Here is a 52350-nt window from a genome sequence, read left to right on the forward strand (position 1 = left end):
CGCAAAAACGCCCATAAAGGGGTCACTCCTGAGTCTGCCGTCGCCAGGCCGCCAGGGCCTGGCGGGTATTGTTTCAACCAATGATGTCCTTCCACTTGGCGATACCTTCAGCGACTTCGGCCGCCAGGTCTTCAGGTGGATTGCGGTACCAGGTTATCTGGGACAGGCTGCGGTCCTCGGCCCATGGAACATCAGTGCGCAATGTCGGCCAGAAATGGGCCGCCAGGATTTGCGAGACTTCAGGGTCATACAAAAAGTCGGAGAACAGCTTCGCCGCGTTCGGGTGCGGAGCTTTCAGTGGAATGGCACTCAAGCCCAGGTTGAGGATGGTGCCGTCGGTTGGGGTAACCACGTTTATCGGGTTGCCAGCCGCTTTCTGCGTCAGCGAATAACTGAATGGCGCACCCAGACCCACGAGGCGCTCGCCTGAAAGAATGTCGGTAACAGTATCCACGTTCGATTGGCCGACCTTGGGGTTCAGCTTTGCCAGTTCTTTGAGGTAATGGTCGCCGTACTTTTTACGGATCGCCACCACCCAGGAAGCAACATCACCGGAGAAGGACGGGCTGCCGACCGTCAGCTTGTTGGCCCATTGAGCGTCCAGTGCAGCCTCCCATGAAGCAGGTGCTGTGGTGACTTTGTCTGACTGATAATTTAGGCTGGTCAGGCTAATGGCGCCGACCTGGAAGGTGTCGTCCTTGTCCAGCCCCTGGAATTCCTGCGGCAGAAACGCCGTACCCGCCGGTTTGTAGGGCATCAATGCGCCGATCTTTTTCAGCTCCAGGTAGTGAAGTATGTTGGTACTGCCCAGCGAGTCGCAGTTGGGCGCATTATTCTGCAGCTCGAGACGTAATCGGGTGTAGATGGTTTGCGATGCCTGACGCAGCAGGTTGACCTTGATCCCAGGGTAGCGACGGGTGAACGCGTCGCGGATGGCTTCGATGGTCCTTTGTTCATAGGACCCCCAGTAAAGGTTGAGTGCACCTTCTTTCTGCGCAGCTGCGTACAGCGATTCGTCGGCAGCGAACGAGGGACGAATCAATCCCGCTGCTAAACCTGCACCCGCGATGCCACTCGCTTGCAAAAATCTGCGCCGTGTAAATTCGACCATATCGCTGCCCCTTCGCCTGTTGCTGCTTGATTATTGTGAGTGGAAAGCAGTGTTTCGGTGGTTCAGTAATCGCCTGTCGTTGCGCCGCCATCGACAATGAGAACTTGCCCGCTCATGTAACTGGCGTCGTCGGAGGCGAGGAACGCCACCACGGAGGCAATTTCTGCAGGTTGTGCGGGCCGGCCCAGTGGCATTCTTGCGATCCAGCGCGCCCTGATCTCCTCTGGAACACTCGCGAGAATAGATGTCTCTACGATCCCGGGGGCTACGGCGTTGACCAATACACCGTGGCGCGCCGCTTCTAGGGCGACGGTGTGAGTCAATCCCACCACGCCCGCCTTCGCCGATGAATAATTCGATTGACCGTAGGTGCCCAGGATCGCAGTGGAAGCGATATTGATGATCCTGCCCCAACCGCGCCCAACCATGGCCGCCAACCCGAATTGACACCCCATCCAGGAGCCACGCAGGTTGACGTCAATCACGGTTTCCCAGTCTTCATCAGTCATCTTCATCAAGGTTCTATCACGCACGATGCCTGCCACGTTCACCAGAATGTCGACGGCTTTGAAGGCTGGCGGCAGATCAACCATGACCGCGGTCCAACTAGCGCGGCTCGAAACGTCGAGAGTGACCGCTGCCGCCTGATAACCCTGGGAGGTCAGTGAGCAAGCCAGTTCGACTGCACCGGGGCCGAGGTCGGCAATGATGACCGCTGCGCCCTCTTGCGCCAGGCGCTGACAGATAGCCGAGCCAATGCCGCCCGCACCGCCCGTGATCAACGCGACATGCCCGTCCAAGCGAGTGTTCATGATTCGCTCCCTGTGCGGCATGCGACCGCAAATACGTCTTCGCCTTCCTGCACCACTTCACCGCTCTGATTGAGCAGGCGCAGCCTGACTCTGACAATGCCCCGCGAAGGGTTTGAATTGCTTTTGCGCAAGTCTTCGATTTCAGCCACGTAATGCAGCGTGTCACCCGCGAAAACCGGTGCGACGAATCGGCGATGGGTCTCAAGAAAGGCAATGATTGCCCAGTCATCAACACTCGAGCGCAGCCCGGTACTCATGGAGTGAGCCAACATGCCATGGGCGATTCGCCGCCCGAAGGGGCCTCGACGCGCAGATTCCTCATCCATATGAATCGGGTTGAAATCCCCAGACAATCCTGCAAACAGGACGATGTGCGCTTCTGTCAGTGTGATGCGCGACGACACCAACGACTGTGTGGCTACCAGGTCGTCAAAGTATTGAGTGGAACTCATGGGTGGCTCCTTGGGCGGAAAACCGGCAACGAGGTGGATGAATCCGTTTCGATGAACGCAACCGAAACGTCCATACCGATGGTGATCTCGTCGAACGCAATGCCGTGAAGTTGCGACAGCATCAGCGGGCCTTCTGCTAGCTCGACGAGGGCGCACACATAAGGTGTCTCCAGCCGTGAGTGCCCACGATGGATAACCGAATAGGTAAACAGCGTGCCGCGCCCGCTGACTTGCACCCATTCGGGCTTTATCGCCAGATCGTCCAGGCAATGGTCCCGTGGGTACCACTGCCATGCACCGGACACAGGGTTGCGTTGAACGAGCAAGCGTCCTTCCCGAAGAGCGGCCCACCAGGGTGCCGACATGGCGTCGGTGACAACAGGACTCAAAGTGGTCATATCGCTGGCTCCTCAGACGGTCAAAATGACAGTGGCTGCGGCACAGAACGTTCCGCCCAACCCATGAACCAACGCGACCTCCGCGTCTTTCACCTGCACCCCTGGCCCTTCACCGCGCAACTGCCGGACGCCCTCAATCAAAGCCAGCAGACCGCGCTTGCCCGGATGGTTCGACGCCAGCCCACCACCGTCGGTGTTGCAGGGCAGAGAGCCACTGATGCTCAAATGGCCGTCCGCCACGAACCGCCCGCTTTCGCCCCGAGGACAGAATCCAAGGTCCTCAAGCGCCAACATCGGCGTGATCGTAAAGGCATCGTAGAGCTGCACCACGTCGACATCACCAGGCGTCAACCCGGCCATTTCAAATGCTCGGGGACCAGTACGAGCAGCAGGCGTGATGAGTTCGCGGGACATCTGGCTGATTTGAGTGCGCTGTGTGGCCATGCCAAAGCCGCTCACGCAGACCGGCCGGGCTCGGCAATCAAGGGCTCGTTCCCGGCTGGTCATCACGATAGCGCCGCCGCCGTCCGTCACGACGCAGCAATCGAGCCGGTGCAAAGGTGAAGCGATCATCGAGGAATTGAGCACGTCTTCGACGGTAATCGATTTTCGGCCCAGAAAGGCATCCGGATTTTCAGCCGCGTGTTGCCGGAATGTCACCGCCACCTGAGCTAGCTGCTCTACCGTGGTGCCATAGAGGTGCATATGACGCTGGGCGTACATCGCATACGTAGAAATGAGCGTCGGTGCGAAGGGCAACTCGAATTGACCAGGCCCCGCCGGAAGGACGAAAGGGTCGAATGACGGAGTCTTCAACGGCCACCAGCGCGGTGAGGCGGCGTAACTGATAACCACGACATCCGCCAGCCCGGCAGCAATCGCCACCGCCGCCTGTGCGGTATGCACCAGATAGGAACAACCCCCCACGTCGGTGCTGTCGAACCAGCGCGGCTCAATGCCCAGGTACTCGGCCATTTCGGTAACGCTGTTGACACCGCCCCCCTCGGCCCAGTCGCCGGAAGCCACACATAAGCCGTCTACGTCTCCGAGCGTCAGCCCGGCCTGGGCCAGCGCTGCCTGGATGCATTCCACCTGGATCGCGAAAGGATGGACATTGGGCGCATCCCTTCGTGGTGACTCATAGGCGCCGACAATGGCGGCGCGTTCGGAAACGTTCAAGGCATACTCCTGAAAAGATCGAAAGCCGTGGCCCACAAATTCCATCATCGGGAGGCATGCGAACAAGCAGTTAGAAAACGCCAAATTGGTGCATTTAATGCACCCATTCTTTGGCATAAGACTTGCGTTTGTCGTTAACTCTCGACGCCTGGAGTACCTATGAATAGACGACTGCCGCCGCTACTCGCTGTACGCGCCTTCGAAGGATTCAGTCGTTGTGGAAGCGTGCGGCAGTGCGCCGAAGAACTATCGGTTTCGCATACCGTTATCTCCCGACATATACAGAATCTGGAAGTCGCCGTTGGTACAAAACTGGTCAAGAAATCAGGTCGCGGACTTGAGATGACGCGTGAAGGCCAGCGCTACGCGGCACAGCTTCGACGGGCGCTGGACATCATCGCTGACGCCAGCAGCGATCTGCGTCAAGGCGAAGACGCGCTGCACGTCTGCTGTATGGCTGGCCTCGCGTCCAGGCGGTTGCTGGGAAGACTGGGCGAATTGGAAGAAGCACTCAATGGTCGTGAGCTGACACTTGAACCGACCAGTACACGCCCCGACTTCAGTCGCAATGAAGCGGATGCCGAGATTGTCTATCTGGAGGAGCTCAATCTCGGCGAGGAACTGTGCGCAGAGCTTTTCGCCCGGCCCTTGATTCGTGCAGTGGCCAGCCCCGCGTTTTGCAACCGCTTCGCCGAAGTGACCTGTGCCGAAGATTTGCTGGGTTTGCCATTGATCCATGAGCGTAACACCCAGCGCTGGTCGCAATGGTTCAGCATTGCCGGTGTTACAGATATTCCCAGGTTGCGCGGGCCTCGACTGTGGCACGGTCACCTCACGCTCGAAGCGGCCTGTATGGGCCAGGGTGTGGCACTGGTCAGCGAGCTGCTGGCCGACGAAAAAATTGCCGCTGGCGAGCTCATCGATGTGATGCCGATGACGATTCGTCTAGGCGGGTATTACTTCATCGCCCCCACTCGAAAATGGAACGATCAAGCCATTGTCCGGCTGCGGCAATGGCTGCATTCCGTGTTCCCCGGCGAACTGGAAAAAGGCGACATTTATGCACCAGTCAGGATCCCAACTTCCGCTTCTGCACCGTAATAGTACTTTTCATAAATGAGGAGCCAGGCAATGAACATCCCCCTACCGAATGGCAGACCTTACGAGAAAGCGCTGGTCAAAAGCGAATGGATTGACCTCTATGGCCATATGAATATGGCGTATTACGTCATGCTTCTCGATGATCTGGGCCATCGCATTCTGGAACAGTTCGGGCTGGGTAAAGGGTACACACTTGAGCTTAATTGCGGGCTCTTTACCGTTGAGGCCAATCTGAAATACCTCAGGGAGGTCTGCGCGGGAGATCCACTGCGCGTGGAACTGACGCCCCTGAGCTTCGACGAAAAACGCTTGGTCACTCAGGTGGAGCTTTACCATGACGAACAAAACTATCTCAGTGCGACCATGCGGCAGACGGCGGTGCATGTGAATCTCGACACCCGTAAAGTATGCCCATTTGGCGACGAAGGTCGGCAACGACTGCAAAGGATGATGGACGCATACACCTCCAAAGACTTCGACCTGTCGAGCCGGGTGTCTTCGGATTAGATACCCTGCACGTCTTAGCAAACCAGTGGAATGCATGTATCTTTAACACTGATATTTTACGACAAACCAGCCTGCTCAAGTCAGGCGTAACTGTTCGTTGAAATCAGCTTCAGTTGCATCATCCAGGGAGTCGTGAAACGCATCATGACGCACCCAATCTCGGAAAAGTCGGCGAGTTTTTGGCGTGCTATGGCGAATACGCCACTTAGCTTCGAAAAAAACGCGAGATAGGTTTTTTCGTTCCCGCCCAGGCCAGCGAGGAACATTGCTTGAAAGCGAATTTCTCGGCGGCGTAAGGGAACTGGCTTCCTAAGGAGAAGCCTCGACCACTTCGTCAAAATGGCTGTTGGAACATCATCTCCAACAGGAATAAGCAGATCGTGCCGTAAACTCTGTGAATCATCAGATGAACATGGTCAAACTCCCCATGCATCGTGCATCTGGTATAAATCGCGCCACTAAATACAAGTACGGATCGCTAGCATCGAACAGCACCCTGCCCAGGGTGACCTCACTGCGTAATCAGGCCTCCCCTGGTACTGCAAATTGTAATAAGCCGTTACCAGCCCAGTTGCTTGTTAAAACCAAGGGCATCGTAGTAGTCATGCTGCGTGAGAATTTTGCCGTTCTTGAGGTGTATGAAACTAACACCCTTAAAGCTGAGGGGGCGCTGAGTAGCTGGGGTCTCGGCACTCCAGGGGCCGGTATTGGTGCCCTTGAACTCCCATTCAAAGGCAATGCTCTCGCCATTGACAATCGGCTCGCCGAACATTTTCCATTCCAAATCCGGCACCGCCTGCATGAACACCTGAATTACTTGGGACTTGGCGTTTTCGCGGCCAACTTGAGGGGTGCCCACCGAGGCATCGAGAAACTCAACGTTATCAGAAAAGTACTCGGCCGCCGCATCCGCATTGTGGGCATTCCAAGCCTTCATATAGTCATGGATCACGCCGAGGGTATCGTTTTGGCCTGCCGCAAAACTTGCATGACTGGCCAGAACCAGAAACAGCCCGAACAGTAGTGAGTGGATTCGAGACGTCATAGCCTTCAACCTTATTGTCAGAAGATCGGTTTGCCTGCCGCGCTTAGTGGCAGGCATTGATGTCAATTAACGGTTTTTCCAGGCATCCGAAGCTGGGGCCTTGCCCTTTTCATAGGGACGAAACAGGGTCATGTATAGGACACCGACAAGGATGACGATGGCACCGACAAGTGCGATGCCGTAGTTCAAATACCAAGGCGCATCCGGGGTACGCGGCCAGGACATATTGATGATCGCGAACATGCCGTAGCAGAGGGCAGCAATGTTCACGATCCAACCCCAACGTCCCATGGTGAACTGGCCCTTGGGTTTCCACCCACGGATACGGGCATACAGCGCACCGCCAACAATCATCTGGAACGCCAGGTAGATACCGATGGCGGCAAAGCTCACCACCAGAGCAATAGCGTTCTGAAGGTAGAAGCCCACACACACAATGATCGCAGGCAGCACGCCACACACCACCAGAGCTGCGGTCGGGACGTGTGTCGTAGGCGAGAGTTTTTTCAGCATATTACTGCCCATGAGCATTTCGTCTCGAGCATAGGCATAGAGCAGACGACTGGCGGATGCCTGCAAACTCAGCACGCAGGAAACGAACGAAACCGTAATGACCGCCATAACTACCCGAGAGCCCACAGGACCGAACGCGCTGCCGAATATGGTCGACATCGGGTCTTTGTCTTGCCCGGAAATGACCGCAGCCATATCTGGAACTGCAAGGATCAACGCCAGGGCCGCAAAGATCGAGGCGGCGCCGCCGATCCAGATAGTCATCCGCATCGCCTTTGGAACCTGGCGGCTAGGATTTGGGGTTTCCTCGGCAACATCGCCGCAAGCTTCAAAGCCGTAGTAGAGAAACATCCCCGCCAATGAGGCCGTGAGAAACGCAGGCCAATAGGCCCCATCAATGGAAATATCAAAAGTATTGAACAATACGCTCAAAGGCTGGTGGCGCTCGAAGATCAGCAGGTATCCACCGATAAACAAAGCCCCGACTAGTTCGCAGAGAAAACCGAACATCGCCACCCGCGCCAATAGTTTGGTACCACTGAGATTCAAGACCGTCGCCACCGCCGTCAAAAATAGCGCGACCAACGTGTTAGTTACCGGCGACGACTCGAAACCTAGAAGGTTTGCGATGTAGGGGCCAGCCCCCAGCGCGACGGCGGCAATGGTGACACATAGGGAGATGGCATAAATCCACCCGACCATCCATGCCCACTTCTTGCCAACCAGACGACGGGCCCAAGGATAGACGCCGCCGGAAATCGGGTACTGAGATACCACTTCGCAAAAAATCAGACACACCAGCATCTGGCCGAACCCCACCAGCAGGTAGGACCAGAACATCGGTGGCCCGCCGGCGGCCAAGCACAGGCCGAACAAGGTGTAGACCCCTACTACCGGGGACAGATAGGTGAATCCAAGGGCAAAGTTCTGCCACAGACTCATACTACGTTCGAAATTTGAGGTGTACCCAAGGGCACGGAGTTGCTCCGCGTCTTGATCTACAGCTACCTTGGAGCTAATTGAGCTGTTCATTGCAACATCCTTCAAAAAGGAATTTGTTTTAATAGGCGTTGATCGGACGGTGCCATCCCATCCGTTGCGCGATTAACCATAGTTGACTCAGAGTTGTATCCAGGTGGCCTTAATCTCCGTGTACTTATCAAAGGCATGCAGAGATTTGTCACGACCATTACCGGACTGTTTAAAGCCGCCGAACGGCGCCATCATGTCACCGCCGTCATAAAGATTGACCCAAACACTGCCTGCACGAAGTGCGCGGGAAATGTTGTGGGCTCGAGACAGGTCAGACGTCCAGACAGCTGCGGCCAGACCGTAAGGGGTGTCATTGGCGATGCGTACAGCATCTTCTGCTTCGTCGAATTCGATGACTGACAGTACGGGACCGAATATTTCTTCCCGGGCGATTTTCATCGAGTTGCTGACGTTGTCGAACAGGGTTGGCTCTACATAACTGCCACCGGCCTCTACCCGTGCAACGCGTCCCCCGAGCAAGAGCCGCGCACCTTGCGCTTGACCTTCTTCGATGTACTGCATCACCCCATCCAGATGACGGCCATCAACCATTGCGCCGACGTTGGTATCAGGGTCGAGAGGATGCCCCGGCTTCCAGCCCTTCATGGCCTCGACAACCATCGGTACAAAACGCTCTTTGATCGATGCCTGCACCAGCAAACGTGAACCGGCAGTGCAAACCTCACCTTGATTGAAGGCGATGGCTGCCGCTGCTGCTTCGGCCGCCACCTGCAGATCGGGAGCATCAGCAAATACTATGTTGGGACTTTTGCCGCCGGCCTCGAGCCAGACCCGCTTCATATTCGACTCACCCGCATAAACCAGTAGTTGCTTGGCCACTTGGGTCGACCCGGTAAACGCCAAAGTATCAACATCACCGTGCAGGGCCAACGCCTTGCCCACGGTGTGGCCATAGCCCGGCAGAACATTGAGCACACCCGCTGGAAGACCCGCCTCCAGAGCAAGCTGTGCGATGCGGATAGCCGTCAGCGGAGAACGCTCCGAGGGTTTGAGGACAACTGAGTTACCGGCAGCCAGCGCCGGCCCCAACTTCCAAGACGCCATCATCAGTGGGAAATTCCACGGCACGATAGTCGCAACCACCCCAACCGGCTCCCGGGTAACCAGCCCGAGCTGATCAACCGAGGTCGCTGCCACCTCATCGTAGATTTTGTCTATTGCCTCACCGCACCAACGGATACTGTCAATGCTCCCCGGAAGGTCGACCGAAAGCGAATCGGAAATCGGCTTGCCCATGTCCAATGTTTCCAGCAGAGCCAGCTCTTCGGAATGGGCCTGCAACAATTCGGAAAAACGCACCATCACTGCCTTGCGCATTGCAGGTGCTTGGCGTGACCAGACACCAGACTCGAACGCAGACCGGGCACTGGCTACCGCCAAATTCGCATCCGCCGCATCGCAACTGGCGACCAAGGCAAGCACACGCCCGTCGATAGGACTAATGCACTCAAAGGTTGCACCTGAGCTGGCCGACACATATTTGCCATTGATGAAGGCTCGCCCCTCGATGCTCAGCGCCTTGGCTCTGGCTTCCCACTCTGATCGGGTCAACTGACTCATGGTTAAAACTGCTCCTGGGTTCGGATGGATGCGATCTCAAATCGCCTTAAACATATGGAACCATATCTTTTAACCCTTGAGAACCCCGGAAAAGCTAATGCGATGTGATTTTTTTGACTTTTTATGCGTTAAAACTCTAGAATCCCCCCACAAACACGTACAAAAATAATATTAAATATGAAATAGAATTTTAAAAGAAACACACATCCGGACGCGCTTGACGCTATATCGGACTATTGCCACAGGCGTAAAACGGCGCCGCCCATGAATGAATCAACCATGAGCCCTACTTCAAGCCTCATACGCCTTAACCAAGAAGGTAAAACGGAGTCTGTTACCCGTCGCCTGATAGAAATGATCGATCTGGGGTTGTTCACAGAAGGCGAACAGCTCCCCAATGAAAGTGCCCTGGCCACCCAACTCGGCGTTGCCACGGTTACGCTGAGGGACGCGCTGGCGGGCTTGCGAGAGCGCGGGGTTATCGAAACCCGGCGTGGACGCAGCGGAGGGAGCTTCATCTGCGCCGCGCCGCAAACCTCAGATCAGTCACTGTTCGATCAACTACGTGAATTCAGCACGCTTGAACTCCGTGACCTCGCCGATGAACACGCTGCCATTTCAGGCGCCGCCGCCCGACTGGCGGCTCAGCGCACTGGACCTGAGCAACATGCAAGACTGAGCAGCCTTGTCGACGCCCTAGCCAACGCTCAAGAGCGGCGAGAGCGACGCCGAGCAGACGCCAGATTCCATATCGAAATAGCCGTGGCAGCACAATCTGTGCGCCTGACTCACAGCGAAGCGCGTCTGCAGGCGGAGCTTGGGGAACTGCTATGGCTGCCGTTTGCCGGCCAACCAGACCCTCAGGCCATCGAGCGGGAGCATAGAGCTATCCTGGAAGCCATCGTAGCGAACGATGCCAATCTGGCCGGCGCACTGGCAGAAGCACATGTAACACGAGGCGTTCGCCGCCTAAGCACCTTACGACTACAACAAATGGCAGAAGGCGACTAATGAATGGAACGAAACTTGCTGAATTATTCGCTCGCTATGCAGCTCGGTGTCGCATACCCCGTCGACTGCAGGCACCGAATTGTCTTCTCTGAGTCATGAGGTAGAGCCATGGCTAACGAAATGTCAGCAAACGAGCTGTCCCAATGTGCCACGTTAATCAATGCTTCCGTAAGTAACGTATTCAAGGGGCTCAACGATATGAGCGCCGCGGTATTGAGCATTTGGGAGCATACGTGTAGCAAAAAGGAGCGCCCCTGCCAAGGCGACCTGAAGCCATTGCTGCCGATTATTCGACAAATCCTGAACTCGGAAAACCTCAAGTTTCATGGTGCCGGCGTGGTATTCGCTCCTGGTGAGCTGGAAGGCCGCGAAATGCATCTGGAATGGTGGTGCCGAACCCAAAAAGAAGAAATTAAGCCTCTGACGCTGAACTTTAATAGCCGTAGCGAACGTTTTTACGATTACCTGCACATGCCTTGGTACACCCTCCCCCAGCAAACCCGGCAGCCCTCCATAGACGGCCCGTTTGTGGATTTGTACGGCACGGAGCAGTACATCATTGCGTTCTCGGTTCCTATTTTTTTCGCAGATCGCTTCATTGGTGTAGCTGCTGCCGATATTTCTCTGCACTCCTTGGAGCCCTTGCTCGTGCGCAGCCTTATGCGAGTCAGTAATGAGGCGTTGTTACTCAACGCCGAAGGTAGGGTGCTGGCGGCTAACACACCGAGTTGGCTGGCCGGTGATTTGATCCGAGGCACCCTGAGCCTGGACAAAGAACAGGGTCGCGTCCTGAGCCTTATTGACACATCGTCATATTGGAGAGTCGTAGAGCGGCCTGTCCCAAGGTTTTGATCAAGACTCTATCTTGGTTTGAGAAACCAAATCTAAACCCAGGCGCATCAGGAAAAGTCCTATCGAATGAAAGCTCCTGCCATGGATGGCTGGAGGTCGCCATGCACTCCGCTACCGAAAGTGGCCCCCATTCTAGCCGCCTATTCCATCAGGCAATTGCACAAAAATCATCTCAACCGAGTTGACGAAGCTGTGCACTCTCACCGCGACACGGGAAGATCACAACCTTTAGAAGGAGCCGCAGTGGGTCGCACAGCCACTGGGTTCTTCACGAAGTCCGTGAACGACTGAAACAAGTACTTTGACGCCTCATTCCACACGTTTCCTGCCTGTCGAGCCCGACTAAAACCCGCGTTGCGGTCAGATCACTTTTCGAATTTTGGAGCTAGAGGGGACGCACTCAAATCGAGGCGGCTGTAGTGGAAATGAATACAGCTTTTGACCTGGAGGTTAGCCAGCACCCGGAACAACAGGCCGACCTAGAGACATTGTGAGCCGGATTCGTTGGTCAACTCAAACCGATTAATTAAAAAGATATAAATCATGGTTATCAAACAGAGGGTGTACGGCTACCGGGACAGCGAGCTCTTTTTCATGAAGATCAAGCGCGCCTTTCCCGGTAATCCGTGAAGAATCATTTTTACTCACGAAACTAAAATGGTGGCGCGACCAGTACTCGGGCCGCGCCGATGATCGATACACCTTCATGACACCGAGACGCGCTATCAGGAGTTGTGTGTGTAGCCCTCCCACTGATGCCACATGCTTTGGTTGACACCCAGACCAAACCAACGGTCAGTGTCGTCGAGTGCACGGCTGAATGTATCAACCACAAACTGTATTTCTTCTGTCGTGGATATCAGTGGTGGACAGAATGCGATCGAGTCTCCCATCGCCCTTGTGATCATGCCGTACTCCTGCGCACGTCCCGCCAGGTAGCGCCCCAGCTTCCCAACCGTATCCAGCGGCTCCTTTGTCCGACGATCCGCAACGAGCTCCACAGCGGCGATCAGTCCACAGCCCCTGACCTCCCCTACCAACGGATGATCAGCAAATTGAGCCAGTCCGGCCTGAAGTTGTTCGCCCAACTCGCAGGCGCGCTCGATAAGCCGATCTTCCTGGATGATTTTTATGTTTTCCAGCGCAACTGCAGTCGCAACCGGGTGGCCGCTGCCGGTGAAGCCATGGCCCAGAGTACCGAAGGTGTGGCTCTGATCGGCGATCCCCTCGAAGACCTTATCGTTGATCAGGACTGCCGCGATCGGTTGATACGAAGAAGATAGTTGCTTGGAAACCACCATGACATCCGGCTTGATGCCGAAGGTTTCGCAGCCAAACATTTTACCGGTACGACCAAAGCCGCAAATCACTTCATCCGCAACGACCAGCACGTCATATTTGCGGCACACCGCTTGAACCTTGTCCCAATACGTGCGCGGAGGCACGATCACGCCGCCCGCCCCCATCAGCGGTTCGCCGTAAAAAGCGGCTACGGTTTCCGGGCCCTCCCGGAGAATGACATCTTCGAGTTCGGTTGCCAGGCGATCAGCAAATTGTTCCTCGGTCTCGCCAGGTTTGGCATTGCGATAGTGGTGCGGACAGGCAACGTGAAAGAAGCCCGGCAGCGGCACGTCAAAACCACGTTGGTTCACCTGCAGCCCGGTTAAACTGGCGCTGACAGCAGTAATGCCGTGATACGCATTATGACGGCTGATGAACTTCTTTTTGCCAGGCTTGCCGATGGCATTGTTGCGATACCAGATCATCTTGACGACGGTGTCGTTGGCTTCAGAGCCTGAGTTAGTGAAGAAGACTTTGCTCATCGGCACCGGGGCGAGTTCGATCAGCTTCTCGGCCAATTCGATACTGGGTGTGTGAGCCTTGTGGCTGAAGAGGTGATAAAAGGGCAGTTTGCGTAGCTGTTGCTCTGCCGCCTTGATCAGACGCTCATTACTGAAACCCAGCGCCACACTCCAAAGACCCGACATCGCTTCAAGATAACGCTTGCCCTGATTGTCATAGACGTAAACGCCTTCGCCACGCTCGATAATCAGCGGGCCTACTTCCTGGTGCAGTCGCGCATCCGTGTAGGGGTGCAGTTGATGCTGAACATCCTTTTCGGCGAGCGAAAGATTCGAGCGATTCATGTTAAGGAACTCCGGGGAATGACAGCCATATGGCATTGTTACAGGCTTTGGTGGGTGTTCATTTCCACCACACTTGACGCTTGATGAATGTCCGCCGTAATTACACGCCGATACAGAGGTATTTGATTTCCAAGTAGTCCTCAATGCCGTACTTGGAGCCTTCACGGCCCAGCCCCGAAGCCTTGATGCCACCGAACGGCGCGACTTCGTTGGAGATGATCCCGGTGTTGACGCCGACAATGCCGTATTCCAGTGCTTCGCCCACACGGAACACCCGGCTCAAGTCGCGAGCATAGAAGTAGGACGCCAGACCGAATTCGGTATCGTTGGCCATGGCGATCACATCGGCTTCATCCTTGAAGCGGAACAGCGGTGCCAGCGGACCGAAAGTTTCTTCCTTGGCAACGGCGGCGTTGCGCGGAACATCAACCAGCACGGTCGGCTCGAAGAAGGTCCCGCCCAGGGCATGCGGCTTGCCGCCGGCAACCACGCGAGCGCCTTTGCTCACAGCGTCTTCAATTTGCTCCTGAACCTTGGCCATGGCTTTGGCATCGATCAGGGGGCCAGTGGTGATGCCGCTTTCCAGGCCATTACCGATGTTCAGCTTGGCCACCGCCGCGGTGAGTTTTTCGACGAAGGCGTCGTAGATACCGTCCTGGATATACAGACGGTTGGCGCAGACGCAGGTCTGGCCGTTGTTGCGGTACTTCGAGATCAACGCCCCCTCGATAGCGGCGTCCAGGTCGGCGTCATCGAAGACGATGAAGGGTGCATTGCCGCCCAGTTCCAGCGACACCTTCTTGATGTCCTTGGCGCACTCGATCATCAGCTGGCGACCGATTTCGGTGGAGCCGGTGAAGGTCAGCTTGCGCACGAGCGGGTTACCGGTCAGCTCGCTGCCGACTTCGCCGGCACTGCCGGTGACCACGCTGAACACGCCTTTCGGAATGCCGGCGCGCTCGGCCAGCTCGGCCAAGGCCAGGGCCGAGTAAGGCGTTTGCGAGGCCGGCTTGAGGACCATGGTGCAGCCGGCGGCCAGGGCCGGACCGGCCTTGCGGGTGATCATCGCCGAAGGGAAGTTCCACGGAGTGATGGCGGCGGTGACACCGATCGGCTGCTTGAGCACCATCAGGCGCTTGTCGACCTGGTGACCGGGGATCATGTCGCCATAAACGCGCTTGGCCTCTTCGCCGAACCACTCCAGAAAGGAAGCGGCATAAGCGATTTCGCCACGGGACTCGGTTAGTGGCTTGCCTTGCTCCAGGGTCATCAGGCGGGCCAGGTCTTCCTGGTTGGCCATCATCAGGTCGAACCACTTGCGAAGCTTGTTGGCGCGCTCCTTGGCGGTCAGGGCGCGCCAGGCCGGTAGCGCCTTGTCAGCGGCTTCAATGGCACGACAGGTTTCGGTCGCCCCCATCTTCGGCACGCTGCCAATGATTTCACCAGTGGCCGGGTTGTTGACCATGAGGGTCTGGCCATTGTCAGCATCTGCCCAGGCACCGTCGATATAGGCTTGCTGGCGAAACAGTTTCTGATCGTTGAGTTGCACGCGAAATTCCTCATTAGCGGGTTGCGCCGGAAGCCGCCATCGGGGCGGTCCGAGTGGAGTTGGCGGGTTTGACAAAACTGACACCGACACTTGCTAGTTGCTCACGGACCTTGTCGACGATGTATGCGCCGATCGGGATGGCGGAGGTCGCTGCAGGCGACGGGGCGTTGCAGACGCTGACGCTACGGGCAGTGTTGACGAACAGGAAATCGTCGATCAACTTGCCGTCAAGCGAGACCGCCTGTGCGCGCACACCGGCCGGGTAGGCGGTGAGGTCGCTCTTGTTGATGCTCGGGCAGTACTTCTGCACTTCCTTCAGGTAGCCGCCCTTGAACAGTGAGTTTTTCATCTCGATCAGACCGGGACGCAGGTTCTTCATCAGCACCTTCAGAATGCCCGGGGTAGTCAGGGTTTCGAACATGTCCGACAGCGAAAAGTCGGTCTTGCGATAGCCTTCGCGCTTCATCGCCAGCACTGCGTTGGGGCCGACAGTGACGGTGCCGTCGATCATGCGGGTCAGGTGCACGCCGAGAAATGGCATGGACGGATCCGGGATCGGATAGATCAGGTGGTTGACGATCTGATTATGCTGTTTGGGCAGCAGGTAATACTCGCCGCGGAACGGGCAGATGATGAAGTTGGGCTTGATCCCGAGCATGCGCACCACGCGGTCAGCCATCAGGCCCGAGCAGGTGATCAGGAAGCGCCCGTGGTGCTCCAGCGTGTCGGTGCGAACCACGACTTCATCGGGACGCTCGTCGATGGCGACGACTTCGCTGTTGTAGCGGATCTCACCACCGGCGGCTTCGAATTCTCGGCCCATGGCCGCGGTGACTTCGGCGTAGTTCACAATGCCGCTCGACGGCACAAAGATACCGCCCAGGCCGACGATGTTCGGCTCGCGCTCGCGCAGCTCGGCGGCCGACAGCCATCCACGCCTCAGCCCATTGGCTTCGGTACGGTCCCACAACGCGCTCATGCGCTGCATTTCCAGCTCATTGGTGGCCACCAGCAGCTTGCCGCACTCGTCGTAACGGATGCCGTGCTTGTCGCAGAAGGCCTTGGTGGCCTTGTTGCCCTCCAGGCAGAAGCGCGCCTTCAGGCTGCCCGGGGTGTAGTAGACGCCGGCATGGATTACGCCACTGTTGTGGCCGGTCTGGTGCTTGGCCGGGCCGGACTCTTTCTCCAGCAGGAGGATTTTTGCGTCCGGGTAAACTTGGGCCAGTTGCATGGCCGTGGACATACCCACAATGCCGCCACCGATGATGATGAAGTCGTACGCAGCCATTAGCTTGCACCCACCTGTATTACGTTTTTGTTAGAAGCGCGATAAGGGCCACATGAGGTGGCCCTCGTCACTTCAGCGTTTGCCAAACCTTACTGGCCGCGCTGGTACATGGTTTTTTGGTAGCTGATGTAGCCGCGCTGACGCATCAGCTCACGACGCAGGCCCGGGTGGGCGGTGAAGCGGTCACGGCCGTGCAGCCAGAACATGTTGTTGACGAGCACGAAGCTTCCGACCGGCACCGGTACCGAAACCTTCTCCTGACTGCCTTCCAGGGATTCGCTCATGGCGGTCAGCCAAATGCCTTCCTCGAAGTCCTTGGGCTGCACGAACTGGTCGATGTAGCGCATCGTCGGGCGGCCTTCGGCGTCGTTGTCGAACACCGCATGGAACACGTCTTCACGCACGTTCTTGCTCGGTGGCGCGGTGAAGCGCATTTCACGGCGGGCCAGCGGATGCGTGTAGTAGTGGTTCAGGTCTCCCCAATCGTCCAGGTGCAGCAGCAGGGTGTTGCCACCCTCCATGTTCTGCTCGTCGATCTTCATCATCAGCACATAGTCAGTGCGCTCCTGAACAAATGTGCCGTCGTTGTGCAGTTCCATGACCCGGTGTGGCTGGCGCAGGTAGCTGTCGGAGTTGTCGGTGTTGACCACTGCAAAGCGCGCGTAGAACTGGCCGCTCATGGCATCGAAGTTGGAGCGACCGATCAAGTGCGCGACGGCCGAGGAAAACTTGACCATGTCATCGGCCTGGGACACTTCGTTCAACCCCTCCGGCGTGATCAGCATGCCGCCGGTGGCGCGGTCGAGAATGGTGTTGATCAACACCGGGCGCAGGGTGCCTTCGCACAGCTCGTCAAGTATCTGGCCAACCCGGAAGCGCAGGAACGATTTGTACTCCAGAGCCTGGACCGGCCATTGCGTCACCGCCTTTATGAACGCGTCGACGGTTTGCTTGGCAAATTTCAGCTCAAGCAGGCGCGGTGACTGGCTGGAAGGGGTGAGAGTGAAACCCTTGCACTCCGATGGCAGTGGCATCACAAGGTCCTGAATTTGCGTAAAGGCGTTCATGGCAGTTCCTGGGCAGAAGGTAGGGATTGGCCCCTCCAGCATTGATGCGGATCAGGCCCAGAGCAAAATATCGCCATAAATTTAAAATGTCTACATTTTTATTTATGGTCGACAAAACACCGCTTCGTCTTATGTTTTTCGTATGACAGATGTTTAGGTATGATTGGACCTTGTCGTTTTCAGGAGCAGTACCTTTGGATAGCCTCCCCCCCAAGCAGAACTCTGCATTCAGCGGGTATGAGCGACTCAAACAGGACATCATTCGCGGGGTCTTCAAGCCCGGAGAGAAGCTCCTCATGAGCGGGCTCAAGGAGCGTTATGACTTGGGGGTTGGCCCGCTGCGAGAGGCGCTTTCGCAATTGGTGGCCGAACATCTGGTGGTGGTGATCAGCCAGAAGGGCTACCGGGTCGCGCCCATGTCGTTGAAAGAAATGCAGGACATCTACGATGCCCGCGCCAACCTCGAGGCGATGATCGTAGGCTTGGCCATTGAGCGCGGTGACGACGCTTGGGAGGCGCAGATCCTTGCCCAGTCCCATACCCTCTCGAAAGTTATGGATGTCAAAACCCGAGAGCAGGTCTTGGATGTCTGGGACGAACGGCACAAGGCCTTCCACACGGCTATTGCCACCGGTTGTGGTTCAAAACACCTGTTACAGGCACGTGGCTATCTATTTGATCAGGCCGAACGCTACCGCCACCTTTGGCTGACCCAGACGGTTTTCTCCGAAGAAGCCCTGGCGTTGAAGCGCAAGGAACATGCTGCGCTGGTTGAAGCTATTCTGGCGCGCGATGCGCCACGGGCCAGCACCATGATGCGCACTCACCTGATGACGCCGGTACCGATCATCGCCGAGATTATGTTGGTGCAAGGAATGGGCAGTGCCGCGTGAGTTTGGGGTTGAACGGGGCGGCTAAAGCGAGCATATCCGCCCACTCTAGTGTCCTGAGCAGTTAATTCATTGATCTACCGGTAACGATATACTGTGCGTTTAAGTACATAAGGCGAAGCCGAGCGTTATTAACATTGAATTAATTGATTAACAGCTCAGCTCACTAACTAAGCTGTGCGCTTATAAGCATATTCGCGAATCTGTATCAGTCACTTGGCAAAAAACAATGGAGGCAGACACTCACAAAGAAGCCATAGAGTTCGCCCAGCTACAGATTGATTATCTCTATCACTGAGCCAGCAAATGTACTAGATTGAGACAGAAATCGGCGACTTTCACTTATGCTGAGGCAGGAGTAACCCTGCCCCAGCATAAACGACTATTTGATCACTACCGGATTGACCGGTGATCCGGCAGCGCGATGTACTTTTAGCGGGGCTGCCACATAAAGGAAAGTATACTGCCTGTCTTTAGCGCAACTTTCGGCTAGTTTTTCCAGGTCGCAGATCTCCGTAAAGGCGATACCAAGATTACGCATCAAAGCGCAGTGTAGTGGCAGAGCCACACCTGATACTGGGTCTGTCGTGACCTCATTGGCGATGGTATCGGTGACAAGGTTTGGAATTTCCTTGTCATGGAACCATCGAACAAGCTCCTCAGAATATGTAAGGCCTGGCTCGCAGAATCCGTCGTAAAACGCCTCGCCCTGCTCATAGAAAGCTTGAAGGAAGTTAGTCCGGATAATCAGGATATCGTGGGGCTCGATCGTATGGCCCTGAGCCTCTGCGCACGCCATAAGATCCATGTGAGTGAATGTCTCACCTTTATCCAGCATACGCTTGCCACGATGCCGTGCCATATCCAGTAATACGCCGCGCCCGACCACTCCTCGCTCGCCGATAGGTGCGACACTGGCCTTGTCGAGGCCACCCACAGTTGTTCGCGCGTCGTAGCCGTTCCATATTTTCCCGCCGTACCAGAGGTGGCCAAGCGCATCATATTGCGTGGAGCCTTGCAGGAACGCGTCGATCTTGTCATCAGCGTAGTGCAACCCGCCGGGATAACATGGGCCATGATCATTGTCCCAGCTTGACTCATCGAGAACCATAGTACGTTCCGCCGGGGTACGGCCTGGCCAAACCGGATCGCCTGCGGGATCACCGATCATACGCTGTAAAGTAAATACGCTTCCCGTCTTAATATGCGCAACCCCGCGCATGACTTCTTGAGCGGTCAGGTAATTCAGAGAGCCAACTTCATCTTCCGCGCCCCACTTGCCCCAGTTAGAAGGAGCGTCCTTCAAAAAATCATCCATCTTAGGAACTGCAGCAGTCATGATGTTTTCCTTTTCAGTCACGGTGGTTATTGAAGCGCACGACTAATGCGCCTTGCGTCCTTACCGCTCAGGACATACAAAACATTGAAATGAAAGTGCTCGCTTAATGACAAACGAGCGGCGGCTACAAAAGTCTGTAGCCGCTGGCGTAGCGTGCGATCTGTTTAGCCGTATTAAAGCGCCGAGAAGGGGTAGTTGATAATCAAACGGTTCTCGTCGAACTCCAGGCTGCTGTAATCGCGACGCAGGGTGCTGTTGCGCCATTTCAGCGACAGGTTTTTCAGGCTGCCACTCTGGATCACATAGGCCAACTCACTCTCCCGGCCCCACTCCTTGCCGTCACTCACAGTCGCGGTGTGTACGTCTTCACCGCTGATGTAGCGGTTCATCAGGGTCAACCCGGGAATGCCCACACCAACGAAGTTGAAGTCGTGACGCAACTGCCAGGACCGCTCCTTGGCATTGTCATAACTGGAGTTGTAGCTGTCGTTGGCCAGGGTGCCGCCGCTGGTGCCATTGACCCGCATCCAGGCGTTGTCGCCGCTGACTTTCTGCAAGCCCAGGTAAAAGGTGCTGCCGCCATACTTGGCCGAGAACATGGCGGAGGCGGTTTTGTTGTCCAGCTCCCCTGCCCGCTCGCTGCCGCTCTCCTTGCCGATGAAGTAGCCAAGATTGGCGCCCAATACCCAGCTACCCACTGTTTGGCTGTGCACCAGGTTGATGAACTGCTGGTTGTAGATGTCCTTGAGCTCGGCATTCCACAGGCCAATCATGGTTTGCTTGCTGTTGAAGCTGTACTCGCCCCCGGCAAAGTTGAAGCGATCGGAGGTAACCCCGCCCCTCCCGGTCATCGACATATCGTCCATGCTCGCGTCGTTGCGTGGACTGTTGCCGCGGAACTGCCCACCGTACAGGGTCAAACCGTCGATATCCTGGGAAGTCACCTGGCCCCCGCGGAAGGTTTGCGGCAGGGCGCGGCCGTCATCGGAACGCAGGATCGGCAGTACCGGCATCCATTCGCCGACCTTCAGCTCAGTTTTTGCCAGCCGAGCCTTCAACGCCACGCCCAGTCGCCCGAAATCATCGGCTGGACGGCCATTGTCATGCACTGGCAGCAACTGGGTGTTGGCGGTACCGCGACCACCATCGAGTTTGAGCGCATACAGCCCCAGCACGTCCACACCAAAACCCACGGTGCCCTGGGTGAAGCCGGACTTGGCGTCGAGGATAAAACTCTGAGTCCACTCCTCGGCCTTGCTCTGCGGGTAAGCCGGGTTGGTAAAGTTGCGGTTGATGTAGAAGTTGCGCGAGGTAAGGTTCGCCTTGGCGTTTTCGAGAAAGCCCTCGGCAACGGCCGGAAAGGCAGACGCGGCCAGCGCCAGCCCTAAGACATAGGTACCGACGACAGGTGCCAACATGCGGCTGTTTTTATTGCAGCAGTTCATTATTTTTATACTCATGGTTAAAAAAGCACACAAAACCCTCCCCTCCGCGTTGGCAGACGAGGTGAATAAAGGGAGGGACAAATGGATACACACTGTCGAATCAGAGCGCGTATCCCTTCGGCGCACCGCACGCTAATGGGCGATGCGCGTCAGTCGGTTAGAAGATGCTGCGGTAGAGGGCTTCTACGTCCTGCTCGGTCATGTCCCTGGGATTGCTGTCGATCAGGCGACGCAGGTTCACCACCACCGAGTTGGCCATTTCGGTGAGGGCGGGTTCGTCCACTCCCAGTTTCGACAGCCGGGTTTCCAGGCCACTGTCGGCCACCAGCACTTCAATTGCCTGAACAAAGGCTTCGGCGGCCTCGGCTTCGTGCTCGAAATGGCGGCCCGGCAACAGGTACGTCGCGAGCTCCGCATATTGGCTTTGCGCCGCGCTCAGGTTGAAACGCAGTACCGGCGCCATCACCAGGGCATTGGCGTGGCCGTGGGGAATGTGAAAGCGTGCCCCTAGCGGATAGGCCAACCCATGAATCGCCGCCACCGAGGCGTTGACGAAGGCCATGCCCGCCATCAGCGAGCCTTGCAGCATCGCCGTACGCGCCACCACGTCCTGACCGTTGGCCAATACTTTGCGCAGGTTGGCGCTCAGCAATCCCAAGGCGGCGGTGGCCAAGCCATCGGCAATCGGGTTCTTGCGTGTGCGACTGGTGTAGGCCTCGACTGCATGCACCATGGCATCCAAACCGGTGGCGGCGGTGACCCTGGCCGGCAGTCCGAGTGTCAGTTGCGGGTCGAGCACCGCCACGTCCGGCATCAGTTGCGACGAATACACCGCTTGCTTGCGCTGTTGCTCGTCAGTGATGACGGAGACCCAAGTCACTTCAGAGCCGGTGCCTGCCGTGGTCGGCACCAACACCAGCGGCACCCGCTGCCCCAGGGCTTTGTCGGTTCCATACAACTCCTCCAAAGGCTGTTCGCTGTTGATCAACAACGCCACCAGTTTGGCGGCGTCCAAGGAACTGCCGCCGCCGAGGCCCAGCACGCCATCGGCCTTGAATTGTCGGGCCTGCTCGGCGGCCTCTTTGACCACGGCGGACGAAGGGTCGGGAACCACTTGGTCGAACACTGTGACTGCGCAGCCAGCCACCTCAAGCGAGGCCTGGGCCTTAACTGCAAAACCCAGGCTGACAATGCCAGGATCGCACACCAGCATCACCCGTTGCGCACCGAGATCCTTGAGCACCTTGCCCACGCTGTGCAACGCGCCCGCTTCGCAGACTATGCGCGGCACGCTTCTGAATTCATAATTCATCGGTCAGTCCTTTTTGTTTACAGCACCGAGGCATAGATGGCGCGGGCATCTTGGCGTGTTACCGGGCGCGGATTATTGATAAGCAGGCGCTCGACCTTCATCGCGTCATCGGTCAGGCGATCCAGGTCGTCGGCAGTCACGCCCACATCCCGTAGCCGCTGGGCAAACGGCATGCGTCCCACCAACCGGGTCATGAACTCAACAAAGGCATCGCAGGCCAACGCCTCGCTGGCAAAGCGCTGCCCTGGCAGCACTGCCGCCGCCAGTTGCGCATACAGCGCCTCGGCTGCCGGACGATTGAAGTTCAGCACCGGCACTAGCACCAAGGCGTTGCTCAAGCCGTGGGGCACATGGAAGTGGCCGCCCAATGGGTACGCCAGGGCATGCACCGCCGCCACCGGCGAGTTGGCAAAGGCCATGCCCGCTAGCATCGAGCCGAGAAGCATGTCGGAGCGAGCCGGTAAATCCCCAGGCGTCGCCAGGACCCGATCCAGATTACCCGCCAGCAGGCGCAACGCCTGCATTGCCAGGCCATCGGACAGCACATTCTTCTTGTGCGCGCTGGTGTAGGCCTCGATGGCATGGACCATGGCATCGATACCGGTCATGGCACTGACAGCTGCAGGCAGGCCGACGGTCAGTCGGGCGTCCAGCAGCGCGATATCCGGATACAGCAATGGGCTGACAACGCCCTTTTTCTCATGGCTGGGAGTGGTGACAATTGCTACCGCCGTCACTTCCGAGCCCGTCCCTGCCGTGGTCGGCACCTGGATCAATGGCAAACGCGGGCCTTGGGCCAGGTTGATACCGTAGATCGACTCCAGCACCTGCTCGCGACCACAGAGCAAGGCTACCAACTTCGCGGTGTCCAGGGAGCTGCCACCGCCCAGGCCGATCACTGCTTGGGCACGGCAGTTACGGGCGGCATCCACCGCGTGCTGTACCGATTCCGACGGTGGATCGGCCTGAACATCGCTGTACAGTGTCGCTTCGACCCCGGCTTCGTGCAGGGCTCGCAAGGGTGCATCGAGCAAACCGGCGCGCAACAACCCCGGATCGCTGACCAGCAATACCCGCTCGGCCTTTAGCTCGCGGCATAAGGTGCCCAGGCGCAACGCGCCATCGATCTCACAGATCACACGTGGCGTGGTTTCAAAGTTAAATGTCGACATACATCTGCCCTACCCTGCTGTCACGCTGCCGCGCTCGATGCGAAACAACGCATCGACCAGGTCGGCAGAATGTGTGTCATCGGATTCAGAGATCAACACGCACAGGCCTTCCTGGCCCAGCTTGGCAATCACCTCGCTTAAACGCCGGGACAGGACCGGCGCTACGCCCTCGAAAGGTTCGTCCAGAATCAACAGTTGATTGCCCGGCATCAGTGCCCGGGCCATGGCCACCAGCTTCTGCTGACCACCGGACAACTGCATCGCCTTGCGGTCACGGAACTGGGCGATCTCTGGAATCAGGCTATAGACCCAGTCCAAACGCTGTTTGCTGTCGGCCAGTTTGTTGGCCCACACTGGCAGCATGATGTTCTCTTCCACGGTCAGGGACGGAATCAGGCGTCTGTCTTCGGGCAAGTAGCTGATACCCGCTGCTGCGCGAGTAAAAGCCGGCTGCGCGCGCAGGTCCTGTCCGCCAAAAAACATCTCGCCGCGGTCCGTGGGCAACAAACCCATGATGGCGCGAATCAAGGTGGTCTTACCGGCACCGTTGTGGCCGATCAGACCGACCATTTGCCCGGGGGCGATGGACAGCGAGACGTCATTGAGGATCGGTATACCTTCAATCGATACATTGAGATTGCGAATTTCCAGGCTCATTTCACGGCACTCCTTTGCGCCTTGTCGTGGGCTTTGGCGCCGCCAGTGACGAACTCCTGCACCCGGGCATTGGCCAAGACGTCTTCCGGGGCGCCGTCGGCCAGGACTTCACCGCTGTAGAACGCGAGAATGCGCGACACATAGCGGCGTACCACGTCCATGTCATGCTCGACGAACAGCACGGTTACTTGATGCTCGGCAACGACGCGCATCACGGTGTCCATCAGCGCGGTTTTCTCTTCGGCGCTAACGCCGCTGGTGGGTTCGTCGAGCAGCAACATCTGCGGATCACCAATCAACGCCATGGCAATATCGATGAGTTTGCGCACCCCCTGCGGTACCGCGGTGACCAGAGTGTCACGCCATTGCGGTATGCCGAACTCGACAAGAATGGCGTCGGCACGGGCAATCCGTGAGGCGCTGCGCATAGGCACAAGCAGCGCTGGAAACGGGCTTTCGGCCGCCGCCACCGCAATCAGCAGGTTGTCTAGCACGCTCAATTGCGCAAACAGTTGGGCGACCTGGAACGAGCGGGCCATGCCCGAGCGGGTAATCGCTCGAGGCGTGCGACCAATGATCGACTGGTTATTGAACAGGATCTCGCCCCGACTCGGCTTCAAGTAACCTGTGACCATATTGATGAAAGTGGTCTTGCCGGCACCATTGGAACCGATCACACCGACCACTTCCCCTTTGTTGATCCGCACATTGACGTCCTTGGCTGCAGTGACAGCGCCAAACTCCTTGCACAGACCCTGGGTTTCGAGAATGCAGGTCATGCTTTAGCCCTCCTAGCGTTACCGGTAAACAGGCTCCACAAGCCCTTGGGTAGGAACACGATGATCGCCAGTAAGGTGAAGCCCAGAATCATCTGCCAGCTATGGGGCACCAGTTCGATGGCGTAAGTGCGCACCACGGCAAACACGATGGCGGCGATAAAGGGTGCCGCCACGTGGGCGGTGCCGCCGAGTAAGGCGATGAACACGAACTCACCGGAGGTGATCCAGTAGGCCATTTCCGGATCGATATGCCCGGCGGACAAGGCCATGAAACCACCGCCCAATGCCGAAACGGCTGCGGCGGCTACGTAGTTCATGTACAGCACCCAGCGTGGGGACTGCCCGAGGTATTCGACACGCACTTCGTTTTCACGAATTGCTTCACACATCATCCCGGCATTGCTGCGGCTATAGCGATGCAGCAACACAGCCAGCACCGTCGAACTGGCAACAATGATCATGAACAAAACCAGCGGTCCTTGCCCTGCGGCTGGCGACCAGCCAAACAGGGTCCAGGCCTTGACGTTGAAGCCGTCAGTACTGCCCAGGGCCGAGCTTTTCACCAGCACGCCATAGAGGATCATCGAGAACGCCAACGACAGCATGGCGAAGAAAATCTCCCGATAGCGGGTCATCAGCAGGCCTAGAATCATCGCCAATAAAACCGCGACGCCAACGCCGATCACTAGCAACACGACTAGGTCGGTGATATTTAGGAAATGCCCACTCATGCCCACGGCATAGCCGCCAACGCAGAAGAACAAGCCCTGGCCAAAGGTCACCAGACCGGCGCGCATCTGCATCACCACGCCTTGCACTACCATGGCCTTGGCCAACGCCATGGTCAGCAAAAACACCAGCCATTGCGGAGCAATCCAGCCACCGGCGGCCAGCAGCGCTGCAACCGCCAGCAGAATCAGTTCTGTTTTATCCATGCGCATCAGATTTTCCTCGCTAACACGCGGCCGAACAGACCTTGCGGACGTACCGCCAGAACCAGCGCCATGACGCCGTAAATCACAAAGAGTTCGAATTCCGGCGCATAGTGCACCGCCGCCGCACGGCTCAGCCCTACTAGCAAGGCGCCTACCGCTGCTCCTTCGATACTGCCCATGCCACCAATCACCACCACGGCGAAGGCCAGGACGATAATTTCCACGCCGATACCCGGCGCTACGGAAATAGCCGGAGCGGTCAAGGCACCGGCCAAGGTGCCGAGCATGGTGCCCAACACAAAGACCAGGGTGAACATGCGCTTGACGTTGACGCCCATGGCCATAGCCACTTCACGGTCGTGGATCACAGCCCGCAGGACCTTGCCCTGGTTGGTGCGTTCCAGCCACAGGTACAAGCCGAGTCCAAGCACCAGCGAAACGCCTACCAGCATCAGGTCGTAATTGGAAACCTTCAGCCCGGCCAAGGCGCTACGGCCCATTTCGGCATAGGGTTGATAGGCGAAATAGGGGTTCACGCCCCAGATCATTTTCATGGTGTCTTCCAACACCAGCAGCAGCGCGTAGGTGATGATCACCATCAGCACTTCGTCTCGGCCGTACATAAACTTGAGCAGCCCGCGCTCGATAATCAGGCCAACGATCATCCCAGCAACCAGGGCACAGCCAAGCATCAGTAGGTAACCGGCCCAGACCGGGCCAATACCGTTATTGAAATACCAGCCCACCAGCGAAGCTGCGGTGTAGGCGCCAATGGCATAAAAACTGCCATGGGCCATGTTCAGGATCCGCATGACCCCGTAGATCACCGTCAACCCTGCCGCGACCAAAAACAGCCACGAGGCATAGATGGTGCCGTCAATCAGCACCGCGAAAAGACTCATCATAGAGGTCCTACCTTGGCATAAAGGTGGCGACGCCGAACGGGCCGCCACTTCGGAACAATCAATCGAGATTGATCAGTTGCACTGGGCACCGGGGAAGCCAGCCTTGATCCATTCCAGGGCGGGAGTGCCGTCTGGTGGAGTCACGCATTCGCCGGAGAAGGCGATGACGTTTTGCACGCTGCCTGTCTTGCTCGCCTTGTCGAATTGGTACTCGCCATAGGAAATGCCCTGCATCGCCTGATGCCCCCCGGCGCGAGCCATTTGCACAGTGCCGGACACCGACTCAAAGGTCGCGCCCTTGAACGCCTTGGCGATCTCCTGCGGCGCGGGGATCTTGCCCTGTTCAACCTTGGCGTTTTCCGCTGCGTGCTTGAGGCCGAGAATGGCTTGGGCCATTTTGCTCGCCGGGTAAGTTGGCGCGGTGTTGTACGTGGTTTGGTACTTGTCCTTGAACCAGCGATTGAGTTCGTTATCTGGCGCGAACGCACCAAACGGGCCACGACCACCTATGACCATGCCGTTGGGAGCCTGGTCCTTGTAGCGATCCAGGGCGGACTCGCCGCAGGTCAGGACCGCGGTGGCGTCTTCCAACAATCCACGGGCATTGGCTTGCAACACAAGCGCTTCCATGTCACCGCCCCAGAAGCTGGAGTGGATGATGTCCGGGCGTTTGACCGACAGAGCGGAAATCTCGGCGCCGTATTGACCCTGGAAGACCTTGGGCATCTGCGACTCGACCACCTTGGCCTTGGGCATCAACTGCTCCATGGAGTGGGTGAAGTCTTTCCAGCTGTCTTGTCCAAAGGCGTAGTTCTGCTGGATGCCGGCAACTTTCTGCGCGTCGGGGCGGGTCTTGGTCAGGTAACGGGCGGCGCCGATATTGTCCACGGCCGCATCAAGGCCGGTGCGGAACACAAACTGCGGTGTCTTGTCTTCATTGAACAGCTGAGAAGTGCCGCAATCGTAAAACACGGTCATGGCCCCCAGCTCTTCGGCCACAGGCGCAATGGCCAGGCAGTCGCCGGAGGAAATGTAGCCCACCACTGCATCGACCTTCTGGCGCTGCACCAGGTTACGGAACTCTTCGACCTGTTTAGCCGCGCCGCCCGCTTCGTCGATGATCACCACCTCGATTTCGGCACCGTTGATACCAATGGTGTTGTAAGGCGCCGGGAGCTTGCCTTGGTTTAGCCCTTCCACCAGCACTTTGGCGGCGTTCGCGGAGGGCTCGCCGAACGGCCCGGCTGCTGGGCCCGATAGGAAAGTCACCACGCCGATACGAAACTTACCGTTCTCGGCAGCCATGGCCGAGGAACCCATGGACAGGGCCACGCCAGCGGTAATGGCGAGGGTCAAACGGTGCTTCAGTATGTTTTTCTTATAATTGTTCATCTGTGCTTCCACTTTCGATTGATGAATTGACTAGGGACTCTCGGGACGACTCTTTTTCGAGTTAGGGCTTTCAGCGCTCATTCGACGCTTGATGGTTGCGCTGTTCTGCTGCAGTTCCTGGGCGGAATACACCACCCAATTACCCAGCATCACCTTGGCGGGCGGGTAATCGCTATTGAGCACCGGAGTGCCGATTGCCTGGGTCTGCTGAATCTGGTGGGTTTGCGGATCGATCCTTGAGACGAACCCGGGCGGATCTTCTGGCAAGGCAATTTCCAAGCCTTCCAAGGCACGTATCAACTCCTGGGAGTCGGTGCTGCCCAGCGCTTTTTCATAGGCTTTGGCTAACACCATGACACCGGTGTAGGCACCTTCGGCGGCGTAGGTCGGGTAGCGACCGTTGATGGCCTGGAAGCGCTCGACAAAGGAACGATTGCGCGGCGTATCCGGCCAGTTGTTATGGTGCCGTGCCGAGAGGATCAGCCCCGGAAGGGCCTGGTCGCCCAGGGACACCAAGAAATCGTAGTTACCACCGGTGTCGAAGTTGGCGAGGCGCGAGGTGGCGAACAACCGGGTGCTTGCTGCCTGCTTGACGAAGGCCTGGAAGTCACCGCCCCACAGGGCCGAGACAATGATGTCGGGTTTAGCTTGTTCCAGAGCGGCGATATAGGCGGAGTAGTCAGGCTCATACAGGCGTGGCCAGAGTTCGGTGACGTCTTCGAACTTGACACCCAGTTGGGCAAAGGCCTCGTGCAAGTCATCGCGGGACACGTGGCCGTATTCGTAATCCGGGCCTATGAACGCCAGGCGTTTCCATCCGGTTTGTTGTTGCAGGGCTTGCAGGTAGCGGGCACCGGCGGCCATCGAGGTCCAAGTGTCATTGGTGACGCGGAAATAGTACGGGTGGCCGTTTTCCAGGGTCATGCGCGAGGACGCATGGTCGGTGCCGATCATCAGTACTTTCTCGCGCTTGGCCAACTGACTGACCGCCAGCCCCACGCCGGACGAGACCATACCGCACAGCACTTGCACACCGTCCTGATGGATGAAGTTTTTCGCCAGGCCTACGCCATAGGAAGCCTTGGACTGATCGTCATCGATGATCACGCGCAGTCGTGGCACTTGCTGGCCGGCCTCACGCTGCGCCTGCAACTCGCCTAGGGCAATCTGGATGCCGGCGATGCTGTCCTGGCCGTAGATCGCTGCGCGCTCGGTCATCGGGTAAAGGCAGCCCATCGTCAGGTCTGCCTGAGAGGCGGCCGCGCCCAACTCCACGCGGCCGACTTGAGCCGAGGCAACAACGCTCAGCAAAAGACTGCACATTGTGAGCGAGCAATAAAACCATGGACGTGGCAGAGACATAAGTATCCTTTAGGGCGTTGGCAACGCCTCTTGTTAGTTCGCCAGAGGGATAGAGCAAAGGGTGTGCCAGAACTGCTGAAACGCTTGTAGCCGTTGCCGAGGCAAGTGGCTGTGATCGGACGCATAGCGGCCGCCAGCCTGGAAATGCAGTCTGCCAGGCATACCTGGGCGCCCGGGGTGAGCGCGCTTGAAATTGATCGCAGCCATTTGCCTCGGCAGCGGCTACTGAGATTTGCGACGATTGCATTGAGCGCCTGGCGCTCAACCTGCGCGCATTGTTGAGCGGTTACCGCTCGGTCGAGCGATCCAGTCCCAGGCGATGCAGACGGCGCTTGAGCGCGTGCCGGGAAATCCCCAACAGGCTTGCTGCCAGGCCCTTATGGCCCGATGCGCGGCTTAGAGCATCGGTGACCAGATCACGCTCGGCGAGCTCGAGCTGCTCGCCCAGTACCAGTGGCTCGATCTGCAGGCCTTGCAATGCTGAAGGCAACATCGCCACGCTGATCGCCTGCCCCGGTGACAGTATGGTCAAGCGCTCTACCAGGTTTTTAAGCTCGCGCACATTCCCCGGCCAGCGGTGACGGACCAATGCCTGGGCGCTGTCCGGCAGGAAGCGGATCGGTTCGACCCCTTCCTCTACAGCCTGGCGCCGAGCGAAATGCTGGGCCAGCAACAGCACGTCTTCACCGCGCTCGCGCAGTGAAGGAATATCCAGTGTGATCACGTTCAGGCGATAGAACAGGTCCTCACGAAACCGTCCCGATTGCACGTCATCGGCCAGATCCCGATTGGTTGCCGCCACCACCCGCACATCCGCGCTACTCGCAGCACTGGCGCCCACGGCTCGGTAGCTGCCGTTCTCAAGAAAATGCAGGAGCTTGGCTTGAAGCGCCAGCGGCAATTCGCCGATCTCATCGAGAAACAGCGTGCCGCCATTTGCCTGACTGACCAGCCCGGCACGCTTTTGGTGAGCGCCGGTATACGCGCCTTTTTCCGAACCAAACAACTCTGCCTCGATCAACTGCTCCGGCAATGCCGCACAGTTGACCTCGATAAACGGTTGCCCGCCCCGCCCGCTATGGTTGTGCAGGGCTTGGGCGACCAAAGTCTTTCCTGTGCCGGATTCTCCAAGCAACAAAATCCGCGTTGCGGAACTACGGGCAATGCGCCCCACCGCTGCGTGCAAGGTGCTCATCGCCGGGCTATGACCGAGCAGGCCAGCGGCCAGTTCATCACTCACCGCCACTGCGGGCTCTTCGCATCTGGCCAATGACAAGGTGCTGGTGATGGCCGCCAGCAGGTCGTCGAGTTCAAAAGGTTTTGTAAGGTAGTCAGTGGCGCCGCTTTTCACTGCCTGTACGGCGGCGCGGGTGTCACCGTGAGCGGAAATCATGATCACCGGCAGTCGTGCGTGAACCTGGCGTATACCGTCCAACGTAGCCATGCCATCGATGCCCGGTAAGCCGAGGTCAAGCAGCACGATATCGATGCCGGTGGTCTCCCCCGCCAACAACTCCAGCGCCGCCTCACCACTGCCGGCCGTGCTGATGCGCATTCCTTCACCGCGCAGGGCATAGCTGAGGGAGCGCACCAGCGCCTCTTCGTCATCTACTATCAAAACGTGAATGTCAGACATCGGTGGTTTACTTCGCCTCGTTCCCTGGGGGCGCGGGGAAGTCCAGGATCACCTGAGTCCCTACGCCAAGCGTACTGATAATGTCCATGCGCGCACCGTTGGCATCCAGCAGTTGCTGACTGATGCTTAGCCCCAGCCCGGTACCCCGCGCCTTGGAGGTAAAAAACGGTTGGCGGATGCGCTGCAAGTCCGCCTCGGAAATACCGCATCCCTGATCAATGACCATGACTCGCACCTGCCCACCCCATATTTGGGCGCACAGGCGCACGGGGCTCTGGTTGTCGCAGGCCTGGAAGGCATTCAAACAAAGGTTGACCAGGATCTGCCGGATCTGGTCCGGGTCGACGTAAAGCTGCAAGCCTGGTTCTGTTTCGCACAGCAATTGCGGGTCGTCCGGCCCTGCCAGCCGGACGATCTGCTCGAATAACGACGCGACGGCAACCACCTCGGGTTGAGCCGGGTGAGGCCTCCCATATTCCAACAGATCGCTGGTGACATGGGATAAGCGGTCGATTTCCTTGCCCAGGTCGATCAGCAAGTGGCGTCGCTCGGGCTCTTCTTCTCGGCGCAGCAAGGCTTGCACTGTAGTTTTCATGGTTGTCAGGGGATTGCGTACCTCATGGGCCACGCCCGTGGCAAAGGCCCCCAGTACCGCGAGATTTTCTGTCCGCACAGTGTTTTCCAACACATCCGCCAAGCGCGCGGCCATTACATTGAACGCCCGCGCTACATGGTTGATTTCGTCGTCACGGGGCTGTTCAGCCAGGCGATAACTGAGGTCGCCCATGGACAACTGATGAGCGCCCTGTAACAAGGTGCTGACCCGCGAGCGCAACTGTCGGGACAGAGTAAAAAACACTATGAGGATAAACACGATAAAACCAGCAGCTATCCAGTACAACCACCAGCGTGCATCGTTCAACGGCTTAAGGATGGCCCCAGGCTGCACTCTGAACACCAGTTGCCAACCGGGAATTATCTGGGGGCCGTCACGCCACTGATTCGGCGCCTCGACCGCGCGCCCGGTGGGGTCGATAAAGGCACCGCCTGGCACCCGCAGCAGCGGCGCAACCACCCCGCTCATCCCGGCACTGACGAGCAACTCGGTGAGCGATGCAAGGCGCAGGTGCAAGGCGATGCGCACGCGGTGATCGGTGCGACCATTGCGGATGGTCTTGCGGATCAAGAAGCCACCCGAGCGCCCGGGTTCGGCCAGCAATGGCCCGATCACTTCGATATCACCGACCCACTGGATCGGCAGTCCGGCGATAGACCAATGAGTGTTGGTCCAATAGGGCTCACCAGAGGCGGCTTGCCCCGGCAGCACGTTGACCAAATGATCCTGTTCATCGAAAAACAACACGCCATACAGAAACGGAAAATCCGCTTCGATCTTGAGCAAAGACTCCACGTCACTGCCCGGGGCGGACTGATCGGCAATAAACCCCGGCATGTTCGGGTGATTGGACAATGCCGAGACCTGGTAAAAGCGATCATCGAGAAATGAAGACAAGCGGTTCGCTGTGGACAAGGCCTGGGCGTCCAGACGTTCACCAGTCAAGCGATTGAGCAAATCTTTGGCCAATTGCTCATAGAGCACTGCCAGCATAATGAGGGCGATGCTCATCACAAAGACGGACAGCAAGGTATAGCGTGCCACCAGGCTGCCGTGCGGCCGGGCGAGCCAGTTGCGCAGCAAGCAGAAGTAAGCAGTACGGTTCATGGCTTTTTTGATTGTTTTTGTAAAGTCGCTGCCAGCATAGAGACGACAGCTTGTATCTGTCTATTCGTCTCGGTGGAAGTACGACTGCGAATTGTCGGAGGTACCCTCCTCCCCGCATATTCTGCGACACACTTGACGCTAACAGCTTCACGATCGCAGAAACCCGACCACCATCGCTAACCTGGAAGGTATCGCTCGCATGGCGAAGGCAAGGCGAACTTTCTTTCGTGGGGCGTGGCTGGAGTTAGCCCGTGGCTCCTCCCACAAATGGATGAGTGTTGATCACAGATGACGTGATCAATACAAAACCTGTGGGAGGAAGCTCACCGCAATAGTGTCAGATTGAGCGACTCAGGCCTGTCAGTCAGCCATAGCCTCTTCTGCTACCTTTTTAGTAGTCTTGGGCGACTCAGCACCTTTGGCCGGCTTGGTATCCGCCGCCTTCAGATCCTTGGCAAATGTCCCATCCACCTCGCCTTTGAAGAAGTTTTTGCCGTAGATCAGCAAACACAACACAACGCCAATCCCGAATGCCCAGCTCGCACCCTTGATCGCCAGTACCGCGCCGATCACGCCCGCGATACCCAAGTCGCGCTGGCTACGAGCTTCAAGGATGCCCAGACGCACACTCACATAACCCTGGATCAGCAACGTCAGCGACAGGGCAACACCGAGAATCGGCTGTACCAGAGTCACTACCGGCAACAACAGCAGACCGGTGTTGGTCCCCCAACGGAACGACCCGACACCGCCGATGATCGATTTCATCGCCTTCGGCCCACCTTTAAAACGCTCGATCACCACCACCAGCATCGCCGCCCATTTTGGGCCGCACATGGCGACATCCGGGCCAAAGATACTCATGAACGCATTACGCGCGCCGAAGATCAGGTGAGAGCGATCGGCGTTGTAGTCGACGACTTCATCAGTGCGGACAGTTTCTGCCTCATCGAGGAGCGATTTCGCACTGAGCACATCGCCGAAGACAATGATGTACACCGCCAGCATGGTCGGCAGCGCGGAGATGAACATCGACAGTGGCGGCATGCCCAGACCGAACACGGTGTAGTTGCTCCACAGCCCGGCGAAATCCGGTTTGCTGATGCCCCACTGAATGGTTGGCCATGGCGCCTCACCGAACAGCGGCGCAATCACCACTGCCAACAGAATGATCGGCAAGATGCCGAGCTTGGCGAAGTTCCACCAGAAGCGGTTGCGCTGCTTCAGTTCGTTGAAGTGCTGGGAGAAGATCAGATAGAAGGCGATGCCGACCGCAATGGAAACGGTCCAGGGCAGCACATTGAATTTACCGCCAACCTGGAACACCGCGATCACCGCACTCAAGCCGGCACCGACGATAATCCCTGACTTGATCGCCGAGGGCACATATTCCACAACCTTCTTCGCCATCCCGGTCGCCCCTAGGGCAATTGAAAAAAAACCCAACATCAACTGGAAGGCAATCAAGGCGTGGACACGCTCCGGGCCCACTGGAAATTGAGCACAGTAAGCCATCAACAGGGGTACCGCCGGGGTGATCCAGCCAGGTACGGTCGGGTCACCGAGCAAATGGTGCACGAGGTAAAGCAAGCCGTTGAGCATCACGACGGCCAGTGCGACCTCAAATGGCATGCCGAGCAGTTCGGTCATCAGCGGAATGGCGGCCAGATCCACGGCACACATCAGCAAGCCTTGAAGGTAGTCCGGAAGCTCGATTTTGTAGTGAACAAACGGCAACCGAACCTTGAAAGGACCCAGCGGGATGTACGGGCTTTCGCTCCGTTGCGCAGTAGTGTTGGACATTGAGTGCACCTGTTTTATTGGTCTTGTAATGGCAGACGCCCGAACCGGCAGGCTGGGGCGTCGCGGCTTTTCGGGATCAGTAGGCTGCGCGGTAGATTTTCTCAATATCGGTGGCGGTCAACTTGCGCGGGTTGTTGCGCATCAAGCGGTCGATCTTACTGGCCTCTTCGGCCATCGCCGGGATGGCATCCTCAGGCACGTTGAAACTGCGCATACCGGTTGGGATATCCACCGCGGCACATAGATCCGCCATGGCTTTGACAGCCTGATCCGCCGCATCCTTGTCGTTCAGGTCGGCGACACGCACGCCCATGGCTTCGGCAATGTCACGGAAGCGCTCGACGCAGGCCATCTTGTTCCACTCCATCACGTACGGCAGCAGCAAGGCATTGCTGACACCATGGGCGATGTTGAACCGGCCGCCCAACGGGTACGCCAGCGCATGCACTGCGCCTACCCCGGCGTTACCGAAGGCCATGCCGGCCATCAGGCTGGCGGTGGCCATGTCTTCCCGGGCTTGGAGGTTGGACGGATTGGCATAAGTCTTGGGCAGCGCCTTGGCGATCAGCTTGATCGCACCCAGCGCAATGGCATCAGTGATGGGCGAAGCATTCACCGAAAGATAGGACTCGACCGCATGCACCAGCGCGTCGACACCGCTGGCCGCCGTCACACTGCGTGGACAAGTCAGGGTCATGATCGGGCTGACCAACGCTACGTCAGGCAGCAGGTAGTCGCTGACAATGCCTTTCTTCAGCTTCGCTTGCTTATCAGAAAAGATGGCCACGTTGGTCACTTCCGAACCGGTGCCAGCGGTCGTCGGAATGGCAATCAGCACGGGGCCTTTGCGTTTCACCTGATCGACACCGAACAGTTCGGCCAGCGGGCCTTCATGTCCGGCAAACGCTGCGACGCCTTTGGCGATGTCGATTGCACTGCCGCCCCCCACAGCAATCAACCCGTCGTGACTGCCCTCGCGATAGGTGCGGGTACAGTCCTCAACAATGGCAATTTCAGGCTCCGGTTTGACCTGATCGAAAATGCCGTAACAGCGGCCACCCAACTGTGCCAGCGCCAAGTCCACAGTGCCGGACTGAACCAGAACGGCGTCTGTCACGATCAGCGGGTTTTTGACATTGAGGCGGGTCAGTTCAGCCGAAAGCTGCTCGATAGCGCCTTGTCCAGTGATCAATTTGTTCGCGATTTTAAAAGCAGAGATGTTCATAGTGCTCGTCCAGTGGATGTTGTTTTATTGGAAGACGTGCCATATGAGATAGCGAAAGACGTGCCAATACCCGCAAAGCCCTGTGGCATGGGCCTTTACGCAGTTCACACGAAAATAAGAGGGTTTTTACCGGTCAGTCCCGATTAGTTTTCTGATCGATTTATTCGGGGCTGATTAGAATCCTAATCAGAATGTTCCCAGCGTTTCATCTTCTGCACCACGGTCGCCTGACTCACGCCCAACGCCTTGGCCGCCAGGCGCGTGGTCTTGTGCACACGCAGCGCGGCACGAATCGCACTGCGCTCGGCGTTTTCCAATATCTTGCGCAGCGGTAAGCGGCTGTCATCGGTATTCAGCGGGTTGAGGTCGAGGATCTCCTCAGGCATGTCCAGTGCCTCAATAGTCCCGGTCTGATTGGTCACCACCAGCCGTTCGACGATGTTGATCAACTCGCGGATGTTGCCGGGCCAGGCGTAGTCGCTCATCAGATCGAGGGCTTCGAGACTCCATTGAACCTGGCGTTCATAACGGACATTGAATCTATCGAGGTAGTAATGCAGAAGCGGCAGAATCTCCTCACGACGCTCGCGCAGTGCTGGAATGTTGATCGGCACCACGTTGAGCCGGTAATACAGATCAGCCCGAAAACGACCTTCTGCCACCAGACGCTTGAGGTCGTGGTGGGTGGCACTAATGATGCGCACGTCGACCTCCTTCAACTCCAGGCCACCGACCGGAATGAAGCGATTTTCTTCGATCACCTTGAGTAACTTGACCTGCACCGGCAGTGGCAAATCACCAATTTCGTCGAGAAACAATGTTCCATGATGCGCCAATTCCAACAGGCCACGCTTGCCTTTGGGGCCTGCGCCTGTGAACGCTCCAGGCGCATAGCCAAACAGCTCGGCTTCAATCAAATTCTCGGGCAGTGCACCGCAGTTGAGCGCGAGAAATGGTTCACTGGCACGCGGACTGGCGTTGTGGATGAATTGCGCTACGAGGGTTTTTCCGACACCGGTTTCTCCCTGAAGCAGAACCTTCACCGAGCTACTGGCAACCTGCCGGGCCAGCGAGAAGACGCGGCCTGAAACCTCCTGATCGGCCATAAGCGGAGAACGCAGGAGGCTGTCTCGTTGACCAGCATGAAGTTTGGCGGTGCTGTTGCGCAGTTGTTTAAGCTGTTGCAACTCATCGCGCTCGTGTTTCATGCGCAGCAGTTCAGTCATGTCGCGTACGGTACTGACAACATATGAAATCCGGTTTTCAGCGTCGAGAATCGGCGTGGCGCTGACTAACAATTTCTTGCCCTGACTCAGGCTCTGCATCACCGACACCGGCCGACCTTCATGCAATACACGCAGTGTGGCCGATTGCGAAAGAACGCCCTCCTTCACCAGCTCCTGCATGGATCGGCCGATGAGATCAGCACCACTGAGCCCGGTCTGGCGCTCATAGGCTTGATTGACCTTCAGCGTCTTGCCGTCGCCATCAGTGATGTAGACGCCGTCATGCAAAGCGTTGAGCAGTTCTTCGAAACTGGCGTCGTTGACGTTCACCGGGGAGATTCCTTCGAGGGTGCGGAGCAGTTAAGTGTAAACGTTGTGCTGAGGGATTAAGAGTGACGGGAAGACAAGATACGACCAGATCTGCCGCTACGCTGTCCGCCCGCATCCACGATGACGCCGTGCTCGGTATCGATCAGATAGTTCGCGGAACAGGCGAAAAACGCAGGGCCTCATGGAGCAGCGGTCCAGATCAGTCAGCGATAGGCGCTTCGGTAGCGTTTCGGCCAGAGCCTCTTTACTGAGTGCCTCAAGGTACTCACGCACGGCGCGGGTGTTCAGGGACGGATCGCTTGTCGGTCTGCAGCGCCTTGGGCAATTGCAGCACTTTGGCCTGGACCGACACGTCGAGCGCCGCCGTAGGCTCATCGAGGATCAGCAGTTTTGACTTCAGCGCCAGGCCCGGGCGACAGCGAGGCGTGCGAATGAACAGGGCTCACTGAGGTAGTCTTCGAGCTGCTTGATCTGACGGCTGACCGCGTCTTGGGTAACGTTCAGACCCAGCGCCGCTTGGCTGAAGCTGCGATGCCGGTCTATCTGACGCCTCTGGCAGGGGCTGATGCAAGTGTTGTTTGGGGTATTCGCGAGCGGGCTCACTCCCACAGGTTATGCGCTAACCCTGTGGGAGCGAGCCTGCTCGCGAAGAGGACTTTAGGGCTGTTGCCAAAAAATCCGGATTAGAAGTAATACCCGATGTTCATGTACAACTGGTTTTCCCACTGGTTACTACCACCAGCCCCCAGACTCTGGGTGAGGCTGCCGCCACCGATGACCGGATCATTCTTGCCGTACAACCACTCCGTGGCGATCCATAGTTTGCTGAGGGAGAACGACGTGCCGAAAATCATCCGTTGCGAGGTCTTGAAATCGTCCGCGGATTTATCGAAGGCGCTGTAGTTGGCGTACAGCTTCACACCGCTGATCTGATCGAACAGATACTTGCCGCTGACGTCATAGCTCACATCCGCCACGTACAAGTTGCCGCGACTGGCGACGTTGAAGGTGGCGTCGTAACTGCCGAAAGTCACCAATTCATCGGTGCCGGGGTTGCGCGGGGACATCTGCTGTCGCGCGGCTTGCAGTTGCACGCCCCATGGGCCGTTCTTGCCGACGTAGTGCACCGCCATGGCATTGCGCCGGCCATCGTTGTTGGTGTCGCGGTTCTCCAGGGACGAGGTCAGGCCGGAGATCCCGACTTCGGACTTCCACGGCCCCAGGTCCAGCGCCTTGGCCACCCGCAGGACCACTGTGTTGCGTTCCTGGTTGTTGCTGCCGTCGGTGACATAGCTGTCCGCTTCGGAGACCACGGTGGAGTAGGTTTCACCGTTGCTAGTGCCTTTACCCTGCCAGGCGGGGCGCAGGTAGTAACCGGCCTGAATATTCCAGTCGCCGCTTTGCTGGATGTACTTGGCACCGACTTCTTCGATGTCTTCCAGTCCTATGACACTGCCCAGGGTTTGGTAGAACGTGCTGCCGAAGTACGGCTGCAAACCGAACGGCAGCTGGTTCAGGCCGACTTGAACCTGCTGGTCGGGGTTGAACTTGTAGCCGATCCACGCCAATTCGGCGAACTGGACGTCACCGACATTCTCTGTGTACTCATAAGGGTAGGCTCGACCGTAGAAACGGTATTGGGCCTCGCCGATCCAGGTATCGGAGTTGTACTTGGCGCTGAGGATCGCGGTGTCGAAGTTGAACTTCTGGATGTCACGATCCGGGTCATAGTCCCAACGCGCCCGGACGGCACCGCCGAGATCGAGGTTGTCGGTGACCTGGATCGCCATCGCTGGGGTGGAAAGCGCCCCCAACAGCGCCAGCGGGGTCAATGAGCGCAAGGCCCGGGTGGTGTTCAAGTTCATGGTCGCTCCGTCTCTTGTTTATTTTATTGTTGGCAACACTCATCCCGGCCACGGCAAAAGCGCGGTCTGGATGAAAGGGGTAGGGCCCACCAGAACGAAGGCTGCAAACAGCGTTCAAGTGAGGGCCGGGAGGGTCAGCCGCCGGCGTTCAGCCGGGTCTGGGTGTAGCTATGCCGAGCCTGCAATTTGCACTTCTTCACCAAGGCTGGGAGGTGCGTGACAAGCCGCGGTCACCCGCGTCAGTCGCGTTGCAGTTCTTCAACCACAGCTGCACAAGCACGGAAGGTATTCAACGTCCACTCTGAGTTGATGAAGTCCGGCCAACTGGAAAGTTTTACGATTGCCACTTCAGAAGCCGGATCCCAATAGATACTCTGCCCAAATACTCCTCGCGCCGAATAGGTACCCTGTTCACTGTCCAGCACCCAGCACTGATTGCTATAGGCGGCGTCAGGAAAGTGTTTGACATAGAAGCCATAGAGGACTTCAAAAGCCGGTGTGGAACCACGGCCGCATGCACGCACAAACTCCTCTGGAACAATCTGTTGGCCGTTGAAATGTCCACCCTGCAGATACATCTGGGCAAAGCGCCCCAGATCACGCAGCGTGGCGCTCATCCCGCCATCGGCCAATGCAGTTCCAACGCAATCGAGGGTGATATTCGCGTCTTGTTCTGCCCCCAGTCTTGACCAGATTTCCCGGCTCAGTAAAACGGGAAGCCGTTCGCCGCAGGCCCGCTCACAGACCCAGGCCAACATATCGGTATCCACTGAGCGATACTCAAAGAACTGGCCATGTTCACGGTCTTTACTCAGCGACTTCAACAAACCATAAATGCTGTCAGGTGACTCTCGCTCTCCCCGTTCACGCCAACCCGAGGCGATATCCAACTGGATGAATTCAGCATCCGGATCGGTGTAGTCCTCCCTGAATCTCACTCCCGTGCGCATATCCAGAAGATCCTGTACCCGGGCGTCGCCATAACCGCTTGCCGAAAGCTCGGGCACATAGTCGCTGACACGCGCTTGGGGATCGATTCTGCCCTGGCCGATCAATCTGCCGACCAGGCTACCGACGACGGTCTTGGATACCGATTGCAACAGATGCAACGTGTGCGGCTGCATACCGTTGAAATACTGCTCCGAAACCACCTTGCCTTGATGAAGCACCAAAAAACCATCGGTGTAACTATCGGTCAAGAAGGTCGCCAGATCGGTTTGTCCGCCGTCGACCCGCTGGAAACGTACGTCGTCCAGTGAGCGTTCGTTGCGCTCAAGTTCGGTGACCGGCCCGGGACTGCGATGAATAGCGGCCACCGGAAACAACTGGCTCATGTGCTGGAACGACCAGCGGTTATAGGGCGGACTGTCCCAATTATGCAGGCCAACTTGCTTTTCCCGGGACGGCGGATAGCCCTGCATCAGCCTTAAGTCCTGATAACCAATGCCGGGAGCGGTCATGTCTTTTTTATTGTACATAGGGGTTCAGTTCTCATCGTTTAGAGGGTGGTGGCAAGAAAAGCGGTGGCCGTGATCCTGGGTCTCGGCTGGCACCTCTCGGCGACAACGCTCACTGGCCCGCGGACAACGGGGCGCGAAGTGGCACCCGGCAGGCCGGTTCAAGGGGCTGGGGATCTCGCCACTCAGGATTTGCAATTGGTCACGGCGTTCCGGGTCGATGGAGGGCACTGAATTGAGCAGCGCACGAGTGTAGGGATGACGCGGTCGGCCAAACACCTGCTCCACAGGCCCGGCCTCGACGATGCGCCCCAAGTACATCACCAGCACCTGCTGCGCCAGATACTCGACCGTCGCAAGGTCGTGGCTGATAAACAGGTAGCTCAGGCCATTGCTGGTCTGCAGCGTCTTGAGCAATTGCAGCACTTGGGCCTGGACCGACACGTCGAGCGCCGCCGTAGGCTCATCGAGGATCAGCAGTTTCGACTCCAGCGCCAGGGCCCGGGCGATAGCGATGCGCTGCAACTGGCCACCGGAGAATTCATGGGGATAGCGCTCCATGTGCTCCTCGCCCATCCCCACATTTCCCAACAGCATGAGAATGCGCGCGTGCAAGGCGCTACCGCGCAGACCAAAGGCAACCTTCAGCGGCTCGGCAACAATCGCCTTGATCGTCATTTTCGGGTTCAGCGAGGCGTACGGGTTCTGGAACACCATACTCAAGCTCCTGCCCCGCGCCCTGGCATCAGTGGGCAGCGGCCGACCTTCAACCAGAATTTGCCCACTATCGGCTGGCAGCAGACCGAGCAAGGTCGCGGCCACCGTACTTTTGCCACAACCGGATTCCCCCACCAGCGCGACCGTCTCACCGACCTGCACCTCCAGGCTGATGTGGTCAATGGCCGTCACCAGGCCATCGCGGCTGGCGTAGGTCTTGTGCAACTGATTGACGCTCAACAGTGCGGGCTGTTTGTTGTTATTCATAGCCGTTTACCTTTCAAAGAAGCCTCACACCTTGACCAATATGTTGTGGCAAGCTGCCCAGTGCTCCTTGCCGATGACAACCCTCGGCGCAGCGTGATTGCAGCGTCCGGTGGCGCGTTCACAACGTGGGTTGAAGGCACAGCCAGCCGGGGGAGCCGCCATGTTCGGCACCTGCCCTGGGATGAAGCCCAGGGCTTGGGGTCCCTGCCCCAACTTGGGCACGGTGCCCATCAACTTAAGGGTGTAGGGGTGTGCAGGTCGCTTGAACACCTCGCCCACTGGACCGCTCTCCACCACTTCGCCGGCATACATCACTGCCACCCGGTCACAGAGCGAAGCCACTACCCCCAGGTTGTGGGTGATAAACAGAATCGCCAGGTCCTGCTCCCGTGCCAGCTTGCGCAGCAGAGCGATGATCTGCGCCTGCACGGTGACGTCCAGCGCCGTGGTCGGCTCATCGGCGATCAGCAGTTTCGGCCGACAGGCCAGCGCCATGGCAATCACCACCCGCTGCAACTGACCGCCAGACATCTGGTGCGGGTACTTGGCTAGCGCCAGAGGGGGGTCGGGCATGCTCACCGCTTCCAGCGAGCTCAGCGCCTCGGCGCGGATTTGTGCCTTACTCAGTTGCCGATGGCAGCCGATGACGTCGAACATCTGCCGCCCGATGGTGAAGAACGGGTTGAGCGCCTTCATCGGATTCTGGAAGATCATCGCCGCGCCACCGCCACGCAAAGCCGCCAGCTGCGATGCCGAGGCGCCGTTGACCTGTTGTCCGGCGACCCTGACACTGCCTTCCAGCCGAGCGGCTTCAGGCATCAATCCAAGGCAAGACATGGCCGTCATAGACTTGCCCGAGCCCGACTCCCCCACCAACCCGAGGATCTCACCGCGCCTTACCTTAAGGTCGATGCCGCGTACGGCCTTTACGGTCTTGAACAAACCAGGGAAAGACACCGTCAGCCCCTCCACTTCCAGCACCAGGTCTTGAGCTGCGTCGTTATTCGAAGCGGCGAGACGCTCGAAAGCAGAATATTGCAAGGATTTGTCGATCATCAGCGCGTCCCCTTCTTTGGATCGAGCACATCGCGCAGCCCGTCACCCACCAGGTTGACGGCCAGCACCAGGACAAAAATCGCCACTCCGGGAAACAGCACCGTCCAGGGATTCTCGAGCAACTGCGAGCGCGACGCCGCGGCCATCAGCCCCCATTCGATCATGGGCGGCTTGGCCCCCAGCCCGATAAAACTCAGCGAGGCAGCGGCGAGAATGGTGTAACCAAAGTCCATGGAGCCCTGCACGATCACAGGCGTAGTGGCATTGGGCAGTACATGGCGAAGCAAAATACGGCAGTGACTGACGCCCATGGAACGAGCGGCATGGATATAGGTTTCTGACCGAACCCGCACTACCGCACCGCGCATGATCCTCGCGTACCAGGGAAACCAGGAGACAGCGAGCGCTAACATGGCGTTGGCCAATCCCGATCCCAGCGCAGCGGTGATAGCGATCGGCAACAACAGCGGCGGAAAGGCCAGAAACACATCTGAGAAACGCATCAGCAGCGTATCAACTCGACCACCGAAGTAACCGGAAACAAGCCCAATCGGAATCCCGATCAGCATCGCAATCAGAGTCACGCTCACTCCGATGATCAGCGAGGTGCGTGCGCCATAAAGCACCCGTGAAAGAATGTCGCGACCAAACTCGTCGGTGCCCATCCAGTGTGCCCAGTTGGGTGCCAGCAATTTCTGGGAAAAGACAATTTTGTTCGGTTCATAAGGTGCAAGCCAGGGAGCGAAGACTGCCGCCAGGATGATCAGCAGCAATAACAGCGCGCCGAATACAAACAACTTGTTATCGCTGGCAAACGCCAAGGCCTTGATACGCCATGATGGGGCTCGCGAGGACATGGACAGGGATACGTCTTGGATACTCATTGGACTCGCAACCTCGGATCAACAAGGTGATACAAGAGATCAACGATCAGGTTGATCGACAGATACGTCGTGGCCAGCACCAGGGTGGCTCCCATCACGGCGGGGAAATCATTCTGGGCAATCGAAAACACCACGAAGCCGCCCAGGCCGGGCCAGTCGAAAACGAACTCAACCACTACCGCACCACCGAGCAGGTAACCGAAGGTCAGGCCCACCACTGTCAGGAGCGGAATCATTGTCGCCTTCAGGGCATAGGCGTAATGGATACGCCACTTGGGTACACCGTAAGAAACGGCCGTACGGATGTACTCCTCAGATAGCACCTCCACCATCATGTTGCGGGTGATCCGGGTGACAGTGGCCAAGGTCACGATGACCAGGGTGAGCACGGGTAGCGTCAGGTGTTTGATGGCGCTCCACAGTGCTACGAAATTACCGGCCAACAGAGTGTCGATCAGGTAAAAGCCTGTCACACGTTCAAAAGGGCTATCGAGAAGAATGGAAGCATCGATACGTCCTTGCAGGGGCAGCCAGTTGAGCTTGCCGTAGAACAGTAACTGCAAGCCCATGGCCAGGATGAAAACTGGAAACGCCGTCCCGGCGATGGACCCCGCTCGTGCCGCATTGTCGACCACTGAGTTCTGCCGCGCCGCTGAAATGACACCGATCGGCACCCCTAGCACCACCACCCAGAACATCGCCAGGAACGTCAGTTCAAAAGTCGCACCAACCCGCCTGACCACTTCCTCCACCACCGGCCGCCCGGTGCGCAGACTAGTGCCAAAATCACCTCGGAGAAGATCACCGATGTAATTGAAGTATTGGATCGGCAGAGGCTTATCCAACCCCAGTTTTTCCCGTGCGACGGCAATCTGCTCCACCGTGGGGTGGTTTCCCAGCATCATTTCTACCGGGGAACCCGGAAGAGCTCGGCTCAGAACGAAGGTGATGGTCAACACTCCCAAAAGAATGAAGAACATCACTATCAATCGCTGAGCTATATACTTCGCCATTTGGAATACCCCTTGTGGCTAAAAAACTTGACCCTGACTTCTTACGCCCTACATAAACCCCCAAAAGCGGATTAACCCTTGAGGGAATGACCAGGCAAATTAACTAACTGCCTGGTTATCGATTTACATGGCAAATCAGGTATTACACGTACCACTTCATCAAGGACGACTCAGCATTCAGCGATTCAAGCTGTAGTAGAGAATCGCCTCATAAGCAGGATTCAGGCTCTTTTCCATACCCTTGATGTCTTTGCGGGAGACACGTATCTGCTGAACGTCGGCGTACCAGATCGCAGGAGCGTCCTTGGCCAGTAGCTGCTGGGCCTGCACGTACTTTTCAGTGGACTTGGTCCGATCACTGCCTTCTAACGCCGCCGCCTCTTCGATCAACTGATCAAAGTTTGGGTTGCTGTAGTGAGACAGATTGAATAGCGTGGTTTTCTCTGTATGGAACTCACTGAAAAGCCAATCGCTGGGTGTCGGATACGTCGGCCACCAAGCCATAGATTGCATGTTGGGAGCGGTATCCAGCTTCTTTGCCTTATCCCAGATCACACCCCACTCGCCGGGGAGTAACTCCACCTCAACGCCAACCTGAGACGCCGTCGCCTGGAATAGTTCAGCAGCGTTTGCATAGACGCCACTGATGTACTGCATCGAGACCTTCCAGTCCTGCTTAGGTACACCGGAGGCTTCCAACAATTGTCGGGCTTTATCCAGATCGTAAGAGGCCATAGGCACGCTGGCATGCCCCCAGATACTGGTGGGCAAAGGCCCCTTGGGAACGCTGCCGTAGCCATGCAAAATATCTTTGGTGACACTTTCATAGTCCCAGAGGTACTGCAGCGCCTGACGAAATGCCAGGTTGTTCGTAGGGTACTTCTGGGTATTGATCAAAAATTGAAAGTTTTTCCACGAAGGCGCGGTGCTCACCTTGATGGAGGGGTTCTCTCCCAATACCTTGAGCTGATCAAGAGGGATATCCCAAGCGACACCGGCCTCGCCATTTTTGATCATCTGGGTACGAGTGGCGGCTTCGGACACGACCTTCACGATAACCCGATCAAATTGCCCTTCTTTCCAACCTCCCCAGTAGCCATCGAATCGCTCAAGCACCACTTGCTGGCCCTGTTCGACCTGCCCAAGTTTGTAGGGACCGGTACCGATGGCGTTGGGAGCCATCATCCAGTCATGACCTTTCTCCACCGCCGCCGGGGCAATGATGTAAGCGGCATACTGACCTGCCGCGATCAGATTGGCCGGAGTGGGACTCTTAAACTTGAGCACTACCGTATCGTCAGCGAGGGCCTCGACGGCATCCAGACCGTTCCATACAAATGCAGCGCCCTGTTTCAGCTCCTTGACGTAATCAATGGACTTTTTGACCGCTGCGGCATTAAAGGCCGAACCGTCATGAAATTTAACGCCGTGCCGCAGCTTGAAGGTCCAGGTTTTGCCGTTGTCGCTGCTTTCCCAGGACGTGGCAAGCCCGGGGGAAAACTCCTCAGCGCTGCCTGGCGCGTTATATACCACTAGTGTCTCGTAGATATTGCCCAGTACCCGCACTTCCTCCGAAAAGGCCGAGGCTGGATCCCAATCCTTGAAAGAGGCTCGATCAGCGACAACCAAGGTATTGTTTGCCGCATACACCAAACCACTGGTCAATGGCGCAGTAATGGACAGCGCCATCAACCCCGCCATCAATGTTCTTTTGAATTTCATAGGTGTTCCTCTTATTTTTATGGCGGGCGCAGCGGATCACTTGTAGAAACAGGCACTCATTCAACCGGAATGAATAATGTGATTGGCCGTTAACGAAACTGACATTTGAGTGGTGTATGGCATTATCGATCTGCCGCACGGCCAGCTCAATTTCGCGAGCACGAAGAAAAAAACGCCAGGTGACGCCCCAAAGCGTCACCTAGCGTCAATTTTAAGAAAAGACTAAAACAGCGGAGGGACGAGGTTGAACTCACCTTCTGATGGATGTACCAGCAGCCGCGACCTCACCTCGTCGGGAATCTCAGGGGCATCAATCGGAAAACAACTGCAACTGGTGAGAGCGTTACGCAGGTCGATCGATTCGCCTAGGTGTTCAAATACAATATGGGCACCAAAAGGACGGCGGAAATTGTCACCCGAAACGCCGAGTACCAAGCCGTTGAGAAAACGGAAACGACTGCGGTAGGAGGGATAAAGCGCTGACCAGATATAGCCCCGGGACGAGAGGTACTCGCGCTCGACGATGTAAATCAGATCCGATGAGGCAAAGCAGAACCCACGATATTTATTGATGCCGAAACTGTTCAGTTGGTCATCGCCCAGCCTCATCCGCTCGTAAGTTTTACTCAGGATCTTTTCGCCGGAGCGGGTCAAGCGGGTAATCGACTTGATCACCTCCCCCGGCGCGGCAGGCGACATCAAATAGACAAAGTAGTAACCCTGGTACTTCGACAACTCCTGCGCGGAGCTCGGGAAAAAATCGGCTGGTACCGCACTGTCCGGCTCTCGCGCCGTGCGTTGCCTGTTGAGCAGAGCACGGAAGGATTCATGCTCGGAGAATATTTCCTCCTCATCCACCCCAAAAAAAGTGCAGATCTTGCGCAGGGTAAAGGATGAGGGAGTCGCTTGCGCCCCCAAGTATTTGTTGAACTGCTGGCGGTTGATATCAAGGGAGCGGCACACCTTCGCCACCGACTTATAATATCCGCAGAGAAGGCGCAAGTTTTGACTGAAGTCTTGCATCGACTGGGATGAACTGGAACTGACCATAAAGAGTATTCCTAACGCCAGAATTGACAACATGCTGAACTAATCGTCGCTTGGGGTCACGGCTTCAAAAGCTCAGTGCAAGACAGTGCCTGAAAGTGGCGCAGAAGCTCGGCATTGCCAACCCGTGATCGACGCGAGCATAGAGCCCGACCATAGCGACTAGGTGAGGAAATATTCAACAAATACACGAGCTTATCCAGCGATTCCTGACCCATCGGCAGAATTAACATCGGCTGCATATTTGTAATTCGCGCCTATTGCCACCCAAGATGTCACCGCTGTGGTCTTCATTAACACCACCGGTGCAGGCGAGGCCGGGGCAGGCACCAACGAAAAAGCCCCGAATAATCAGGGCTCTAACATATATATGTCGTGGCATTTTCCGTGAATACTACAACGGGCTTGCCTGTAAGCCATTTAGCAGGCCCGCTGCCTACTCTCACAGGATCGTCCGCGATACGACGCCAAACCTATCAAAGTCGAGCCGTACCCGTCCTCAATGCCCCTGCGCCAGCCACCGCTGTGTATCCTCCAACGCCTTGCTGAAACAGTTGATGATCAGGTCGACTTCTTCCGCTGTAGTGACCAGGGGTGGGCAGAACGCAATGCTGTCGCCAATGTTGCGGACAATCATGCCGTGCTCTTGGCAGCGAGCATTGAAATAACTACCGACCCGGCGAAGCGGCTCGAACCGGGTTTTCTCCGATTTATCTGCGACCAGCTCAACGGCGGCAATGAAGCCGACACCTCGGATCTCCCCGATTAACGGATGGTCAGCATATTGCGAAAGGCCAGCTCGCAGTCGCGCCCCCATTTCGGCCGCGTGTTCTACCAGGTGTCTCTCTTCAATCAACTTGATGTTCTCCAGCGCCACTGCCGCAGCCACTGGGTGCCCGCTCGCGGTGAAGCCGTGTCCAAACGTGCCGATGGTCGAACTTTGCCCCGCGATCTCCTGATAAATCCGTTCGTTGATCAACACTGCTGCAAGCGGTTGATATGACGAGGTCAACTGTTTAGACAGCACCATAATGTCTGGCTCGATGCCGAACGTAGTCGAGCCGAACATGTTGCCAGTGCGGCCAAATCCACAGACGACCTCGTCTGCTACCAACAAAATATCGTACTTGCGGCAAACCGCCTGGATCTTTTGCCAGTAGCCGCGCGGAGGAACAATAACCCCACCGGCCGCCATCAAAGGTTCGCCGATGAACGCAGCCACTGTATCGGGCCCTTCGCGCTGGATGAGGGTTTCGAGCCCTTTTGCAAGACGATCCGAAAATGCCTCCTCCGACTCGCCGGGTTCGCCGAAACGATAGTGATGCGGGCACATTGCATGCGCTATGTCCATCATAGGCAGGTCGAAAGCACGATGATTGTTCGGCAAGCCAGTTAGGCTCGCCGCAGCGATGGTCACGCCATGGTAGGCTCCGATGCGGGATATCACCTTTTTCTTCAGCGGCAGGCCACGGGCGTTATTGTAGTAACGAACCATTTTCACCACCGTGTCGTTGGCCTCAGAACCGGAGTTGGTAAAGAAAACCTTGCTCATCGGCACCGGCGCCAGCGAGATGAGCTTCTCCGCGAGATCCACGGCAGGCTGATGCGTTTTGTGAGTAAAGGTGTGGTAGAAAGGTAGCTTACGCATCTGCGTCATGGCCGCCTCGACCAGTCGCACCTCGCTGAAGCCAAGTGCCGCACTCCACAGGCCCGACATGGCTTCGATATAGCGACGCCCCTCGGTGTCATAGACGAAAACCCCATCCCCGCGCTCAATTGCCAACGGACCGACACCTTCGTGCATCCGCGCATCGGTATAGCTATGAAGGTGATGGGCTATATCCCTCGCGTACAGTGTGTCAGTGGCATTGGACATGGGTGTCTCCAAGAAAGAAAGTGACGACCCCGCTCACCTTAATAGCAACTTGGCGGGGTCTGGATTTAAGTTTTGGCTGGGAAATTAGTCCGGAACACAGTCGTTCCAGACTAGCTTGCGGCACTTGGTTATAACGCGGTTATGGCATGAGAATCGCTGTGCTCTAACGTGGTTTTCCCCTTCGCTGTTTTTGATATTCAGCCCGCGCCCACTCATTTGAGAGCTGAGTTTGATACAGTTTCTCCTGCTCAGACAGGCACTTTATTACTTCCTCAGTGGTGACTTCATGTCACCACTCCATAGCTAGTACGGAGGCATTCCTCCCCCATGAGCTTCGTACATTCCGAACGGATCGTTATCCAGAGCAAATCGCCATAAACGGCAAGTCTTTGCCACTAACAGCGAAACTAGCGGACAGCGCCCCCCCAAGCCGATTGTCGAAGGTCATTCGCCAGTCATTCGCAACGGGGCCGTTCGTGATGGGCGCGTGCATAGCATGTTGGTGAATGAGCGCGGTTGCGACAATAACTGGGAGATACTTTTGTGAATGGACGAAACTTTGACGAGCCAGCGTCAATGGCAGGAGGAACATGCGCGCATGTGTTGAGCGGAAGATCAGTTTGAGGCTATTAGACCTGGATCTACTCAAGTATCAAACCGAACTTTTACCTGACGGCTAAATTATTCTTCAGCGCAATCGTGTTGACTTATCACACCAGCTGACTGGCCACCCGTCGTCTCCGCGATAGACTGCTGCATCCAAGCGCGGAAACGCGCCAATGTCACTTCATTCCAACGCTCACGCGGTCCAACTAAATAATAGCCTCCGAGCCGAACATCGGTTCCAAGCAACTCGACCAGCCGCCCGGTGCGCAAATCATCGGCGGCAATTAGGCGTGTCGCGAGTGCGATTCCCTGCCCCGTTAGGGCCGCGTCGACCGTAAGATTGGCTGACCAGAGCCGCGGCCCGTTCAACACTACTTCATGCCCATAGCCAGCCTGATGGAACCATTGTCGCCATTGATCGCGGCTTTCCTCATGTATCAACGGCTGACTCACAAGATCGTCAAGAGAGCGGATGGGTGCGTTCTTGCTGATCCAGTCCGGGCTAGCGACCGGGAAAATCCGCGGCCTTTCCAGCAAAATCCAGCGCACATTCCCCTTCGGCTCATCCAAATAACGGATATCGACATCGGCGTCGTAATGCGCGAAATCGGGCTCTAGATCGGTCGCGCGCATGACGAAATCAATACCGGGCAGCGCAAGTTGGAGCTGGTTAAAACGCGGCGCCAGCCAGCGCGTCGCGAGACCAGGGACACACCAGATTCGTAAAACCGAGCGGCTTACCGCCGGACGCAATTCCGCCGTCGACTTGGCGATCATGTCGAAAGCCATTCCCACAGTCTCGGCAAAAAGCCTGCCTTCCGTAGTCAGCCGAATGCCTCGTGGTCCAGCATCCACAAGTCGCGTGCCAAGCCAGGATTCAAGATTTCGCACATGGCGGGAAACGACCGTATGGCCGACATTGAGATCATCCGCAGCCTTGCGCATCGAGCCGAGCCGGCTCACTGCCTCAAAGGCGCGGACCATCGAAAGCGGCGGTAGACGTCCGCGTTTGGCGCCACTTTCTAGCTCCTCTTCTGGCGATTTGGTTTTACGCAAGCATGCCTCCTTGAAAGTGAGTGTTTCCACAAGTTTAAACGTCATAATGCCGAAAACCCCTCCTGTGCGAAATGAAATCCGGGGCTCGTTCCCGAAGAGACGCACAGAGGTAAGACGAAGCGCCTATCGCTGACGGATCCTCAAGCCCGCTGAACCGCAGCTTCAGGTCGCTCGGCGTTCTACGCCTATTCCACGAACTATCCGATCGATACCGAGCACGGCGTCATCGTGGATGTGGAACCCACACCGGCTGATCGAACCATAAGTCGAGAGCACCAAGAAGATGATCGATCGGGTCGAAGCGCAGTTCGACATCAAGCCGGAACGCCTCATTGGCGACACCACTTACGGTACTGCGCCGATGCTGGCCTGGGTGGTGGAGGAAAAAGACATCGAGCCGAATGTGCCGGTGTGGGACAAAACTGAGCGCAAGAACGATAGCTTTTCGAGTTACGATTTTCACTGGAATGAAGAGGCCGAGGAATACCGCTGCCAAGCCGGCAACTTATTACGCCGCGAATGGCGAGCCTCCAAGAACGAGCGTTTGCACCTCACCAAAGCCAACACCATCATCTTCCGATCCTGGCAGACCGACTGCGTAGCTTGTCCGATGAAAGCCAAGTGTTGTTTCGCAAGCTCGCAGCTTCCATGAAGCCGCTCGTGATGTGGATCGGCGCATCGCAGCGAGGGCGTAATACGTGTGCTCTCGCCACGAACGTAAGAGGTTCGAAATGATGTTCGTCCACCCTCTAGCGCATACTGAAACTGGATCGCCTGAGACTACGTGGCATGAGTGGCGCGACCGATGAGTTCACGCTGGCGCTACGGTGCAGAGCCTACGACGGCCGGCCAAATTGACATCTCACGGGCCACCAGTCACAGGATAGATGCGCCTGCACTAAGCCAAAAACGTAAGCGTCCGGCCAAGTCACCTACCGAACTCCAGCATTAAGGGCGATGGTGTCCGCGTATTTTTAAGCGGACGCGATCGCCCTTATCGCCAGGATT

General features: G+C 57.2%; 43 protein-coding genes and 3 pseudogenes (1 of these 46 cut by a window edge). 6 read left to right on the plus strand and 40 right to left on the minus strand.

Annotation, left to right across the window (positions count from 1 at the left end):
* The 6 genes from ASD95_RS06050 to ASD95_RS06075 form a co-directional block, all read right to left on the minus strand.
* Positions 1–15: the 5' portion of an ABC transporter permease gene (locus tag ASD95_RS06050; RefSeq protein WP_056723326.1), read on the minus strand. The gene continues 1743 nt to the left of window position 1, outside the view; only the first 15 of its 1758 coding nucleotides appear in the window; it begins with the start codon at positions 13–15; the stop codon falls past the left edge of the window.
* 58 nt (positions 16–73) lie between these two features.
* The gene (locus ASD95_RS06055) at positions 74–1111 is read right to left on the minus strand and encodes an extracellular solute-binding protein (RefSeq protein WP_056723328.1); all 1038 of its coding nucleotides are present in this window, start codon (positions 1109–1111) and stop codon (positions 74–76) included.
* A gap of 62 nt (positions 1112–1173) precedes the next feature.
* Positions 1174–1923, minus strand: coding sequence for an SDR family oxidoreductase (locus ASD95_RS06060; RefSeq protein WP_201783879.1), 750 nt, complete (start codon positions 1921–1923; stop codon positions 1174–1176).
* Positions 1920–2375, minus strand: a complete 456-nt coding sequence (locus ASD95_RS06065; protein ID WP_056723330.1) for a MaoC family dehydratase — start codon at positions 2373–2375, stop codon at positions 1920–1922. Before ASD95_RS06065 ends, ASD95_RS06060 begins: the two co-directional genes overlap by 4 nt.
* Positions 2372–2773 carry a Zn-ribbon domain-containing OB-fold protein gene (locus ASD95_RS06070; protein WP_056723331.1) on the minus strand — a complete coding sequence of 134 codons (402 nt, stop codon included), beginning with the start codon at positions 2771–2773 and terminating at the stop codon, positions 2372–2374. The genes ASD95_RS06065 and ASD95_RS06070 overlap by 4 nt, the downstream gene beginning before the upstream one ends.
* Before the next feature lie 12 nt (positions 2774–2785).
* Entirely contained in the window at positions 2786–3952 is a 1167-nt protein-coding gene (locus ASD95_RS06075) for a thiolase C-terminal domain-containing protein (RefSeq protein ID WP_056723426.1), read from the minus strand.
* Positions 3953–4111: 159 nt separating this feature from the next.
* Between ASD95_RS06075 and ASD95_RS06080 the strand changes: the two genes are divergently transcribed.
* Together ASD95_RS06080 and ASD95_RS06085 are read left to right on the plus strand one after the other, a co-directional pair.
* Positions 4112–5053 (plus strand): LysR family transcriptional regulator, encoded by a 942-nt coding sequence (locus ASD95_RS06080; protein WP_082562923.1) that lies wholly within the window; start codon positions 4112–4114, stop codon positions 5051–5053.
* Positions 5054–5083: 30 nt separating this feature from the next.
* Entirely contained in the window at positions 5084–5560 is a 477-nt protein-coding gene (locus ASD95_RS06085; protein ID WP_056723333.1) for an acyl-CoA thioesterase, read from the plus strand.
* 559 nt (positions 5561–6119) lie between these two features.
* Here ASD95_RS06085 and ASD95_RS06095 read toward each other — a convergent pair.
* The 3 genes from ASD95_RS06095 to ASD95_RS06105 form a co-directional block, all read right to left on the minus strand.
* The gene (locus ASD95_RS06095; RefSeq protein ID WP_056723429.1) at positions 6120–6605 is read right to left on the minus strand and encodes an ester cyclase; all 486 of its coding nucleotides are present in this window, start codon (positions 6603–6605) and stop codon (positions 6120–6122) included.
* A 66-nt stretch (positions 6606–6671) separates the two neighbouring features.
* Positions 6672–8150 carry an APC family permease gene (locus tag ASD95_RS06100; protein ID WP_056723338.1) on the minus strand — a complete coding sequence of 493 codons (1479 nt, stop codon included), beginning with the start codon at positions 8148–8150 and terminating at the stop codon, positions 6672–6674.
* Positions 8151–8237: 87 nt separating this feature from the next.
* Positions 8238–9731, minus strand: coding sequence for an aldehyde dehydrogenase (locus tag ASD95_RS06105; RefSeq protein ID WP_056723341.1), 1494 nt, complete (start codon positions 9729–9731; stop codon positions 8238–8240).
* Between the two features lie 279 nt (positions 9732–10010).
* Between ASD95_RS06105 and ASD95_RS06110 the strand changes: the two genes are divergently transcribed.
* Both ASD95_RS06110 and ASD95_RS06115 read left to right on the plus strand, forming a co-directional pair.
* Positions 10011–10742 (plus strand): FadR/GntR family transcriptional regulator, encoded by a 732-nt coding sequence (locus ASD95_RS06110; protein ID WP_056723343.1) that lies wholly within the window; start codon positions 10011–10013, stop codon positions 10740–10742.
* Between the two features lie 108 nt (positions 10743–10850).
* Positions 10851–11594 (plus strand): PDC sensor domain-containing protein, encoded by a 744-nt coding sequence (locus ASD95_RS06115; RefSeq protein WP_056723344.1) that lies wholly within the window; start codon positions 10851–10853, stop codon positions 11592–11594.
* A gap of 725 nt (positions 11595–12319) precedes the next feature.
* Here ASD95_RS06115 and ASD95_RS06120 read toward each other — a convergent pair.
* From ASD95_RS06120 to glaH, 4 genes are all read right to left on the minus strand, one after another.
* Entirely contained in the window at positions 12320–13741 is a 1422-nt protein-coding gene (locus tag ASD95_RS06120) for an aspartate aminotransferase family protein (protein WP_056723346.1), read from the minus strand.
* Positions 13742–13841: 100 nt separating this feature from the next.
* A complete protein-coding gene (gene gabD, locus ASD95_RS06125; protein WP_056723348.1) occupies positions 13842–15290 on the minus strand; it encodes an NADP-dependent succinate-semialdehyde dehydrogenase in 1449 nt (482 codons plus the stop codon).
* Positions 15291–15303: 13 nt separating this feature from the next.
* Entirely contained in the window at positions 15304–16578 is a 1275-nt protein-coding gene (lhgO, locus tag ASD95_RS06130) for an L-2-hydroxyglutarate oxidase (protein ID WP_056723349.1), read from the minus strand.
* Positions 16579–16667: 89 nt separating this feature from the next.
* Positions 16668–17645 carry a glutarate dioxygenase GlaH gene (glaH, locus tag ASD95_RS06135; RefSeq protein WP_056723351.1) on the minus strand — a complete coding sequence of 326 codons (978 nt, stop codon included), beginning with the start codon at positions 17643–17645 and terminating at the stop codon, positions 16668–16670.
* A gap of 194 nt (positions 17646–17839) precedes the next feature.
* Between glaH and csiR the strand changes: the two genes are divergently transcribed.
* On the plus strand, positions 17840–18538 hold the full coding sequence (csiR, locus tag ASD95_RS06140; protein ID WP_056723354.1) for a DNA-binding transcriptional regulator CsiR: 699 nt from the start codon (positions 17840–17842) through the stop codon (positions 18536–18538).
* Between the two features lie 379 nt (positions 18539–18917).
* On the opposite strand, the gene ASD95_RS06145 is transcribed toward csiR, so the two are convergent.
* The 27 genes and pseudogenes from ASD95_RS06145 to ASD95_RS06270 form a co-directional block, all read right to left on the minus strand.
* The gene (locus tag ASD95_RS06145; protein WP_056723356.1) at positions 18918–19874 is read right to left on the minus strand and encodes a cyclase family protein; all 957 of its coding nucleotides are present in this window, start codon (positions 19872–19874) and stop codon (positions 18918–18920) included.
* A 173-nt stretch (positions 19875–20047) separates the two neighbouring features.
* Complete coding sequence (locus ASD95_RS06150; protein WP_056723433.1) at positions 20048–21292, minus strand: OprD family porin; 1245 nt, start codon at positions 21290–21292, stop codon at positions 20048–20050.
* A 184-nt stretch (positions 21293–21476) separates the two neighbouring features.
* Entirely contained in the window at positions 21477–22631 is a 1155-nt protein-coding gene (locus tag ASD95_RS06155; protein ID WP_056723358.1) for an iron-containing alcohol dehydrogenase, read from the minus strand.
* Positions 22632–22648: 17 nt separating this feature from the next.
* Positions 22649–23803 carry an iron-containing alcohol dehydrogenase gene (locus ASD95_RS06160; RefSeq protein ID WP_056723359.1) on the minus strand — a complete coding sequence of 385 codons (1155 nt, stop codon included), beginning with the start codon at positions 23801–23803 and terminating at the stop codon, positions 22649–22651.
* Positions 23804–23812: 9 nt separating this feature from the next.
* Positions 23813–24460: an ATP-binding cassette domain-containing protein gene (locus ASD95_RS06165; RefSeq protein WP_056723361.1), complete on the minus strand. Its 648-nt coding sequence runs from the start codon at positions 24458–24460 to the stop codon at positions 23813–23815.
* Positions 24457–25239 carry an ABC transporter ATP-binding protein gene (locus ASD95_RS06170; protein ID WP_056723366.1) on the minus strand — a complete coding sequence of 261 codons (783 nt, stop codon included), beginning with the start codon at positions 25237–25239 and terminating at the stop codon, positions 24457–24459. Before ASD95_RS06170 ends, ASD95_RS06165 begins: the two co-directional genes overlap by 4 nt.
* The gene (locus tag ASD95_RS06175; RefSeq protein WP_056723368.1) at positions 25236–26180 is read right to left on the minus strand and encodes a branched-chain amino acid ABC transporter permease; all 945 of its coding nucleotides are present in this window, start codon (positions 26178–26180) and stop codon (positions 25236–25238) included. Before ASD95_RS06175 ends, ASD95_RS06170 begins: the two co-directional genes overlap by 4 nt.
* Positions 26180–27076: a branched-chain amino acid ABC transporter permease gene (locus ASD95_RS06180; RefSeq protein WP_201783883.1), complete on the minus strand. Its 897-nt coding sequence runs from the start codon at positions 27074–27076 to the stop codon at positions 26180–26182. Before ASD95_RS06180 ends, ASD95_RS06175 begins: the two co-directional genes overlap by 1 nt.
* 75 nt (positions 27077–27151) lie before the next feature.
* A complete protein-coding gene (locus ASD95_RS06185) occupies positions 27152–28471 on the minus strand; it encodes an ABC transporter substrate-binding protein (protein WP_056723376.1) in 1320 nt (439 codons plus the stop codon).
* Positions 28472–28501: 30 nt separating this feature from the next.
* Positions 28502–29833, minus strand: a complete 1332-nt coding sequence (locus ASD95_RS06190; RefSeq protein ID WP_082562927.1) for an ABC transporter substrate-binding protein — start codon at positions 29831–29833, stop codon at positions 28502–28504.
* A gap of 286 nt (positions 29834–30119) precedes the next feature.
* The gene (locus ASD95_RS06195; protein WP_056723380.1) at positions 30120–31469 is read right to left on the minus strand and encodes a sigma-54-dependent transcriptional regulator; all 1350 of its coding nucleotides are present in this window, start codon (positions 31467–31469) and stop codon (positions 30120–30122) included.
* A gap of 7 nt (positions 31470–31476) precedes the next feature.
* Positions 31477–33192 (minus strand): sensor histidine kinase, encoded by a 1716-nt coding sequence (locus ASD95_RS06200; RefSeq protein WP_056723382.1) that lies wholly within the window; start codon positions 33190–33192, stop codon positions 31477–31479.
* Positions 33193–33552: 360 nt separating this feature from the next.
* Positions 33553–34995: a hypothetical protein gene (locus tag ASD95_RS06205; RefSeq protein ID WP_056723384.1), complete on the minus strand. Its 1443-nt coding sequence runs from the start codon at positions 34993–34995 to the stop codon at positions 33553–33555.
* A 76-nt stretch (positions 34996–35071) separates the two neighbouring features.
* Entirely contained in the window at positions 35072–36220 is a 1149-nt protein-coding gene (locus tag ASD95_RS06210) for an iron-containing alcohol dehydrogenase (RefSeq protein WP_056723386.1), read from the minus strand.
* A gap of 182 nt (positions 36221–36402) precedes the next feature.
* Positions 36403–37776, minus strand: a complete 1374-nt coding sequence (locus ASD95_RS06215) for a sigma-54 interaction domain-containing protein (protein ID WP_056723387.1) — start codon at positions 37774–37776, stop codon at positions 36403–36405.
* A gap of 65 nt (positions 37777–37841) precedes the next feature.
* Positions 37842–38076: pseudogene (locus tag ASD95_RS28390) on the minus strand (IS5/IS1182 family transposase); the annotation flags it as partial.
* A gap of 118 nt (positions 38077–38194) precedes the next feature.
* A pseudogene (locus ASD95_RS28395) lies at positions 38195–38343 on the minus strand (LysR family transcriptional regulator); the annotation flags it as partial.
* 116 nt (positions 38344–38459) lie between these two features.
* Complete coding sequence (locus ASD95_RS06220) at positions 38460–39641, minus strand: hypothetical protein (RefSeq protein ID WP_056723389.1); 1182 nt, start codon at positions 39639–39641, stop codon at positions 38460–38462.
* Between the two features lie 239 nt (positions 39642–39880).
* Positions 39881–41119: a serine hydrolase domain-containing protein gene (locus ASD95_RS06225; RefSeq protein ID WP_056723391.1), complete on the minus strand. Its 1239-nt coding sequence runs from the start codon at positions 41117–41119 to the stop codon at positions 39881–39883.
* 6 nt (positions 41120–41125) lie between these two features.
* Entirely contained in the window at positions 41126–42082 is a 957-nt protein-coding gene (locus tag ASD95_RS06230; protein WP_056723393.1) for an ABC transporter ATP-binding protein, read from the minus strand.
* Between the two features lie 24 nt (positions 42083–42106).
* Complete coding sequence (locus ASD95_RS06235) at positions 42107–43138, minus strand: ABC transporter ATP-binding protein (protein WP_056723395.1); 1032 nt, start codon at positions 43136–43138, stop codon at positions 42107–42109.
* A complete protein-coding gene (locus ASD95_RS06240; protein WP_056723397.1) occupies positions 43138–44022 on the minus strand; it encodes an ABC transporter permease in 885 nt (294 codons plus the stop codon). The genes ASD95_RS06235 and ASD95_RS06240 overlap by 1 nt, the downstream gene beginning before the upstream one ends.
* Entirely contained in the window at positions 44019–45035 is a 1017-nt protein-coding gene (locus ASD95_RS06245) for an ABC transporter permease (protein WP_056723400.1), read from the minus strand. Before ASD95_RS06245 ends, ASD95_RS06240 begins: the two co-directional genes overlap by 4 nt.
* Positions 45036–45212: 177 nt before the next feature.
* Positions 45213–46757, minus strand: coding sequence for an ABC transporter substrate-binding protein (locus tag ASD95_RS06250; RefSeq protein ID WP_056723401.1), 1545 nt, complete (start codon positions 46755–46757; stop codon positions 45213–45215).
* Between the two features lie 222 nt (positions 46758–46979).
* Positions 46980–47807, minus strand: coding sequence for a helix-turn-helix domain-containing protein (locus ASD95_RS06255; RefSeq protein WP_056723403.1), 828 nt, complete (start codon positions 47805–47807; stop codon positions 46980–46982).
* 496 nt (positions 47808–48303) lie between these two features.
* Positions 48304–49680, minus strand: coding sequence for an aspartate aminotransferase family protein (locus ASD95_RS06260; RefSeq protein ID WP_056723405.1), 1377 nt, complete (start codon positions 49678–49680; stop codon positions 48304–48306).
* A gap of 681 nt (positions 49681–50361) precedes the next feature.
* Positions 50362–51342: a LysR substrate-binding domain-containing protein gene (locus tag ASD95_RS06270; protein ID WP_201783881.1), complete on the minus strand. Its 981-nt coding sequence runs from the start codon at positions 51340–51342 to the stop codon at positions 50362–50364.
* A gap of 117 nt (positions 51343–51459) precedes the next feature.
* Here ASD95_RS06270 and ASD95_RS06275 point away from each other — a divergent pair.
* Positions 51460–52229, plus strand: a pseudogene (locus tag ASD95_RS06275) (IS5/IS1182 family transposase); the annotation flags it as partial.
* Between the last annotated feature and the right edge of the window lie 121 nt (positions 52230–52350).

It is taken from the genome of Pseudomonas sp. Root71, from assembly GCF_001429045.1.
GTDB classification, from domain to species: Bacteria; Pseudomonadota; Gammaproteobacteria; order Pseudomonadales; family Pseudomonadaceae; genus Aquipseudomonas; species Aquipseudomonas monachiensis.

Bases quoted from the DNA above. Each gene is read 5' to 3' on its own strand.
- ASD95_RS06055 (WP_056723328.1), bottom strand. From the start codon at position 1,111: ATGGTCGAATTTACACGGCGCAGATTTTTGCAAGCGAGTGGCATCGCG.
- ASD95_RS06060 (WP_201783879.1), bottom strand. From the start codon at position 1,923: ATGAACACTCGCTTGGACGGGCATGTCGCGTTGATCACGGGCGGTGCG.
- ASD95_RS06065 (WP_056723330.1), bottom strand. From the start codon at position 2,375: ATGAGTTCCACTCAATACTTTGACGACCTGGTAGCCACACAGTCGTTG.
- ASD95_RS06070 (WP_056723331.1), bottom strand. From the start codon at position 2,773: ATGACCACTTTGAGTCCTGTTGTCACCGACGCCATGTCGGCACCCTGG.
- ASD95_RS06080 (WP_082562923.1), top strand. From the start codon at position 4,112: ATGAATAGACGACTGCCGCCGCTACTCGCTGTACGCGCCTTCGAAGGA.
- ASD95_RS06085 (WP_056723333.1), top strand. From the start codon at position 5,084: ATGAACATCCCCCTACCGAATGGCAGACCTTACGAGAAAGCGCTGGTC.
- ASD95_RS06095 (WP_056723429.1), bottom strand. From the start codon at position 6,605: ATGACGTCTCGAATCCACTCACTACTGTTCGGGCTGTTTCTGGTTCTG.
- ASD95_RS06100 (WP_056723338.1), bottom strand. From the start codon at position 8,150: ATGAACAGCTCAATTAGCTCCAAGGTAGCTGTAGATCAAGACGCGGAG.
- ASD95_RS06105 (WP_056723341.1), bottom strand. From the start codon at position 9,731: ATGAGTCAGTTGACCCGATCAGAGTGGGAAGCCAGAGCCAAGGCGCTG.
- ASD95_RS06110 (WP_056723343.1), top strand. From the start codon at position 10,011: ATGAGCCCTACTTCAAGCCTCATACGCCTTAACCAAGAAGGTAAAACG.
- ASD95_RS06115 (WP_056723344.1), top strand. From the start codon at position 10,851: ATGGCTAACGAAATGTCAGCAAACGAGCTGTCCCAATGTGCCACGTTA.
- ASD95_RS06120 (WP_056723346.1), bottom strand. From the start codon at position 13,741: ATGAATCGCTCGAATCTTTCGCTCGCCGAAAAGGATGTTCAGCATCAA.
- lhgO (WP_056723349.1), bottom strand. From the start codon at position 16,578: ATGGCTGCGTACGACTTCATCATCATCGGTGGCGGCATTGTGGGTATG.
- glaH (WP_056723351.1), bottom strand. From the start codon at position 17,645: ATGAACGCCTTTACGCAAATTCAGGACCTTGTGATGCCACTGCCATCG.
- ASD95_RS06145 (WP_056723356.1), bottom strand. From the start codon at position 19,874: ATGACTGCTGCAGTTCCTAAGATGGATGATTTTTTGAAGGACGCTCCT.
- ASD95_RS06150 (WP_056723433.1), bottom strand. From the start codon at position 21,292: ATGTTGGCACCTGTCGTCGGTACCTATGTCTTAGGGCTGGCGCTGGCC.
- ASD95_RS06155 (WP_056723358.1), bottom strand. From the start codon at position 22,631: ATGAATTATGAATTCAGAAGCGTGCCGCGCATAGTCTGCGAAGCGGGC.
- ASD95_RS06160 (WP_056723359.1), bottom strand. From the start codon at position 23,803: ATGTCGACATTTAACTTTGAAACCACGCCACGTGTGATCTGTGAGATC.
- ASD95_RS06165 (WP_056723361.1), bottom strand. From the start codon at position 24,460: ATGAGCCTGGAAATTCGCAATCTCAATGTATCGATTGAAGGTATACCG.
- ASD95_RS06170 (WP_056723366.1), bottom strand. From the start codon at position 25,239: ATGACCTGCATTCTCGAAACCCAGGGTCTGTGCAAGGAGTTTGGCGCT.
- ASD95_RS06175 (WP_056723368.1), bottom strand. From the start codon at position 26,180: ATGCGCATGGATAAAACAGAACTGATTCTGCTGGCGGTTGCAGCGCTG.
- ASD95_RS06180 (WP_201783883.1), bottom strand. From the start codon at position 27,076: ATGAGTCTTTTCGCGGTGCTGATTGACGGCACCATCTATGCCTCGTGG.
- ASD95_RS06185 (WP_056723376.1), bottom strand. From the start codon at position 28,471: ATGAACAATTATAAGAAAAACATACTGAAGCACCGTTTGACCCTCGCC.
- ASD95_RS06190 (WP_082562927.1), bottom strand. From the start codon at position 29,833: ATGTCTCTGCCACGTCCATGGTTTTATTGCTCGCTCACAATGTGCAGT.
- ASD95_RS06195 (WP_056723380.1), bottom strand. From the start codon at position 31,469: ATGTCTGACATTCACGTTTTGATAGTAGATGACGAAGAGGCGCTGGTG.
- ASD95_RS06200 (WP_056723382.1), bottom strand. From the start codon at position 33,192: ATGAACCGTACTGCTTACTTCTGCTTGCTGCGCAACTGGCTCGCCCGG.
- ASD95_RS06205 (WP_056723384.1), bottom strand. From the start codon at position 34,995: ATGTCCAACACTACTGCGCAACGGAGCGAAAGCCCGTACATCCCGCTG.
- ASD95_RS06210 (WP_056723386.1), bottom strand. From the start codon at position 36,220: ATGAACATCTCTGCTTTTAAAATCGCGAACAAATTGATCACTGGACAA.
- ASD95_RS06220 (WP_056723389.1), bottom strand. From the start codon at position 39,641: ATGAACTTGAACACCACCCGGGCCTTGCGCTCATTGACCCCGCTGGCG.
- ASD95_RS06225 (WP_056723391.1), bottom strand. From the start codon at position 41,119: ATGTACAATAAAAAAGACATGACCGCTCCCGGCATTGGTTATCAGGAC.
- ASD95_RS06230 (WP_056723393.1), bottom strand. From the start codon at position 42,082: ATGAATAACAACAAACAGCCCGCACTGTTGAGCGTCAATCAGTTGCAC.
- ASD95_RS06235 (WP_056723395.1), bottom strand. From the start codon at position 43,138: ATGATCGACAAATCCTTGCAATATTCTGCTTTCGAGCGTCTCGCCGCT.
- ASD95_RS06240 (WP_056723397.1), bottom strand. From the start codon at position 44,022: ATGAGTATCCAAGACGTATCCCTGTCCATGTCCTCGCGAGCCCCATCA.
- ASD95_RS06245 (WP_056723400.1), bottom strand. From the start codon at position 45,035: ATGGCGAAGTATATAGCTCAGCGATTGATAGTGATGTTCTTCATTCTT.
- ASD95_RS06250 (WP_056723401.1), bottom strand. From the start codon at position 46,757: ATGAAATTCAAAAGAACATTGATGGCGGGGTTGATGGCGCTGTCCATT.
- ASD95_RS06255 (WP_056723403.1), bottom strand. From the start codon at position 47,807: ATGGTCAGTTCCAGTTCATCCCAGTCGATGCAAGACTTCAGTCAAAAC.
- ASD95_RS06260 (WP_056723405.1), bottom strand. From the start codon at position 49,680: ATGTCCAATGCCACTGACACACTGTACGCGAGGGATATAGCCCATCAC.